The 55735-nt window shown below is 61.1% G+C and carries 54 protein-coding genes and 3 tRNA genes (1 of these 57 running past the window's edge); 27 read left to right on the top strand and 30 right to left on the bottom strand.

What is annotated here, in order from left to right:
* From KIT08_03300 to KIT08_03285, 4 genes are all read left to right on the top strand, one after another.
* Positions 1–642, top strand: the 3' portion of a protein-coding gene (locus tag KIT08_03300) for a tetratricopeptide repeat protein (GenBank protein UYN90271.1). Its footprint begins 690 nt before the window's first position; 642 of the gene's 1332 nt are visible here — the last part of the coding sequence; the start codon falls outside the window, past its left edge; it ends in the stop codon at positions 640–642.
* A 370-nt stretch (positions 643–1012) separates the two neighbouring features.
* On the top strand, positions 1013–1306 hold the full coding sequence (gene groES, locus KIT08_03295; protein ID UYN90270.1) for a co-chaperone GroES: 294 nt from the start codon (positions 1013–1015) through the stop codon (positions 1304–1306).
* Between the two features lie 49 nt (positions 1307–1355).
* A complete protein-coding gene (groL, locus tag KIT08_03290; GenBank protein ID UYN90269.1) occupies positions 1356–2993 on the top strand; it encodes a chaperonin GroEL in 1638 nt (545 codons plus the stop codon).
* A 329-nt stretch (positions 2994–3322) separates the two neighbouring features.
* Positions 3323–4969 (top strand): ribonuclease J, encoded by a 1647-nt coding sequence (locus KIT08_03285; GenBank protein UYN90268.1) that lies wholly within the window; start codon positions 3323–3325, stop codon positions 4967–4969.
* A 57-nt stretch (positions 4970–5026) separates the two neighbouring features.
* Here KIT08_03285 and KIT08_03280 read toward each other — a convergent pair whose 3' ends face one another.
* From KIT08_03280 to KIT08_03260, 5 genes are all read right to left on the bottom strand, one after another.
* A complete protein-coding gene (locus KIT08_03280) occupies positions 5027–5740 on the bottom strand; it encodes a LysM peptidoglycan-binding domain-containing protein (protein ID UYN90267.1) in 714 nt (237 codons plus the stop codon).
* 132 nt (positions 5741–5872) lie between these two features.
* Positions 5873–6223, bottom strand: a complete 351-nt coding sequence (locus KIT08_03275; GenBank protein UYN90266.1) for a cupredoxin domain-containing protein — start codon at positions 6221–6223, stop codon at positions 5873–5875.
* 4 nt (positions 6224–6227) lie between these two features.
* Positions 6228–7382, bottom strand: coding sequence for a hypothetical protein (locus KIT08_03270; protein UYN90265.1), 1155 nt, complete (start codon positions 7380–7382; stop codon positions 6228–6230).
* Positions 7382–9964: an FtsX-like permease family protein gene (locus KIT08_03265; protein UYN90264.1), complete on the bottom strand. Its 2583-nt coding sequence runs from the start codon at positions 9962–9964 to the stop codon at positions 7382–7384. The genes KIT08_03270 and KIT08_03265 overlap by 1 nt, the downstream gene beginning before the upstream one ends.
* Entirely contained in the window at positions 9961–10659 is a 699-nt protein-coding gene (locus KIT08_03260) for an ABC transporter ATP-binding protein (GenBank protein UYN90263.1), read from the bottom strand. The genes KIT08_03265 and KIT08_03260 overlap by 4 nt, the downstream gene beginning before the upstream one ends.
* A 136-nt stretch (positions 10660–10795) precedes the next feature.
* Here KIT08_03260 and KIT08_03255 point away from each other — a divergent pair, with 136 nt between their 5' ends.
* Entirely contained in the window at positions 10796–11449 is a 654-nt protein-coding gene (locus KIT08_03255; GenBank protein ID UYN90262.1) for an exopolysaccharide biosynthesis protein, read from the top strand.
* 73 nt (positions 11450–11522) lie between these two features.
* On the opposite strand, the gene gap is transcribed toward KIT08_03255, so the two are convergent.
* Positions 11523–12530, bottom strand: a complete 1008-nt coding sequence (gene gap / locus KIT08_03250) for a type I glyceraldehyde-3-phosphate dehydrogenase (protein ID UYN90261.1) — start codon at positions 12528–12530, stop codon at positions 11523–11525.
* A gap of 165 nt (positions 12531–12695) precedes the next feature.
* Here gap and KIT08_03245 point away from each other — a divergent pair, with 165 nt between their 5' ends.
* Entirely contained in the window at positions 12696–13229 is a 534-nt protein-coding gene (locus tag KIT08_03245; protein UYN90260.1) for a PadR family transcriptional regulator, read from the top strand.
* A 134-nt stretch (positions 13230–13363) separates the two neighbouring features.
* Positions 13364–14047 carry a molybdate ABC transporter substrate-binding protein gene (modA, locus tag KIT08_03240; GenBank protein UYN90259.1) on the top strand — a complete coding sequence of 228 codons (684 nt, stop codon included), beginning with the start codon at positions 13364–13366 and terminating at the stop codon, positions 14045–14047.
* 353 nt (positions 14048–14400) lie between these two features.
* On the opposite strand, the gene KIT08_03235 is transcribed toward modA, so the two are convergent.
* Positions 14401–14472, bottom strand: a tRNA-Arg gene (locus KIT08_03235).
* 324 nt (positions 14473–14796) lie between these two features.
* On the opposite strand from KIT08_03235, the gene KIT08_03230 reads away from it, so the two are divergent.
* Positions 14797–15501, top strand: a complete 705-nt coding sequence (locus KIT08_03230; GenBank protein UYN90258.1) for a response regulator transcription factor — start codon at positions 14797–14799, stop codon at positions 15499–15501.
* Here the strand turns inward: KIT08_03230 and KIT08_03225 are convergent.
* Positions 15470–16423 carry a polyprenyl synthetase family protein gene (locus KIT08_03225; GenBank protein ID UYN90257.1) on the bottom strand — a complete coding sequence of 318 codons (954 nt, stop codon included), beginning with the start codon at positions 16421–16423 and terminating at the stop codon, positions 15470–15472. The genes KIT08_03230 and KIT08_03225 overlap by 32 nt on opposite strands.
* 60 nt (positions 16424–16483) lie before the next feature.
* Positions 16484–16627 (bottom strand): hypothetical protein, encoded by a 144-nt coding sequence (locus tag KIT08_03220; protein UYN90256.1) that lies wholly within the window; start codon positions 16625–16627, stop codon positions 16484–16486.
* A 104-nt stretch (positions 16628–16731) separates the two neighbouring features.
* On the opposite strand from KIT08_03220, the gene KIT08_03215 reads away from it, so the two are divergent.
* Entirely contained in the window at positions 16732–18966 is a 2235-nt protein-coding gene (locus KIT08_03215) for a hypothetical protein (protein UYN90255.1), read from the top strand.
* A gap of 174 nt (positions 18967–19140) precedes the next feature.
* On the opposite strand, the gene KIT08_03210 is transcribed toward KIT08_03215, so the two are convergent.
* From KIT08_03210 to rpmH, 6 genes are read right to left on the bottom strand one after another with little or no spacing between them, the layout of a single operon-like run.
* Entirely contained in the window at positions 19141–19875 is a 735-nt protein-coding gene (locus tag KIT08_03210) for a Jag N-terminal domain-containing protein (GenBank protein UYN90254.1), read from the bottom strand.
* Between the two features lie 24 nt (positions 19876–19899).
* Entirely contained in the window at positions 19900–20655 is a 756-nt protein-coding gene (locus KIT08_03205) for a YidC/Oxa1 family membrane protein insertase (GenBank protein ID UYN90253.1), read from the bottom strand.
* A 13-nt stretch (positions 20656–20668) separates the two neighbouring features.
* Entirely contained in the window at positions 20669–21724 is a 1056-nt protein-coding gene (locus tag KIT08_03200) for a PQQ-binding-like beta-propeller repeat protein (protein UYN90252.1), read from the bottom strand.
* Between the two features lie 13 nt (positions 21725–21737).
* Complete coding sequence (yidD, locus tag KIT08_03195; protein ID UYN90251.1) at positions 21738–22043, bottom strand: membrane protein insertion efficiency factor YidD; 306 nt, start codon at positions 22041–22043, stop codon at positions 21738–21740.
* Positions 22040–22390: a ribonuclease P protein component gene (gene rnpA, locus KIT08_03190; protein UYN90250.1), complete on the bottom strand. Its 351-nt coding sequence runs from the start codon at positions 22388–22390 to the stop codon at positions 22040–22042. Before rnpA ends, yidD begins: the two co-directional genes overlap by 4 nt.
* A 55-nt stretch (positions 22391–22445) precedes the next feature.
* Positions 22446–22622 (bottom strand): 50S ribosomal protein L34, encoded by a 177-nt coding sequence (gene rpmH / locus KIT08_03185; protein UYN90249.1) that lies wholly within the window; start codon positions 22620–22622, stop codon positions 22446–22448.
* Positions 22623–22746: 124 nt separating this feature from the next.
* Here rpmH and KIT08_03180 point away from each other — a divergent pair, with 124 nt between their 5' ends.
* The gene (locus tag KIT08_03180) at positions 22747–23016 is read left to right on the top strand and encodes a hypothetical protein (GenBank protein UYN90248.1); all 270 of its coding nucleotides are present in this window, start codon (positions 22747–22749) and stop codon (positions 23014–23016) included.
* Positions 23017–23071: 55 nt separating this feature from the next.
* On the opposite strand, the gene KIT08_03175 is transcribed toward KIT08_03180, so the two are convergent.
* Genes KIT08_03175 through KIT08_03165 form a run of 3 tightly spaced genes read right to left on the bottom strand, consistent with a single transcriptional unit; the run spans position 23072 to position 25396 of the window.
* Entirely contained in the window at positions 23072–23500 is a 429-nt protein-coding gene (locus tag KIT08_03175; protein ID UYN90247.1) for a hypothetical protein, read from the bottom strand.
* A 56-nt stretch (positions 23501–23556) separates the two neighbouring features.
* Complete coding sequence (locus KIT08_03170) at positions 23557–24570, bottom strand: L,D-transpeptidase (GenBank protein ID UYN90246.1); 1014 nt, start codon at positions 24568–24570, stop codon at positions 23557–23559.
* A 1-nt stretch (position 24571) separates the two neighbouring features.
* On the bottom strand, positions 24572–25396 hold the full coding sequence (locus KIT08_03165) for an N-acetylmuramoyl-L-alanine amidase (GenBank protein ID UYN90245.1): 825 nt from the start codon (positions 25394–25396) through the stop codon (positions 24572–24574).
* Between the two features lie 10 nt (positions 25397–25406).
* Here KIT08_03165 and KIT08_03160 point away from each other — a divergent pair, with 10 nt between their 5' ends.
* Entirely contained in the window at positions 25407–26027 is a 621-nt protein-coding gene (locus KIT08_03160) for a flavin reductase (GenBank protein UYN90244.1), read from the top strand.
* Between the two features lie 35 nt (positions 26028–26062).
* On the opposite strand, the gene KIT08_03155 is transcribed toward KIT08_03160, so the two are convergent.
* Positions 26063–27190: a hypothetical protein gene (locus tag KIT08_03155; GenBank protein UYN90243.1), complete on the bottom strand. Its 1128-nt coding sequence runs from the start codon at positions 27188–27190 to the stop codon at positions 26063–26065.
* Between the two features lie 134 nt (positions 27191–27324).
* On the opposite strand from KIT08_03155, the gene KIT08_03150 reads away from it, so the two are divergent.
* The 4 genes from KIT08_03150 to KIT08_03135 all read left to right on the top strand — a co-directional run bounded on the left by KIT08_03150 (position 27325) and on the right by KIT08_03135 (position 34563).
* Positions 27325–27792 (top strand): hypothetical protein, encoded by a 468-nt coding sequence (locus KIT08_03150; GenBank protein ID UYN90242.1) that lies wholly within the window; start codon positions 27325–27327, stop codon positions 27790–27792.
* Positions 27793–27797: 5 nt separating this feature from the next.
* Positions 27798–31034 carry a transglycosylase domain-containing protein gene (locus tag KIT08_03145; protein UYN90241.1) on the top strand — a complete coding sequence of 1079 codons (3237 nt, stop codon included), beginning with the start codon at positions 27798–27800 and terminating at the stop codon, positions 31032–31034.
* A gap of 270 nt (positions 31035–31304) precedes the next feature.
* Complete coding sequence (locus KIT08_03140; GenBank protein UYN90240.1) at positions 31305–32228, top strand: hypothetical protein; 924 nt, start codon at positions 31305–31307, stop codon at positions 32226–32228.
* Between the two features lie 109 nt (positions 32229–32337).
* Complete coding sequence (locus KIT08_03135; protein UYN90239.1) at positions 32338–34563, top strand: hypothetical protein; 2226 nt, start codon at positions 32338–32340, stop codon at positions 34561–34563.
* A gap of 59 nt (positions 34564–34622) precedes the next feature.
* On the opposite strand, the gene KIT08_03130 is transcribed toward KIT08_03135, so the two are convergent.
* Complete coding sequence (locus tag KIT08_03130) at positions 34623–35753, bottom strand: aminopeptidase P family protein (GenBank protein ID UYN90238.1); 1131 nt, start codon at positions 35751–35753, stop codon at positions 34623–34625.
* Positions 35754–35831: 78 nt separating this feature from the next.
* On the opposite strand from KIT08_03130, the gene KIT08_03125 reads away from it, so the two are divergent.
* From KIT08_03125 to KIT08_03115, 3 genes are all read left to right on the top strand, one after another.
* Positions 35832–36452 (top strand): DUF1684 domain-containing protein, encoded by a 621-nt coding sequence (locus tag KIT08_03125; GenBank protein UYN90237.1) that lies wholly within the window; start codon positions 35832–35834, stop codon positions 36450–36452.
* 53 nt (positions 36453–36505) lie between these two features.
* Positions 36506–37006 carry a hypothetical protein gene (locus tag KIT08_03120; protein UYN90236.1) on the top strand — a complete coding sequence of 167 codons (501 nt, stop codon included), beginning with the start codon at positions 36506–36508 and terminating at the stop codon, positions 37004–37006.
* Between the two features lie 82 nt (positions 37007–37088).
* Positions 37089–37598, top strand: a complete 510-nt coding sequence (locus KIT08_03115; protein UYN90235.1) for a hypothetical protein — start codon at positions 37089–37091, stop codon at positions 37596–37598.
* A 39-nt stretch (positions 37599–37637) separates the two neighbouring features.
* Here the strand turns inward: KIT08_03115 and KIT08_03110 are convergent, their stop codons facing one another.
* Positions 37638–39017 carry an MFS transporter gene (locus KIT08_03110; protein ID UYN90234.1) on the bottom strand — a complete coding sequence of 460 codons (1380 nt, stop codon included), beginning with the start codon at positions 39015–39017 and terminating at the stop codon, positions 37638–37640.
* A gap of 114 nt (positions 39018–39131) precedes the next feature.
* Between KIT08_03110 and KIT08_03105 the strand changes: the two genes are divergently transcribed.
* From KIT08_03105 to leuS, 3 genes are all read left to right on the top strand, one after another.
* Positions 39132–39204: transfer RNA gene (locus tag KIT08_03105), tRNA-Ala, on the top strand.
* A 101-nt stretch (positions 39205–39305) separates the two neighbouring features.
* Positions 39306–39378 (top strand) — tRNA-Ala (locus KIT08_03100).
* Positions 39379–39681: 303 nt separating this feature from the next.
* Entirely contained in the window at positions 39682–42138 is a 2457-nt protein-coding gene (leuS, locus tag KIT08_03095; GenBank protein ID UYN90233.1) for a leucine--tRNA ligase, read from the top strand.
* 64 nt (positions 42139–42202) lie between these two features.
* Here leuS and KIT08_03090 read toward each other — a convergent pair whose 3' ends face one another.
* The 6 genes from KIT08_03090 to KIT08_03065 all read right to left on the bottom strand — a co-directional run bounded on the left by KIT08_03090 (position 42203) and on the right by KIT08_03065 (position 48766).
* Positions 42203–42382: a hypothetical protein gene (locus KIT08_03090; GenBank protein ID UYN90232.1), complete on the bottom strand. Its 180-nt coding sequence runs from the start codon at positions 42380–42382 to the stop codon at positions 42203–42205.
* 147 nt (positions 42383–42529) lie between these two features.
* The gene (locus KIT08_03085; protein UYN90231.1) at positions 42530–43783 is read right to left on the bottom strand and encodes a DUF2029 domain-containing protein; all 1254 of its coding nucleotides are present in this window, start codon (positions 43781–43783) and stop codon (positions 42530–42532) included.
* Between the two features lie 128 nt (positions 43784–43911).
* Positions 43912–45705, bottom strand: coding sequence for a methionine--tRNA ligase (gene metG, locus KIT08_03080; GenBank protein UYN90230.1), 1794 nt, complete (start codon positions 45703–45705; stop codon positions 43912–43914).
* 86 nt (positions 45706–45791) lie between these two features.
* The gene (locus tag KIT08_03075) at positions 45792–46607 is read right to left on the bottom strand and encodes a phosphatase PAP2 family protein (protein UYN90229.1); all 816 of its coding nucleotides are present in this window, start codon (positions 46605–46607) and stop codon (positions 45792–45794) included.
* 8 nt (positions 46608–46615) lie between these two features.
* Positions 46616–47533 carry a hypothetical protein gene (locus tag KIT08_03070; GenBank protein ID UYN90228.1) on the bottom strand — a complete coding sequence of 306 codons (918 nt, stop codon included), beginning with the start codon at positions 47531–47533 and terminating at the stop codon, positions 46616–46618.
* Between the two features lie 30 nt (positions 47534–47563).
* Positions 47564–48766 (bottom strand): hypothetical protein, encoded by a 1203-nt coding sequence (locus KIT08_03065; protein UYN90227.1) that lies wholly within the window; start codon positions 48764–48766, stop codon positions 47564–47566.
* Positions 48767–48859: 93 nt separating this feature from the next.
* Here KIT08_03065 and KIT08_03060 point away from each other — a divergent pair, with 93 nt between their 5' ends.
* Complete coding sequence (locus tag KIT08_03060; protein UYN90226.1) at positions 48860–49420, top strand: metalloregulator ArsR/SmtB family transcription factor; 561 nt, start codon at positions 48860–48862, stop codon at positions 49418–49420.
* 84 nt (positions 49421–49504) lie between these two features.
* Here KIT08_03060 and KIT08_03055 read toward each other — a convergent pair whose 3' ends face one another.
* The 3 genes from KIT08_03055 to KIT08_03045 all read right to left on the bottom strand — a co-directional run bounded on the left by KIT08_03055 (position 49505) and on the right by KIT08_03045 (position 52066).
* Positions 49505–50164 (bottom strand): NifU family protein, encoded by a 660-nt coding sequence (locus KIT08_03055; protein UYN90225.1) that lies wholly within the window; start codon positions 50162–50164, stop codon positions 49505–49507.
* Positions 50165–50323: 159 nt separating this feature from the next.
* On the bottom strand, positions 50324–51481 hold the full coding sequence (locus KIT08_03050) for a sigma-70 family RNA polymerase sigma factor (GenBank protein UYN90224.1): 1158 nt from the start codon (positions 51479–51481) through the stop codon (positions 50324–50326).
* 36 nt (positions 51482–51517) lie between these two features.
* Positions 51518–52066: a DUF177 domain-containing protein gene (locus KIT08_03045; GenBank protein ID UYN90223.1), complete on the bottom strand. Its 549-nt coding sequence runs from the start codon at positions 52064–52066 to the stop codon at positions 51518–51520.
* A gap of 234 nt (positions 52067–52300) precedes the next feature.
* Here KIT08_03045 and rdgB point away from each other — a divergent pair, with 234 nt between their 5' ends.
* The 5 genes from rdgB (at position 52301) to KIT08_03020 (ending at position 55637) form a co-directional block, all read left to right on the top strand.
* Positions 52301–52915, top strand: a complete 615-nt coding sequence (rdgB, locus tag KIT08_03040; GenBank protein ID UYN90222.1) for an RdgB/HAM1 family non-canonical purine NTP pyrophosphatase — start codon at positions 52301–52303, stop codon at positions 52913–52915.
* Positions 52916–53102: 187 nt separating this feature from the next.
* Positions 53103–53591 carry a hypothetical protein gene (locus tag KIT08_03035; GenBank protein UYN90221.1) on the top strand — a complete coding sequence of 163 codons (489 nt, stop codon included), beginning with the start codon at positions 53103–53105 and terminating at the stop codon, positions 53589–53591.
* A gap of 2 nt (positions 53592–53593) precedes the next feature.
* Positions 53594–53773: a hypothetical protein gene (locus KIT08_03030; protein UYN90220.1), complete on the top strand. Its 180-nt coding sequence runs from the start codon at positions 53594–53596 to the stop codon at positions 53771–53773.
* 160 nt (positions 53774–53933) lie between these two features.
* The gene (locus KIT08_03025) at positions 53934–54758 is read left to right on the top strand and encodes a hypothetical protein (GenBank protein UYN90219.1); all 825 of its coding nucleotides are present in this window, start codon (positions 53934–53936) and stop codon (positions 54756–54758) included.
* A 33-nt stretch (positions 54759–54791) separates the two neighbouring features.
* A complete protein-coding gene (locus KIT08_03020; GenBank protein ID UYN90218.1) occupies positions 54792–55637 on the top strand; it encodes a hypothetical protein in 846 nt (281 codons plus the stop codon).
* The last annotated feature ends 98 nt before the right edge of the window (positions 55638–55735 follow it).

Genomic DNA, 55735 nt, shown 5'->3' with positions numbered 1-55735 from the left:
TACTCTGCCGCCATCGAGCAATACCAGTTGGCCGCCGAGCTGGCCCCCAACCTCACCTTCCTCTACATCTCGATCGGCCAGAACTACCGCCAACTTGGCCTGCACGACCAGGCGCTGGAGTATTTCGACCGCGCCGCCACGATCAACAATGTGCTCGGCATCAGCGATCCGCTGCCCTATATCGCTATCGCCCGCACGTATTCGCGTGATGGTGAGTTCTACGCCGCAGCGCTCAACGCAGAGCGCGCCATTGAGATCGACCCCACCAACCCGGATTGGTACGGCCAACTGGGCATCGTGCGTTTCCGCTCACGCAATTACGAAGGCTCCATTCCGGTTCTTATCTGTGCCGTGCAAGGCTGCTCGGCCGAGGAGAACACCGAAGAGGATGTAGCCGTCATCGGCATGACCCTCAACGATACAACTTTGCCGTATTACTACACCCTCGGCTCGGTGCTGTCGGCTCTCGACCAGTGCCCACAGGCTTTCCCGGTGCTCGAGGCGCTGCGCGCCTCGTACCCTACCGATCCGGTGGTAATGGGTATTGTGGATGAGAGCTTCCAGGTGTGCGCCAATCTCGCAGCCCGCGCGGGTCAGTCCAGCCCCACACCGGCTGCACCCATCGCCACGCCAGACCCATAGTAGGTGCACCGCGGTGCGCCCTCTCAAATCACCATACCAATGCCTTGACATCCCGAAAGTATTAACCAAATCGTCGGAAAATTAAAAGTGCAAACTTTACGGGCAAAACAATTAACCTGGGTTAAAACTTTGTTGCTTCGCCGGGCAAAGCCTCCCCTCGTTTCCCAACCTCAAATGTCAGAAATGTCTCAGAAACTCGTCCAGGCCCTTGATATCTCTTGACTTGCCTCCCCAAACTGGTTATTATCTGGCCGCTTTAGCACTCAATCTGTTAGAGTGCTAAGGGTGGGCAGATATCTTTTGGGCTACAGCCCATACCCCCACCCGCAAAACGAACAACATCTTTCAATTTGTTTTAGGAGGCATTTGTATGGCTCAGAATCTCAAACCGCTCGCTGACCGCGTCTTGGTGGAGCCCATTGAGGACGAGGAGATCACTCCAGGCGGCATTGTGCTGCCCGAAACCGCCAAAGAAAAGCCCCAGCGTGGCAAGATCCTTGCTGCTGGCCCGGGCGGGCGTGATGATGATGGCAAGGTCATCGCCATGGAAGTAGCTGTTGGCGACATCGTGCTGTTTGCTAAATATGCTGGCACGGAGATCAAGGTGGAAGGCAAGAAGCTCATGATCTTGCGCCAGTCTGACCTGCTGGCCATCGTTGGCTAACAGCATCAACAGCCTCATTACTACGAATTAATCAGGAGAAATCAGATTTATGGCAAAGCAACTCGTCTTTTCTGAAGAAGCACGCCGCCACTTGCTGCGCGGTGTGGACGCGGTCGCCGAAGCTGTGGTGACCACGCTCGGCCCCAAGGGCCGCAACGTGGCCTTGGACCGCAAGTTCGGCGCCCCAACCATCACCCATGACGGTGTCACCGTCGCCAAAGAGATCGAGCTGGAAAACCCGTTCGAGAACATGGGCGCCCAGCTGCTCAAGGAAGCCGCTTCCAAGACCAATGACATCGCCGGTGACGGCACCACCACCAGCACCCTGCTGGCTCACGCCATCGTCACCGATGGCATGAAGAACCTGGCCGCCGGCGCCAATCCGATGCTGCTCAAGCGCGGCATCGAGGCCGCCACCAAGGCCGTCTCCGATGAGATCAAGAAACAGGCCATCGAGCTCAAGACCAAGGATGACATTGCCAACGTGGCTTCTGTCTCCGCCCAGGATCGTGAGATTGGTACCCTGATCTCTGACGTGTTCGACAAGGTCGGCAACGACGGCGTCATCACCGTTGAAGACTCTCAGGGTCTGCAGTTCGAGACCGAGTACGTGGAAGGTATGCAGTTCGACCGCGGTTACCTCTCGGCTTACTTCGTCACCAATCCGGAGAACATGGAAGCCGTGATCGAGGACGCTCAGCTGCTGATCTACGACAAGAAGATCAGCGCCGCCCAGGACATGGTTCCCCTGCTGGAGAAGCTCGTCCAGACCGGCAAGCGCAACCTGGTCATCATCGCCGAAGACATTGACGGCGAAGCTCTGGCCACCTTGGTGCTCAACAAACTGCGCGGCATGCTCAACGTGCTGGCCGTCAAAGCCCCCGGCTTTGGCGACCGCCGCAAGGCCATGCTGCAGGACATCGCCGTCCTGACCGGCGCCAGCGTCATCTCTGAGGAGATCGGCCGCAAGCTGGAATCCGCCACCCTCGAAGATCTGGGTCAGGCTGAGAAGGTCGTTTCTGACAAGGACAACACCACCGTCATTGGCGGCAAGGGTGACGAGAAGGCCATCAAGGGCCGCATCGAAGAGATCCGCGTCGAGAAGGAAAACAGCACCAGCGACTACGACAAAGAGAAGCTGGACGAGCGTCTGGCCAAGCTCTCCGGCGGTGTAGCCATCATCCGTGTTGGCGCCGCCACCGAGACTGAGCTGAAGGAAAAGAAGCACCGCGTCGAAGACGCCGTCTCCGCCACCCGCGCCGCCATTGAAGAAGGCATCGTGCCTGGCGGCGGCGTGGCTCTGCTCAACGCCCGCTCCGTGCTCGACAAGCTGAAGGTTGCCGGCGAGGACGAGAAGGTCGGCGTCGCCATCGTGCGCCGCGCCCTCGAGCAGCCCATGCGCCGCATCGCCCAGAACGCCGGCCAGGATGGCTCGGTGATCGTGGATGGCGTGCTGCGCAAGCACACCGAGTTGAAGAAGAACACCATCGGTTACGACGTGCTGGCTGAAGACTTTGTGGACATGGTAGAGAAGGGTTGGATCGACCCCGCCAAGGTGACCCGCGGCGCGCTCGAGAATGCCGCTTCGATCGCTGCCATGATCCTCACCACTGAGGCCCTCATCACCGACAAGCCTGAAGAGCATCCGGCCCCCGCCCCTGGCGGCGGCCACATGCCCGAATACTAAATCGGCACAAAGAGACGCCCCGCACATGCGGGGCGTCTTTTTTTATAAGCATTGCCATCTTCTGCTCATCTGCGCCTCATCCTGCCGCTTGTGTGGCTAAGGTGGCGCATGCTATAATTGCAGTGTTATTTGACATACGGCCTCGCATTTGGCCTTTTCTGGATTTGCTAACTACAACTAGCAGTACCTGATGAGATCATTACCCCGGCCGTGGCACACGTGTCGGGGTTTTTGTTGCAGTAAGTAGTTCAAGTAGCACCAATAAAAGAATGAGAAAGGGCAGGGTGACTACGCGCGTGCGTAGGCCCTGCAAGGTGTATTTAAAAGTTATGAGTAAGAAAGCACAAAAATTGCGCATCCTCCCGCTGGGGGGCTTGGGAGAGATCGGCAAAAACATGACCGTCTTCGAATACGGAGATGAAATTTTGGTCGTGGATACCGGCATCATGTTCCCGGAAAGCGACATGCTGGGGATCGATTACATCATCCCTGATTTCAAGTACCTGCTGGACAAGCGGGACAAGGTCAAGGGCATCGTCATCACCCACGGCCATGAAGACCATACCGGCGCCATCCACCATGTGGTTGAGCAGATCAACGCGCCCATCTACGCCACCCCGCTCACCAAAGGCCTGCTTGAGGTCAAGCTGGCCCGTGGCGGGCAGTCTGGCAAAGCCAAGGTGACCGAGATCAAAGCCGGCGATACGGTGCAGATCGGCGTGTTCAAGGTGGAGTTCTGCCATGTGTGCCACTCCATCCCTGATTGTGTCGCCCTCGGCATCACCACGCCAGCCGGCCTGGTTGTGCATACCGGCGACTACAAGCTAGACCACACCCCGGTGGATAACTGGCCGACCGACTATGCCAAGCTGGCCGAATTTGCCGGTCGCGGCGTGCTGGCCATGCTGGGCGACTCCACCAACGCAGACCGCGCCGGCTGGACGCCGTCCGAGCGCGTCATCGAGCCCGCTTTTGATAAAGTGTTCCGTGCCGCCCAGGGTCGTATCCTGGTGGCCACGTTCGCTTCGTTGATCTCGCGCATTCAGCTGGTCGGCGAGGCCGCCTTGCGCCACGGGCGCAAGATGGCCTTCGTAGGTACCAGCATGCGTGAGAACGCCAAGATGGCCAAGCAACTCGGCTACTTGAACCTGCCGGATGAGCTGCTTGTGTCCATTGACGAGGCCCTGCGCCTGCCCCCACACGAGGTGGTGCTGATGTGCACCGGCTCGCAGGGTGAGCCCTCGAGTATTGTGGGCCGTCTGGCCTCTGGCACCAACCGCCAGTTCGACCTGCTGCCCACCGATACGGTGGTGCTGTCCTCGCACCCCATCCCGGGCAACGAGGAAAGCGTCTCGCGCACGATCAACAAGCTGTTCCAGCGCGGTGCACACGTAGTCTATGACCCTGTGGAGGCCGTGCACGTCTCCGGCCACGCCAGCCAGGAGGAGATGAAGTTCATGTTGAACCTCATCAAGCCCAAGTACTTGATCCCCGTGCACGGCGAGCTGCGCCACCTGCATCAACACGCCGCCATCGCCCAGAGCTTGGGCTATGCCAAGGACAACGTGGCCATTGTTGAGAACGGCCAGGTCATCGAGTTCAGCGCCGGCCGCATGTTCATGGGCGAGCGCATCCCCGGCGGGCACGTTTTCGTGGATGGCTCGAGTGTGGGCGACATTGGCCCGGCGGTCATGCGTGAGCGTGACGCCCTGGCCCGCGAAGGCTTTGTGCTGGTCAACCTGAGCATCAACCCGCAGACGCGCAAGCTGCTGCGCGAGCCGGAGATTATCACGCGTGGTTTTGTGTACCAGCGCGAGTCGGACGATCTGCTGGCGGGGACCCGCCGCCAGATCGAGAAGACCCTGACCGAGGCCAACGGTGACCTGCAGCGCCAGCTGGAGGTCAAGCTGCGCGATCACTTCTTTGATGTGACCAAGCGCAAGCCCATGATCTTCGTACTGATCAATTCCCGCTAATAAAAAAACCCGCTGCGAAAGCAGCGGGTTTTTTATTGTGTGAGTTAGTCGCTTCGCCTACGGCGTAGCCGAAGGCGAGGGGGTTACAGTGGGGATGGGGCCGCTGGTGCCCACGGGTGTGGGCGAGGGGCCGGGCGTGGCCGTGATAAGACGCACGCGCACGGTGAGCAACTGGCCGACAAAGATATTGTTGGGATTGTCCAGCCCGTTCTCACGCATAATGTCATCCACCGTGCTGAGGAAGCGCTCGGCGATGGCGGCCAGGGAATCGCCAGGCAGCACGAGATACTGGATCTCGTCGCCAAAACGCAGGTTCTCTGGCAGGGGCGTCGGCTCGGGGAAGGGCATATCCGGATTGGGAATGACGAGCTCCTGCCCAACCAGCAACACGCTGCTGTTGTTCAGCCCGTTCAGGATCATGATGATGATGTACTCAACGCCAAACTGATCGGCGATGCTGGAAATGGTGTCGCCTGAAGCTACTGTGTAGAGGAAGGGCGCCGAAGCCGTGGGGGTGTTCGCAATCGGCGTTTCGGAGGGGATCTCGGTAACGGTAGGGGTCAGGCTGGGGGTCGGCGTGATGGTGGGGGTGGGCGTGTCGCTGGGGAAGATGCCGCCAATGCCGCCGCCCGAGTACCAGCTGTAGGTGGTATAGCAACCGCTGGCCAGCAGCAATAAAGCCAATAGACCTAAGCCATAGGCAAAGATGTTGCTGCGCCCGCCGCGCCCCCTTCCACGAGTGAGTAGCCTGTAAGGTCCTTTAGTGGTCATACATCTCCCGTATGCAAATACCTGCTAGACGCGCCAGGCGTCAATGATGGCAAGCTTGATTGTCTGGCGGCCTTGGGTCTTATAGATTCTACCCGATGGGTTAAGAATAGAATGAGCAGTTCGGTGCTCCGGTCACTCATTGACGAAGATATAGCCCACCATGCCGGCTTCGTCGTGGCCCGGGATGCTGCAAATGAATTCAATGACGCCCGGCAGTTTGATTGTAAACGTGATGATCTCCACATCACCCGGGGAAAGCAATACATCGATCCCCAGATCGCGGATCTGCAGGGCATGGTCGAGCGCGCCGTGATTTTGCAGGGTCAGCTCGATGGGCTGGCCAGCCCGCACATGGATCTCCTCAACATCCCACATAATGTCATGAGCGGTCATGGTGACGCGCAGCGGCTCTGGCATGCAGGCCGCCAGGGCTGCGGCGAGCAGCGCCAAAAGCGCGAAGCGGGCAGTGAGCTTAATGGGCATGGGGCTAAAAGTCACCGTTGAAGGGTTCGGCATAGCCGGTCAACTCCACATAGCCGGAGCCACTGACGGCCTGACCATTTTGGCGGCCGGTTAAGCGTACCGCGCCTTCCCAGTAGGTGAAGGTGTGGTTGAGTTCTTGGTCGCTGATGTAGGGGGTAACCTCAAGCTCTAGGTCGTGGCCAGGCAGAGTGATGCGCCAACTGCCCGGGTACTCGGCGCCCGAGTGCGGGCTGCGCCACTGGCTGAGCGGGGTGAGCACAAAATCACCAGCGAAGAGCTGAGTGGTGCTGCCATCCGGCGCCACCAGCGTGCCGCTGGAGCGCGGCGCAATGCTGCCGTCAGCACGGCGCAGCTGGTAGAGCATGAGCTCGTAGCCGCTGTCCAGTTGAAGCGAGAACCAATCCCAGCCAATAATGTCGCTGGTCAGCACAGAGGTGCTGAACTCGTGGTCCTTCCAACTGAGACCGCTGACCTGGAAGGTCTCATCGCCGATCCTCAGGCTGCCTTCGCTCAGCAGGCGGGTTTGGCTATAGTAGTAGGAGGCATTGCCGGGCTCGTCGCCCTTGCGGCTGTAGCCGCGCTCACCCTGCAGGATCGGGCCTTTGGCGTCTTGCAGGATCAGCTCCAGGCGCAGCCCATCGTTGGCGGCAAACAGGGCGAAGGTGTCGGGGCCGGTGGCTTCCACGCGCCAATCCTCCAGCCAGACCGCGTAGGGTTCGCCTTGCGCGCCGGCCAGGCCAGCCGCCCCGCGCGAGAAGCGTTCCTGGGCGTAGAAAGCGCCGGTCTCCACATCTGTGATGGTGAAGTGTGCCATGTAGACCTGGCCGGTGGCCCATTGGCTGCTGCGTGGCGGCAGCTGGGCCGGCGGCAGCAGGCCGCGGCGAAAGAAGGTGAGCTGGTAGCCGAAGTGGCGGCCGTCTGCCGTCTCCAGGTTGCCGGTGTAGTACCACCACTCGGTCTGGAAGTCAGGGTGTGGCCCAAAATCCTGCGGGAAGCTGAAGTCACGCACGCCTTCGGCGCGGGCAAAGCCTTCGATCACCTGCGGCGTGCTTTGCACGGAGGCGTTGAGATTGGTGGGTTTGGCGGGCGGACGGAATGCGAAGTAGGCCGCCGCAGCCAGGCCCACTAACAATACAAGAAACGGTGCAAAGCGGCGCATCAGTCGAACCTCATGGCGTCGGCGGCGCTGCGGCGGCTGGCGCGCCAGGCGGGGTATAGCCCGGCCAACAGGGCGGCGGCAATCGCCACCAGCAGGGCTTCAATGAATGGCGCGCTTTCAAAGTGCAGTTGCAGCGTCCAGCCAAAGGAGCGGCGATTGATTAGCGTAAGCAGCACCTGAGCGATGACCAGGCCCATGGGCAGCGCCAACAACCCCGCCAGCGCGCCGATGAGGCTGGTTTCCAGCAGGGTCAGTGACCAGATCTGGCGGATTGTGAGCCCAATGGCTTTGAGTATGCCCATCTGGCGCTGCTTTTCAAGCTGGAGCGACAGCATGGCGGAGAGCACGCCTACGAAGGCCACGTTCGTAGTGATGAGGTGCAGAGCGCTGCTGATGAGGAAGGTGCGGTCGAACACGCTAAGACTTTCGGCGCGCAGCGTGCTGTTGGAGCGGATGTGCAGTAGCTGTTGCTGGCTAAGCTGGTTCTGCAACTCGGCCACCATCGAGTCTGCGTCCGTGCCAGGCGTTACAACCGCGGAGAACGCTGTCACGCTCTCGTCGCCCCAAATCTGTCGATAGTTTTCCAGCCACATGGTGATGTTGCCGCGGCTGGAGGTGTAGTCGCTAAAGATGGCGGATATATGGAAATCGCGCTGGCCTTCAGGCGTATACAACGTAATGCTGTCACCCACGCCCAGCTCCAGGCGGTTGGCCAGCGGCTCTGAGATCATGACTGCGCCATTTTTTACGGCCTGCCAGACTTGTTGCCCGCTGCCCTCAGCGGCGAAGTAGACCTGCTCATCGCCATCGTTTGGATTGTTATTGGCGGCGATCATCAGCGGGCCATAGGGCGAATCCACCATGACGTTGCGTAGGTAATACGTCGCCTCGATGCCAGGCCAGCTCTCCAGGCGGCGCAGCACCTCAGGGTCAATCGCCTCCTGCGGCTCGGAGAGGTTGGCGCCGGCCACCGAGCCGTAGACATCGTTGCGCAGGATGACTTCCATCCAATCCACCACACTGGCGCGGAAGCTGCTCACCATCAGGCTGCCGCCGATGGTGACGGCCACCGCCACCATCAACGCAGCCATGGCTGGCGAAGTACGGCTGGCCGAGGCCGAGACCTCACGCGGGGCCAGGCGCCCCAACGGGCCAATGAGCGGAGCCAGCACACGCGCCAGCAGCGGCATGCTGACCTGCATGATGAACGGGGCCACCAGCGCTGCGCCGATGACCACGCCGAACATGGCTCCAAAGCTGGGAATGAGCTGTAGATCCAGCCGAGCCAGCGCCAGCGCCGAGGCGGTTGCCAGCAGCGCTCCGGCGATGGCGGCCTGGGCCAGCATGCGGCGTGAAACGCTCTCGAGTTGTGAGCGAGACAGGGTGCGACGTGGCGGCGACTTGGCCGCCTCCCAGGCGGGCACGATAGCGGCCACAAGGGTGGCTAGCAGGCCCAACAGTGCGCCTTTGAGCAGGCTCTGGGCGGGCAGACTGACCTCGCGCACGGTCATGGTGTAGAAAACATCATTGATGGTTTGCGAAACCAGGGCCACCGAGCCGTGGCCTAGCAGGATGCCGAGCGCCAGACCGAGCAGCGAGCCGATGACGCCCACCAGCAGCGCTTCGCCCAGTACCAGCACAAAGATCTCGCGGCTGCTGACGCCCAGGGCGCGCAGTGTGCCGAAGGATTGACGGCGCTGCACGACCGAGAATGTGACCGTGTTGTAAATCAGGAATACGCCCACCACCAAACCCAGCAGACTGAGAGCGGTGATATTGGTGCGGAAGGCGGCCGTCATCTGCTCGACGGATTGGTTGCGGCTGTCTGATTGCAGCACGACCGCGCCTTGTGGCAAACGCGCCTCCAGGTCGGCAATGATGGCGTCGCGGTTCTCGCTGGGGATGATGAGGTCGATGCGCTCAAGGCTGCCCAGGCGGCCGCTGAACTCTTGCACAGTGGCAAGGTCGGCCAGCAGCAAGCCTTGCAAGGCCTGGGCGCTCAGGTTGTCGCGCGGCTGCAGCAGCCCCGCCACAACTGCGGGCAACGCCATGCCGTTGATGTTGAGCTCAAGCGGGTCACCTTCGCTGAGGCCGTACTGCTCTGCCATTGGCGTGGGGAGCAGCACCGCGCCGGGGATGGCGTAGAAGGCGCCCATGGCGGCGCTGGGGCTGTCCTCGCCATCTTCGCCGGCGATGTAGCTGCGGAAGGGTTGCTCGGCGAAAGGGTCAATGCCCATGAGTTGCAACGGGGTATTGCCAAGCTGAGGAGAGGTAACCAGCTGGCTGAGCACCGGAGCCATGGGAATCCCCAGTCCGGCGGTGCGCAAGTCTACATAGACCTGCTCATCCAGGCCCAGCGGCCCGGCGGAGATGTAATGGGTGGCTTTGCCAGCCACAGCTTCAGTACTCAGCTCGAAGGCTTGCGCCGCGCTGGCGTTGGCAATATCCACGCTGACGGCGACGCCCACGCCCATGGCGATGCCAATGAGCATGAGCAGGCTTTGCAGCGGGTGGGTGAGCAGGTAGCGCCAGGCGACATTGAGCAGGCTGGGCGCAAGCAGCCTGCGGCTGCGGGTGCTCATGGGCGGGCCGGCTCGCTGACCAGCTTGCCGTCGTGCATGCGCAGGATGCGGTCGGCCAGGCGGGCATTGTCAAGATTGTGCGTGGCCATGATCAGATTCTTGCCGGCCTGGCGGGTGAGCTTCTCCAGCAGGGTCATGATCTGCGCACCGGTGTCCTCGTCCAGATTGCCGGTGGGCTCGTCGGCCAGCACGAGCAGCGGGTCGTGCGAGAGGGCGCGAGCGATGGCGACGCGCTGCTGCTCCCCGCCGGAGAGCCGGTCAGGGAAGGCGCCCTCGCGCCCCGCCAAGCCGACCTGGGTCAGCAGTTCGCCGGCACGCTGCTGGGCTTGTTTGAGAGGGGTACCGCGCAGTTCGGCGGGCAGGGTCACGTTCTCGAGCACGGTCAGAGTGGGTAACAGGTTGAAGAACTGGAACACGAAGCCAATGTGGTTGCGGCGGAACAGCGTACGTTCGCCCTCGTTCATGGCGACCAGGTTCTGGCCCTGCAGCCAGATCTCGCCCTCGTCTGCCAGGTCGATTCCGCTGATGAGGTTGAGAAAAGTACTCTTGCCGCTGCCCGAAGAGCCGAGCAGCGCTACGAACTCTCCAGGCTGAATTTGGAGATCAACCTGACGCAGGATTGAGCGGCGCTGGCCGGCTTCCTGATAACTTTTGGAAAGGCCTTTGATCTGGAGTAGGGCGGTTGGGTCGCTCATTCGTTTGTTAACAATATCACAAATGAACCGCGAGCGGCAAGTAGTAGGATTCCATAGGTACAATCAGGTGTTGTAACCTGGTCAATCCCCCTCGATACAGCACCACGCACAGCAAGTCAGAAAGGTATACGCGCGCATGACAACCGAAGCTGCTCCGATCAAAGAACCTGTCACCAACGAATCCCTTGTGGAGAAGCTGGAAGGCATCATCAAGACCATTCCCCCTGGCCATGTAACCTTGGCCAAGATCATGGACATTATTGGCAACGATAGTTTGATGCTTATCACAATCTTTTTATCATTGGTATTCCTTATTCCCGTATCCATCCCCGGGGTCAGCACGATCTTTGGCAGCGCCATCATGCTGATCGGCGTCTCGTTGCTGTTCAGCAACACCGTGTATCTGCCCAAGCGCATCAAGGAGCGTCCCATCGCCAGCGAGAAACTGGTCAAGGGCATGAATGGCGCGCTGACCTGGCTGCGCCGCCTGGAGAAGGTCAGCAAGCCCGGCCGCATTCCCTGGCTCGCCACCCGCGCTGGTTTGCTAAATAAGCTGGCCTACATTCTGGCGGCCGGCCTGCTGATGCTGCCGTTCGGCTTTGTGCCCTTCAGCAATACCCTGCCTGCGATCGCGTTGATCTTCTTCGCCATTGGCGCAATTCAGAAAGATGGGCTGAGTATTTTGTTTGGCCACCTGATGAATGTTGCCACCATCATTTATTTCGGCATCCTAGTGGCAGGCGGTGGTTGGACGATCGTTGAGCTGTTGCGCCTGATGCAGGGCGGGTAGGCTCCGCTGCTCCAGAGAGAAAAAAAGCGCCGCAGCTGCGGCGCTTTTTTTTGTTTGCATACGTTCGGCAGGCTTACTTCAGCGTGCCAGCGATCTCGCGGGCTTTGCGGATCATCTGATTCGTGTAGCCCCACTCGTTGTCGTACCAGGCGAAGATCTTCACCAGGTTGCCGTCGACCACTTTGGTCATTTCCATGTCAATGATGCAGGCGTGCGGGTCGCCAACGATGTCAGAAGACACGATCTCGTCGTTGGTCACGCGGATGATGCCCTTGTAGCGGCCCTCGGATTCTTCGGTGAGGATCTGGTTGATCTCCTCAGCGCTGGTGTTCTTCTCGGTCAGCATCACGATGTCGGAAACGGAGCCGACTGGCACCGGCACGCGCAGCGCCACGCCGTCAAACTTGCCCTTGTACTGGGGCAGAGCCAGCGTGGTGGCCTTGGCCGCGCCGGTGGTGGCGGGCACGATGTTGGCGGCGGCGGCCCGGCCGCGGCGGAAATCGCCGCCTTTGCCGCCGGGGCCGTCCACCAGGCCCTGGCCGGCGGTATAGCCGTGCACCGTGGTCATGATCGCTTTCTGGATGCCCAGGCGGCGGCCGATGACTTCAACCACCGGGGTCAGCGAGTTGGTGGTGCAGCTTGCGCAGGAGATGATGTTGGCGTCCTCGTCAGAGGTGTTGACGCCAAACACCACCGTGGGCACATCGGCGCTCTTCGTGGGGGCGGAGATGATGACGTACTTGGCGCCGGCCTCAATGTGCTTGGCGGCGTCGGCCTTCTCAGTGAAACGGCCGGTGCTCTCGATCACAATGTCCACGCCCAGATCCTTCCAGGGCAGGGCGGCCGGGTCTTTCTCGCTGAGGAATTGGAAGCTGTGCTTGTCTACGTGCAGGGTTGTGCCCTCGGCGCGCACATCTTCGCCAAAGCGGCCATACACCGTGTCGTACTTGATCAGGTAAGCAATGTTCTCAGGCGAGGCAATATCGTTGACCGCCACCACTTCCAGATTGTCATCCTCCAGGGCCAGGCGCAACGCCGCGCGCCCAATACGCCCCAGACCATTAATAGCTACACGTGCCATGCTGTTCCTCCAAGTGAATGCAAATTATGGCTAGTTTCGTCACCTATTATAGTGCGCAATGGAACTAGCGCTCAGTGAGCAGTGACTGGTGAAGAGCATGTCGTTTGTACTGTTCTTTTGCTCTTGCTATTCCATGATGGAATAGAGTTGTGCTATACTGCGCGTATGGCCATTCCCGTTCCGGACGAAACGATCCTGGGCATTCTGGCGGCTGAGCCGCAGCACGGCTATCAACTGCTGGCTCTGTTCCAGTCCAAGGCTGACCTGGGGCGGGTGTGGACCCTGAGCACCAGCCAACTCTACGCCGTGCTCAAGCGCCTCGAGGGCGGAGGCCTGATCCGCGGCAAGACCCTGCAAAGCGGCGATGCCCCGCCGCGCCGTCATTACAGCATCACCGCCTCCGGCCGCCGCCGGCTGGAAGGCTGGCTGCAGGCGTCCGAGCTCTCCGCCAGTGTGCGCCAGGTGCGCGTGCAGTTCATGAGCCGCCTGTATGTGGCGCGCCGCCTGGGTTGGCCAACTCAGCCTCTGATCGATGCACAGCGTGCAGTGTGTGAAAGGCAGCGCAGCCAGCTGCTGGCTGCTAGCACCAGTTCAGACGGTATGGAGGATCTGGTGCTGGATTTTGTGCTCGGTCAGTTGGGTGCTGTGCTGGCCTGGTTGGATCGCTGCGAAGAACGCGTGGCTGAAGTACGCACCTAAATCGCCAAGGAGTCCCGTTGAAGAGGCCGGCACTTTCCATATTGGTATTTTTCGCAATACTTCTGGCCGCCTGCGGCGCCCCCGCGCCGGCAGCCACGCAAACACAAACTAGCGTTAGCACTGAGTTGGTGGTGATGGCGGCTTCCTCATTGACAGATGCGTTCAAAGAGATCGCCGAAGCCTTTGAAGCGGCCAACCCTGGCGTGGATGTGCTGCTCAACTACGCCAGCTCGTCCTCGCTGGCTATGCAATTGATTGAAGGCGCCCCGGCGGATGTGTTCGCCGCGGCCAACTTCACGCAGATGACCGTGGCTTCGGACGCTGGCCGCATTGAGGGCGATCCGATCGCCTTTCTCTCCAATCGCCTGACCATCATCGTGCCGGCGGATAACCCGGCTGGTCTTGAGACCTACACCGACCTTGCCAACCCTGGCATTGCGCTGGTGCTGGCTGCACCGGACGTGCCCGTGCGTGAATACAGCGACCAGAGCATCGCATTAATGGGTGATGCGGCCTTTGGCGCGGCCATCTACGCCAACCTGGTGTCTGAGGAGCCGAATGTGCGCCAGGTGGCTACCAAGGTTTCGCTGGGGGAGGCGGATGCGGGCATCGTGTACACCTCTGATGTTACGCCGGATATTGCCGGGAGCGTGCTGCAGATCCCCATTCCGGATGAGCTCAACGTGGTCGCCAGCTATCCAATCGCCGTCGTGGAGAGAGCGCCGGCGGGCAGCGTGGCGCAAGATTTTGTGGACTTTGTGTTGGGTGCCGAAGGCCAGGCGATTCTGGCGAAGTGGGGCTTTGGGCCAAAGCCGTAACCTCGCCTAAAAAAGAGCCGGCATATGCCGGCTCTTTTTTATTGTCTGAATTTCTCCAACGTATACTCAGCTGCTCGCGCTGCCCGAACATCTCCACATGCCGGTTCAGCGAGCGCTTGATAACGTACATGCCCAGCCAGTTAGGGGCAATGATGCGCAAGCGCAAATGCTTGCCCTTTTACATCGGCCTCCAGCCGCCCGCGCTTGAACTGTACCCAGCCATGCTGGGTGTCATAGTCCGCAGGAACCTTCATCTTGTAAGTGATGACACAGACGCTTAAGGAAACCTGACGTTCCGTTACTCGGCGAAGCCGAGTGGGAACTGCTGTAAGCCCGCCCGCCAGGCGGGCGTATGCCCCTACTGCGATTCGAACGCAGGCCCCTGCCTCCGGAGGGCAGTGCTCTATCCACTGAGCTATAGGGGCGCACCTAGGTGCACGCAGTAGCGTGCGCAGGTACAAGCAGAGCGCATTTTATCATGCGCACTTTTAGGCTATTGCTCGCCAGCCATGCTGGGTCTTATAATGTTTTTTAGTGGATACTTGCTAAGTAGAGGGTGGCGTGTTTGGGATGGGGTTTAAAAAGAACATTGCCATCAGCCGTACCCCTCTGGCTGATGGCAAGATAATAGCGAAATGCAACGTAGAACTGGCTCTGGTTATACGACTTATTGTCGTAGTTTGCGATAGACACATGTTTGAGCGGCATAGGCATTTGTACTGATAGGTATCTGTGGAGGAGGGCACAGAATGAACACTCACTTGAACTCAGAAAAGAAGATTCGTGTTGCTGTTTTGGAAGACCACCCAGTGGTGGTGGACGGTTACACCTATCGCTTGTCGGCTTACCCCAACATTGAGTTGGTCGCCTCTGCACGTAATGGTGAGGAATTGGATCAGCTGCTGGCAAAGCACGAGGTGGATGTGCTGATATTGGACGTGGTGGCGCCAGCCAGTCAAGGCACGCTTGCACCTTACCCTCTGTTCAGTGTGATCCCTCGCTTGCGTAGGGATCACACTGCCATGGCTATTCTGGTGATCTCCGGGCACAAGCTGCCCACGTTGATCCGCTCCATCATGGAAGCTGGCGCCAGTGGATATATCATCAAGTCCGATGTGGCCGCTTCTGAGCGGCTGGGTGAGATCGTCCTGTCCGTGGCAGCCGGCGGCACCTATTTGTCCAAACAATCCGTGGCGGCTTTGGCTCAAACAGATAGCAGAGCGGATATAGAGATGCTCACGGATCGCCAGCGCGAAGTGCTATCGCTGTGCGCGGCCAACCCGGATATGTCCACCGACCAGCTCGCAACCCAACTCAAGATCCGCTCATCCACGGTGCGCAACCTGCTCTCGAACTCCTACAAGCGCTTGCGCGTCAACAACATGACCGCAGCAGTGCTGAAAGCGCGCGAGCTTGGGCTCATCACGCCGATGGACGATCTGTACCCGGGTTGAAGCTTGTCCCCACTGAGGCAAACAAGTGCTCTACCGGCGCAATGGCATGGTCCAGGATTTGCTGAAGCAGTCGCGGCTCAACCAGCGGCATCTTGTCCAGCATCGCTTGCAAGCGTTGGTGGCGGGTCACAAGCTCATTCACGCAATAGCTGATCGCGCCGCTGCTCACCAGAATGCTTTGCGCCTCGCGCAAAGCATCTGGCTGGGCCACCTGGCCGCGCAGTTCCACAAAGCGCTTGCGAGCAGGGTGGGGAACCAGCTCAGCGAACAGTAGCGGCAACGGGGCGCGGCCCTGCAGCCAGTCCACATTGGCCGGCTCTGCCAGACAGTCATTCAGATCATCGTGAATTTGCATCACCTCGCCGAACAGGGCGCCGAACTGGCGTAGCTGCTCGGCCAATCCAGGGTCCGCGCCGCCGTACAATCCGCCCAGGGTTAGCGCTGCAGCAAAATAGGGTGAGCTCTTGGCGCGTGCTACGGCCCAGTAACCCTCTTCGCTGTGGTTGTTCTGCACATCCAGGTCTTGCCCATAAGCGGTGTTGCCCATCATCTGGTTGAGGGACGCTGTGGCCAGGTGCGGGTGCTGGCACGGGTACGTTTCCAGCATGTACTGACCCAGGCTGCCCAGGCCGGCTGCCAGGTTGGCGGCGCGGCCAGCGCCGAGTTGGTTGTGCTCGCCGCGCGGATCCTCGTCCAGAATGTCGTCGATCAGGATGATGGCAATGTGGACGCAGGTGATGGCGGCCACGGCAGGTATCGCTTGCTGCTCGGCGGCCCCCGACGCCACGCAGCCGGCGATCGGGAAGTCCCAGGCCACCGGCGGCTTGCCGGTGGCCTGGCGCACCACGCGCTGCAGCAGCGGCCATTCCGCTACCTGAGGTTGTTCGAGAAGCAATTCAATAGCAGAATGATAGATACTCATCGTCTTTCCTCCTGATAGTGTCAGGGGCCGGCCACTTATGTGGCCGGCCCCTGGTCCTACTTACTTGGCTTCGCCCCAGGTGTCCCAGGCGAGCTCGCTACGCACGGCCTGCACTTGCTCCAGGCTGGCCTTGGTGATGCGCAGCAGGCCTTGCAGCTGCTCAGCCACCGTATTGGCGGCAATGTTTGTGTAAAATGCTTGCATAGACATCGTAGTTTTCCTTTCAAAGTGAACAAAATGGGGTTTTGCTACTGGCGTTCATTGCTGGTTTTCGATGGGCATCACCTCCTGCGTCATTGACTGAAGCTATGCGTAATCAATTGGCTCACCCCCTGAAGCAATTCATCTTGCCGGCCCTGGTGCTGTTTATCTTGCTGCTCTACACCTATGCGCGCTTCTTTGCTATCCCGTATTTGGGGTTCCAATATTCCACCAGCGGCGAGATCAGCGATCTCTTTACCGCTGAGGTTTCAAGCGCTTTGACGGTGGGCGATATGGTTCAGGAGGTCAATGGAGTCACCTACGCTGAGTATCGAGACAGTATTCACAAGCCATGGTTTATTGATGTGCACCCTGGCGATGTGGTGGAGATGCATGTCAGTACAGCCGGCACAGAACGAGAAGTGCAGATCGTAGTACCAGGGTTCAACCTGCCAGAGTTTTGGGGCAGGCTTATCAACACCTGGTGGCTAAGTTATATTTTTTGGGTTGCCGGCACTATCATCTACTTCCATGTACGCCCGCAGGATGTACGCTGGCGGCTGCTGGTGCTTTTTTCTTATGTGACCGCGGTATGGCTGATAGCAGGTTCGATCTCGCGCACTGCTGTGTTCTACAGCCCACAAGTCTTCCGCATGGGTATCTGGCTCAGCTTGCCGGTGTATCTGCATCTGCACTGGAACTTTCCAAGGCCATTCCCGCGCCTGCCCAGAGCGGTATGGGGCGTCTTGTATGCCATTGGCATGGGTTTCGCGGCATTGCAAGCCTTCAACCGTGTAGACCCGAATGCCTTTGCCTACGCGCTGTTCGTCGCGGTAGTGGGCAGCTTCCTGATGCTTCTGGTGCGCTTCTTCGCCAGCCGGGGCGAGCGCCGCGAGGTCGGTTTGCTGTTAGGCTCCTTCGCATTGGCGCTGCTGCCCACGCTCATTCTTGGACTAGCCACAGCCCAGGTGCCCCTGCCGCTGCTAAGCGCGGGTGGCGTGTTCTCGCTGGCGGCCTGTCCAGGCGGCTACTTGTATGTGGTTTATCGCCGCCAGCTGGGCGGCATGGAGCTGCGAGCCAATCGTCTCATCTCGGTCTATCTATTCCTGTTGCTCTTGTTCATAGGTACTCTCATCCTGGTGTCGTCGTTTGCCCCGCGGCTTGAGAATCCACAAGAGATCGCCCTGGCCATTCTGGTTACCGGTTTGCTGGTCACCCTGTTCAACATCTTTGCCTTTGAGCGTTTTCAGCGCTTTGTCGAGCGCCGCTTTCTCAACATCCCCATGCCGCCCGAGGGTTTGCAGCAGCGTTTTGCCAATCTGATCTCTACCAGTTTCACCCGCCAGCATCTTGGCCAAACGTTGCAGAAGCAAGTATTGCCTACGCTGCTGATCCGTCAATCAGCCCTGCTGCAATTTGATGCTCGAACACCTGGGCGCCAACTGATCTATGCACAGGGCGTCACGGCCCAGCAAGTGCCTGGGGAAGAAACTCAGCAAAAACTGATGGCCATCGGCCCACATACCGCGGATGCATTGGAACACCGTTCTGACTGGGTGCAACTGGCCATTCCCGTTAGGGCTGGCGCCGACACGGTTGGCTTGTGGCTATTGGGCCGCAAGGATCCGGATGACTACTATTCGTATTCCGAAACCAATTTGCTCCATTCTTTGGCTGACCAGATGGCGATCGCCTTGGTCAACATCCACCAGGCCGACATGCTGCGTGCGCTCTACCAACGTGACATTGACCAGCAAGAGGAGAGCCGCGCCTACTTGGCGCGTGAGCTGCATGATGACGTGCTAACCGGCATTGACCGCATGGCCCTGCTCGCTGGCCAGGGAGATCGCGAGGCTTTGCACCAACAGCACCAGGCTGTCAGCGATGGCGTTAGGCGGCTCATTTATCGCTTACGCCCAGGGATGCTCGATTTTGGCTTGTATCGCGCATTGGTTGAGCTTACGGATGAGCTGACCAGCCGGCTGAACGGACAGGTGCAGGTCTCGCTGATGCTGCCCGAAAGCCAGGTCATGTTCGATGGTCATGTGGCTGAACATGCGTACCGCATCGTGCAACAGGCGATTGACAACGCCATAGAGCACGGCAAGCCGGAGACGATCAACATCAGCGGCCAATTGAGCGCCAACGCGATCGACTTGCTGATCGAAGACGACGGATCAGGCTTTGACATACACGGCACAAGCCTGACAGAGTTGCTGGCGGCCCGGCACTATGGCCTGGCCGGCATGAATGAACGCGCCGCCGTGATTGGCGCCTATCTTTACATTGACTCAAAGCTCGGTGAAGGAACCCAGATACGTTTGTTGTGGCCGAGTCAGTAGATCTATTCAGTTGTTAAAGTAGGACAAGCATTTGTACTGCATGGAGTTGCTTCAACAGTAGGTCAGTTTTTGACCAATGGTTCTGTCATAGGTATTCGAATCTGTGTCAGCGATTCTGGAAACAAAAAAGCGCATGCGTATGCATGCGCTTTTTTTGTTGAGTAAAAGAAGGGGCTACTTCGGAATGATGACGACTTTGCGGCGCGGCTCTTCGCCCGTGCTCTCTGTGGTCACCTCGGCGCTGTCGCGCAGCTCCAGGTGAATGATGCGCCGCTCGGAGGGCGACATCGGCTCCAGCGTCTGACGGCGCCCGGTTGAGACGGCCTGCTTGGCCATCTTGTTGGCCAGTTTGCGCAGATTCTCGTCGCGGCGTTGGCGGTAGCCGGCCACATCAATGATGATGTGGGCTGCCCGGCCAACTTCTTTGCCGACAATCAGGCGCGTGATCAGTTGCAGTGCGCTCAGGGTTTCAGCATGGCGGCCGATCAGAAAGCTAAGGTCGCCACCCTCTACATCCACCAGCACCGGCGGGGCCATATCCGGCTCGTCTGGTTCGCCCAGGCTCGTGCTGACCTCGGCGCGCACACTCATGTGCTCCAGCAGGGTCAGCACTGTGGCCCGGGTAATTGCCAGCAAGTTCTCGGTTTCCGCTTCGGTCAGCGGAGCGCTGGGTTCGGCGGCAGGGCGGCTGCGTTTCGGAGTGGCTGCAGCGGCGGGCTTTGCCAGCCCTTCTTTGACGATCAGGCGCACACGGGCTTGGCGGCCGCCCAGGCCCAAAAAGCCTGTGCCGCCTTCGTCCAAAACCTCAACGTCTACCTGTGTGTCCTCAAGCCCCAGTTCCACCAAACCTTTTTCAATGGCTTCGTGCACGGTGGGGGCAATGACTTCCAGACTTGTGCGATGTTCCATGCGATACCTTGCCGGAATTCTAACTTACTTGCTGGCCGGCGCAGCCGCGCTGGCTGGCTGGCGGCGCATCAGCCAGGCCTGAGCAATGCCAAACAGGTTGCTGATCACATAGTAGATGGAGAGACCGGAAGGGAACACCATCGAGATGTAACCCATCATCAATGGCATGGTCAGGCTCATGGAACGAGCCATCTGCGCGCTCTGGTCGTTGGGGTTGGTGGAGGCAGGGGTCATCATCTTGCTTTGCAGCCAGGTGGTGACCACCACGACGATGGTCAGGACCGGGATGGCGAACGGCAGAAAAGCCAGGTGCAAGCGCTCCGGCTGCGACAGGTCCATCCACAGGAAGCTGCTGTTCAGCGGCAGCAATTCAGCCGCATTGGGCAGGGCGATGCCGCGTGCAAAGTCCAGCAGGGCCAGCGGCGTGGCCGCCAGCGAGCGCTGGATGGACCAGTACATGGCGATCAGCAGGGGGAACTGGATCAGCATCGGCAGGCAGGAGCTGAATGGGCTGATGCCCTTCTCCTGGTAGAACTTCATCTGTTCCTGGGCCAGCTTCTCGCGGTTGTCCTTGTACTTGGTCTGGATCTGCTTCCAGCGCGGGTCATTCTGCAGTTCCTGCGTCATGCGGGCGCTCTTGAGCTGCGATACCGACAGAGGGTAGGTGAGCAGCTTGATCAGCAGGGTGAAGACAATGATCGCCAGGCCAAAGTTCTGGCCCAGAATGTCATACAGAAACACAAGAACATTGGTAAACGGGACAATGATGATGTCTAACATGGCTGTCCTTTAATTACTGTTGCGGAAAGGTCCATACGCGGGAGCCGCTCTCGTTCACGGCCACCACGGTGGTGGTGTTGTTGTGCTGGCCCACCAGGATCAGGTCACCAGCTGCCACGGCGGAGCCGTACAGCTCGGTGCCAAAGTCCTGATTCCAGACAATGCTGCCGTCAAGATCAACCGAAATCACACTCCCGGCCTCGTTGATGACGTAGATATGCTCGTTCAAGCCCAGTGGAGTGCCCGTGATGGAGCTGCCGGTTTCCAGCGTCCAGTTTTGGCTGCCGCTGGCCGGATCCAGCGAATACAGGAAGCCATTCAGGTCACCCACCAGCAGCTGGCCTTCGTACAGGGCGGGGGTGCCCCAAACCCAGCCATCCGTTGGCACGCGCCATAGCACTTCGCCGCCGGCCGCGTCCACCGCCAGCACTTCACTGTTGAAGCTGCCGATGTACAGCACGCCCTCGTGCAGCAGCGGGCCGGCGGCCAGCGTGCCGCCGGTGTCCAGCGTCCACAACACCTGGCCGCTTTCAGCATCCAGCGCATAGAGGAAATGGTTGAGCGAGCTGATATACACTACGCCGTCGCCCAGAGCGGGCTTGCCCCATTGCGGATGGCTTGTCGTAAAGGTCCACAGCAGCGCGCCGGCATGGTCGAAGGTGTACAGCGTGTGGTCGGCGTTGGGTGCATAGATGCGCTCGCCATCCACCAGCGGGCTGGCGATGAACTGGCCTGCGGGGCCTTCGTAGCTCCACTCCAGCGCCCCGTTGCCAGGGGTCACCGCGTAGAAGTTGTGGTTGTAGCTGCCAAAGAATAATTGGCCGTCGCCCAGAGCAGGTTCGGCAAAGGCCGTGAAGCCATTGTCGCGATCGGCGGGGTACTGCCAAACCGAAGCGCCAGTCTGGCTGTTCAAGGCGGTGACTTGGTTCTGATAAGCCACGTATGCGCGGCCGCTGGCCTCATCTACATGGATGCCAGGCCAGGACAGCGGTGGCACAGTGCCACAGGCGCTCAAGGCGAGGCTCAGCAGGCCCAACAGGGCAAGTTTAAGCAGAGTGTTTTTCTTCATTCCTCTTCCCAATTTATGGCACCGGGTCATAGCCGGCAGATTTATTGAAAGGGTTACAGCGCAGCAGGCGGTAGAAGCCCATGCCGCCGCCCTTGAGCGCGCCATATTTATAGATGGCCTGGTAGGTGTAATGAGAGCAGGTGGGATAGAAGCGGCAGGTATCCGGCGGCAGGGTGCGTGACCAGGTGAGCTGGTAGATGCGGATGGGGATCAGCAGCAGAAAGCGCGGCAGGTTGGTCAATGTGCGCGGCAGATCGCGCAGCCGCGGGTCTGGCTGCTCATGGATCTCGGCGTGGTCGTGCGTGAGGTGTGCGTTCATAGTAGTTTGGCTCGTTGCAGCAGCCGCTCCAGCACCCCCTGTGCCTGCTGGCTGCTGCTGGCAAGAATTGCTTCCCGGGCGATCAGCACAAGGTCGTGCCCGGGCTTGATGCGTTGCAGCAGCGGCTGCATGGCTGCCCGCAGCACGCGCTTGGCGCGGTTGCGCTGCACGGCGCCGCCTACACTGCGGCCGGCAGCCACGCCCACCCGTAGGCTGCTGCCAACTGGTGGGTCGGTTGCATCATTTGTTAACACTACAAGCACAACAAACGGGTGCGTGTAAGACTTTCCCAGTCGCCGCACCCGTTTGAAATCGGCTGGTCTGCTGAGGCGGAATCCTCGCTTCACCGATAGTCAAAAGCCTGCTCGCCTCGTAGGCGGTGGAAGCTAAACGCAAGCGCGCTTAGGCGTTCCAGTCCACCTTCTTGACGTGGTTATTGGCTTTCACCGTGAGTTTCTTGCGTCCCTTGAGGCGGCGGCGCTTCAGCACATCCTGGCCCGAGGAGCTGGACATGCGTTTGCGGAAGCCATGCACACGCACGCGGCGGCGCTTCTTGGGCTGATAAGTTCTTTTGGGCATCTTCTTTCCTTGCTTTTACTAAGTCTAAAGTAACGAGGCAGGATTATACCCGTACTTTGGGCAAAAGTTGCAAATTGCACAATTTGAACTATAATGCCCGTTAGTCACTTTTTCGGAGGAATGCATGTCTGCTGAACACACATCTGAGCACGGTAGCGGCCTCTCGGCCACAGATATTTTTGTGGGCTTGCTGGGCGCGGGCACCATCGCCGGCGTAGTGTGGTCTGTGGTCTTTGGCCTGTTCGCTGGTGCGGCCTTCGGCCTGGAGTACTTCCAGGTGCAGCTGCCTCAGATAGCGGCGGATGGCCTGCATATTGCCTCCCAGGTGCTGCCGTGGCTGGCTGCCATCCCGGCTGCCTGGTTCGGTTACCAGTTCATCATCCGCCTGCCGTAGGCATAACTGCTATATAAATCAAAGCTCGGGCAAAAATGCCCGAGCTTTTTGTTACTTATTCCTCGCCATCTTCGGGGGCAATCTGACCGGGTTGGATCACTTCCAGCACCTCGCCATGCAGGTTAATGCGCACTTTGAAGCCGCTCATACCCAGGTAGGCGCGGCTGGCTTCGGGCAGGCCCTGGGCCAGCACCTGGTCAAACTGCTCGTCTACGTTCTTGAGCTGGTTAAAAATGGCGGCCTGGGTAAAGATATCGTCCTGGCCCATCATCTGGGCGGCTTGCTTGCTCAGCTCTTCTTCGTGGCCGGAGAGCATCTCGCCCATTTGGCGCAGCACCTGGCGGTCTACATCTTCTGAGGGGACATGGCGCATGAAGCCCTGGTCGTTGACCACATAGAAGGCTTCCTGCCCAACATGGGTGGAATTGACCGGCTGGTCAAATTCGTCAATCACCAGGCCGCTGAAAAGTGCATGTTTTGCCATGCCTTATCTTACTCAAGCTGGTGGCAGCCTGCGTTAGCGATATATAAAAAATAAAACTAATAGTGCACTTGCACAGTGGTGCCCACACTGGCCCAGCTGTACATCCACTGAGAGTCTTCCACCGTCATGTTCACGCAGCCAGCGCTCATGGGCGTGCCGAAGTTGTTGTGCCACCAGGTGCCGTGGATGCCGTAGTCTCCGTAGAAATACATGACCCAGGGGACATCCCGAATGTAGTAGCCGGGGCCTGACATATCCTGAATGCGCACCTTGATCCAGATCTTGAAGGTGCCCGTAACGGTGGGCGAACCCGAGCGGCCGCTGGAGATCACAAAGCTGCGCACCAGCGTGCTGCCCTCATAGGCTTCTAGAGTTTGATTGCTCAGGTTGACATTGATCCAGCGCTCGTTGGGGCCAACGCCGCGCGGCAGCTCGACGAAGTGCTTCTCCAGCTCGCTCACATCCGCTCCGATGGTGGCTGTAGGGGTTGGGCTAGGGGTCAGCGTGGGCGTGGGGGAAGGCGTGGCGCTCGGAGTAGCCGTGTGGGTTGGCGTATGGGTGGCCGTGGGTGTATTGCTGGCTGTGGGCGTGGCGGTTTCGGTGGGCGTGCTGGTGGCCAGCAGGCCGTCAATGCTTTGCGCCGCGGCCGCACTGACGAAACGCAAGCCGTCATCCAGCCCGGGAGGGCGCAGCCAGGCAAACAATGCGAACGCCACCGTGCCGGCCGCCAGCGCCATCAGCACCAGGCCGCTGAGGCGCGGCATGGCCAAAGTTGTCTTGCCGCCGGTAGCCACCTGCGCCCGCGCCTGTTTCTTACTCTCTGTGCGCTCCTGCGCCCATTGCATGGCTTTGCGCGCCCGCGTAGAGCGCGGGTTGATGCGCAGCGCTTCTTTTAAATAGGCCATGCTTGCGGCAGGAGCGGCCATGGCGGCCAGCAGCAGCCAAGGCTCCTCCTGCTGCGGCGCCAGCTTCGCCGCCTGGCGCGCCAGGCGACGCGCCTCAGGCTTGTGTCCGGCGGCCAGCGCGGCGCGGGCTTCGACACACAGCGTGTGCCAGGCGGCCGCCGCCATGCTAGTTACCCTCCGGCGAGGTGGCGCTTTCGTTGTAGATGTAGCACAGCATGCCGCGCGCAATCCCATCCGCCACACTGTCTGAGTTCTGGGTCAGCATCTGCCGGTCCAGGTTCATAAAGCCGGTTTCGATGATGGCGGCTGTCGTGTCGTGATGGATCTCGTTGAAGGTGTGATAGTTGCTCATGTGGGCCGTGATGCTGGCCGGGTGATAACGCAAGCCAGTGGCGCTCTGGTAACGATTGCTGAGGCAGGCTACCAGGCGCTGTGCTTTTTCAGGCGCACTGCTGGCCAGGGATGAAGCCACCTTGAAGCCGGTGGCATTATCGTCAATGTATTCGCAGGTGTCAGCGTGGATCGATACCAGCGCCAGCGCGTTATACCCCTGCAGACGATCGTCGTACTCTTGCAGCAAGTCCACATCAAATCCGGCGTCGGTCAGCTTCTGCTGCACGCGCGTGGCAATATCTAGGTTTACTTCCACTTCCGTCAGGCCGTCGCTGCACACTGCGCCCGAGTCGTTGCCCCAATGGCCGGCCACGATGCCTATCAACGGGCGGGGGCGCGGAGTGGGCGTGGGGAAGTTGCTGCCCACGCTGCTGCCACCGCCGCTCAACTGCTCGGCCACCCATTCGGTCAACCCCGCCGGCAGCAAGCCCAGCGGTGTGAACGCTGTGAACAGCGTGGCCAGCACCGCGCTGACCGCCAGAATGCTTGTGAGCTGGGCGAACACGTTCATGCTGGCGCGGCGCGGCCGTTGGCGTCGCCCTGCAGGCTCGCTGAAGCCAGGCTCGTTGATCTCAGACGGAAGGTCATCTTGCAGCATAAGGAAAACCATGCTACCCCGAATCGGGCGGCGTTCCAATAGCTTTTTGGCGCTGGCACGTGATTTGCACCTGCAGCCCGCCAATCCAGAGGGTTACAATGATTTCATGCAGCAGCAAGCCCAACCTGGCGCCATTTTGCGCCCCAACCCCGATCAACTCAAAGATGTTCTGCGCTTCTGGACTACTGGTGTGACCGTGGTCACTACCAGCCACCAAGGCAGCCAGCACGGAATGACGGTCAACTCGTTCACGTCGCTCTCGCTGGAGCCGCCGCTGGTCTCCATCTCTCTGGAGAAGGCCACCCGCACGCACCAGCTGGTGATGCAGGCTGGCCGCTTTGGCGTCAGCATCCTGGCCGCCGGCCAGCAAGAGCTATCCAACCGTTTTGCCGGGCGTGAGAGCGAGCAGAGCAATCGTTTTGAGGGCGTAGATATCTTTACGCTGGAGACGGGTAGCCCACTATTGCGCCAGGCGATCGCCTATTTCGACTGCCGTGTTTCGGTGACGCATGACGCCGGCACGCATACCATCTTCATCAGCGAGGTGCTCGCCGCCGGAACCCCGCTCGATGAGCAGGATGAGCAGCCATTGGTCTATTTCAACCGCGCTTATCGCAAACTCGATCCGTAGCTGTAGTGGCACCTATCGCTAGTTTTAACTAACCTTTACTCTCCCCACTTCAGTTCATACCCAAAATCCACCAGCACCAGCAGCGGGCGGCCATCCGCATAGGCCAGCACGATCGGCCCCGCACCGCTGGCGGCGCTCTGCGCTACCAGCGCCAGGCTGCCGTCGGGCGCCCATAGCGCCTCGCGCAGGCTGAAGGCGTCGTCGCGCATTTGGCTGCGCCCGCCGGCGCCGTCTGCCGCCGAGCGCACCATGTACAGCGGCAGGTCCGCATCGTGGATCTCGGCTGCGCTGGCGTAGAAGTACTGCAGGTCGCCATTGGGCAGCTGCAGCGGCCAGCCCACAAAATGGTAAGCGTCCTCGGCTTGCGTTTCGATAAGCGTCGTAGCCTCGCCCGTGCTGGCGTCGAAGCGCCACAAGCCTGGCTCCACCAGGCCCAGCGCCGCACTGGCCAGCAGCACGCTTTGGCTGTCTGCCGTCCAGCTTGCCTGGCAGCACAGGACGGCTTCGCCCTGCAGGCGCGTAAAGCTTTCCGTGCGCACATCCCAAACGCCCAGCCCGCTGCCATCCGGCCCAGCCACCGAGATCAGCAATTGCAAGCCTGAGGGCGACCAGGCCACCGGCGCGTACAGTTCCAGCGGAGTGATGCTGCCATCTTCAATTTCAATGATGTTTTCGAGAATTTGCAGCGAATTTCCGCTGGCCAGATCGAACAGCCACACGCCGCCCTGCGCATACGCCAGCGTGGCGCCGTTGGGCGTCAGGCGCGGGGCACGCACCGCATCCGTGTAGGCGAAGCTGGCCTCGCCGGCATCCGCACTGGCATTGTCCACCAGGGTTTGTGGGCCGGTCGCATTGTAGCGATAGATGCGGTTCTGGATGCGGTACACCAGCGTGCCGTCGCCGGCCACCTCGTACTCATCCACCGGCTCGCTCTCGCTGGTTAGTTGCTGCAAACTCACGCCGTCGGCATCCAGCCGCCAGATGGCGGCGCTGCCTTCGCGCTCGCTCAGAAAGTACAGCGCATGCGGTAGCACCCGCGGCGCCTCAGTGGGCGGCGGGGTGGCGCTGGGCTGCGCCGTGGCTGGCGTCAGCACAGCCGGGCTGGTGGGGTAGTTGCATCCCACCAGGGCTAGCGCTAAAAGTAGAATGACAGGTACGCGCATGAGGGGAACAAGCCTGGGTCGAGTTTCGTTCAAAATAGCATGCCTAGTTTAACAAAAGCATGCCGCACATGCTGCCAAGCGCCATATGCTAGAATCGCTCCAGAGCTTACATCACAGCCAGCCGGAGGACTCCCATGAGCGCAGAACCAGCCGTACGCGGTATGTACTTTGAAGATTTTGAGGTGGGCCAGAAGCTGGCTACCGCCGGCCGCACCGTCACCGAAACCGATATCGTCATGTTCGCTGGTCTCACGGGCGACTTTAACCAAATTCACGTAGACGCCGAGTACAGCAAGACCACGCCCTTCGGCGCCCGCGTGGGCCATGGCCTGCTGGGTCTTTCCTACGCCTCCGGCCTCATCGTTCAAACCGGCATCATGTCGGGCACCATCATGGCCTTCCGCGAGATCACTGAGTGGAAGTTCATCAAGCCCATCTTCATTGGCGATACTGTACATGTTGAGACCGAAGTATTGGTCACCAAGGCGCTGCCGCGCATCGGCGGCGGTTCCATCAACCTGCAGGTCGAGCTCAAGAACCAGACTGGCGAAACCCTGATGAAAGGCGTGTGGACGGCGCTGTTCCTCAGCCGCCCTAAATAGCCCTCATGACTGGCAGCCTGCCCGAAGATACCGGCCAGCCCCCAGAGAAACAGCACCCCGGCGAGGGCGCTACCGATCGTTTCCGCCGCCTCTCGGCTTCGGGCGCCCATTCCGTAAACTCCTCGCAGGACAACTCTCCACAGGGCAACTCTCCGCAGGAGAGTACTACTCCTGACTTGAGCGACACCCAGCCCAGCCGCCCGGTGCCGGTGACCCCTGCTGGCAGTACTATCGCGCCGGACGAGGCCCCCACCATCTTTGAACCCGTGGGCGATTCCACGCCCGCCCCGCCGCCTCTGGGCCACACGCCCTCGGGGCCGCGCCCGGCCATGGACGAGTTCGGCATGCCCCTGCCGCGCCGCGTCGCCGAAGTGGACCCCGAAGCTACCCGCGTCAGCCGCGCCGCTTACAGCACTACCGGGCGCACAGCCGCCAGTGCCACCGGCAACGGCGGCGGCTCGCGCTTCAAGCAATGGTGGGGCCGGGTCAGCCGCATGGGCTGCCTGCCGCGCGTGCTGGTGTATGGCGGCATCGCCGCCATCCTGCTGGCGATGGCCAGCCTGGCCTTCGCCTTCTACGAATACTACGTCATCGCCTCCAGCCTGCCCTCGGTGGCTGATCTGCACGAGCGCACCTCGCAGTTCGAGACCACCCGCATTCTGGATGCGAACGGCAACCTGCTCTACGAGATCCTTGACCCCAATGCTGGCCGCCGCAGCTATGTGCCGCTGGCCGAAATCTCGCCGTACATGGTCGCTTCCACCATCGCCGCTGAGGACAAGGAGTTTTACAACCATCCCGGCTTCAATGTGATGTCCATTGCGCGCGCCTATTTCCAGAACCGTGCCGATGGCGAGATCGTCTCCGGCGCGTCCACCATTACGCAGCAGTTGGCACGCATGCTGCTATTCTCGCCCGAGGAAGCCTCGCAGCGCACTTATATTCGCAAAGTGCGCGAAGCGATCCTGGCGGCCGAGATCACCCGCCGCTACTCCAAGGAGGAGATCCTGGAGCTGTACCTCAACGAGATCTACTTCGGCAACATGGCCTACGGTGTGGAAGCTGCCGCCGAGACCTACTTCGGCACTTCAGCCAGCGAGCTCACCCTGGCCCAGGCCTCCTTCCTGGCCGGCTTGCCGCAATCGCCATCCGTATACGATGTCTATACCAATCGTGAGGCTGCGCTGGGCCGCCAGCAATATGTGCTGCGACTCATCTATAGCCTCAGCGCTGAAGCTGGCTGCATCTACGTCAGCAACAGCTCGGAGCGCGTATGCGTCTCGTTGGATCAAGCCGCTACGGCCGGCCTGGAAATGCTTGACTATCGCTTCAACCAACCCGGGGTAGAGATCCGCTACCCGCACTGGGTGCACTACATCCGCTCGTTGCTGGAAGCCCAGTACGACCCGCAGACCATCTATCGCTCCGGTTTCACCGTGCACACCACGCTTGATCCGGAGTTGCAAGACATGGCGCAGGATACATTGAGCGAGCACATCGCCGGTTTGCAAGACCGCAATGTGGGCAGCGGCGCACTGGTGGCCATGCGCCCCAGCGATGGGCACATCCTTGCCATGGTCGGCTCGGCCGATTTTTACAACGAGGAGATCGACGGCCAAATCAACATGGCTGTCTCCCCGCGCCAGCCGGGTTCCTCCATCAAGCCGCTCACCTATGTGGCCGCCTTCGAGAAGGGCTGGACTGCATCCACGCTTATCTGGGACGTGGAGTCGGAGTTCCCCCCCTCGGGCCTGGCCACCGATACGCGCCCGCCGTACATCCCGCAGAACTATGACGAGCGCTTCCACGGCCCGGTCACCGTGCGCTCGGCGCTGGCCAATTCTTACAATGTGCCCGCGGTCAAGGCGCTCGATTTCGTCGGCATCTACGACAATCCTGACACGCCGGAGGAAGAGGGCCTGGTGGCCTTCGCCCACCGCCTGGGCATCACTGATCTGCACAGCGACCAGTACGGCCTGGCGCTCACTCTGGGTGGCGGCGAGGTCAAGCTGCTGGATCTGACCAATGCCTACGCCATCTTTGCCAACCAGGGCCGCGCTCTCACTCCGGTGGCCATCACGCGCATTACGGATTTCCAGGGCAACGTGATCTTTGAAGCCCCGCAGCCCAGTGGCGAGCAAGTTATCCGTGAGGAGCATGCTTTCCTCATCAGCTCCATCATGTCGGACAATCAGGCCCGCACGCCGATGTTCGGCAGCAACTCGCTTCTCAACCTGCCGTTCCCCGTAGCGGCCAAGACCGGCACCACCACTGACTTCCGCGACAACTGGACCATGGGCTACACCCCCGATGTGGCCGTGGGCGTGTGGGTGGGTAACCCCGACAATACCGAGATGCAGGGCACCAGCGGCCTCAGCGGCGCGGCGCCGATCTGGGCCGAGTTCATGCAGGAAGCCGTGAACTACCTCACGGGCGGTAACCCCAGCAGCTTTGTGCGCCCGGCAGGCATTGAGGAAAAGATCATTTGCACGATCTCCGGTGCCGAGCCCTCCCAATACTGCGATGATCAGCGCCGCGAATACTTCGTCGTAGGCCAGCCGCCAGCCGACGCCGACAATGACCTGTGGCAGGACGTGCTGGCCGATACGTGGACCGGGCTCGAGTCCTCGGCTGCTTGCGGCAACCGCTTCACCGAGGAGCGCTTTGGCCTCAATGTGGAAGATCCCTGGGCCATCAAGTGGATCACGCAGACCAGCCAGGGCCGCAACTGGGCTGAGGCGAATGGTTTCGATGACCCGATCTACTTCTCCCCGCTGCGCGAGTGCCGCGATACCGACCCACGCCCGCTGCTTGACATCATTCTGCCCAACAACGGCGAGCACTTCAACCAGCACGAGGTGCAGGTGGTAGTGCGGGCGGATGCTACGCAGAACTTCCAGCGCTATGTGCTGGAATGGGCGCGCGGCACCAACCCGGATGACCACGATTGGGAGGAGCTCGCTGCCAGCAACACGCCCATTCCGCAGCAGGAGCGGGTGTACACCCTGCGCATGAATGAGATCACGCGTGGGGCGCTCTCGCTGCGCCTCACCATCTACAGCACGCAGAACACGTATGCTGAATATGAAATTGTGATCTACAACGATATGCCAGAGCCAACCGCCATCCCCTCGGCAACGCCGACCATCACACCCCTGCCTTCGGCTACGCCCACGGTTACTAACACCCCGTTGCCGACGGAAACGCCCACCAACACGCCTGAGCCGACGGCCACGCCGTAAGCTACCAACTAGTGGCCGCTTCGTCCCTTTTGTCATTCCGAGGCCAAACCCAGGCCAGGGACTCTTTCAATAACCGCTGAAGATGTTGTTCGTTTTGGGCATGGGGGTGGGGGGTGCAACTTAAAAGATATCTGGAGCACGGGAGAGGGATTGTTCATCTTGAGGTAAGGAATACCACGTGCGGGGCGCTAAGCAAGGAACTTGGCGACCCCGTCAAGGCGCTGGTTCTACGCAAACTCCGAGGCTTCGCAAAGCGGCTACAATCCTCCAATGCATTTTCTCTTCCTCTTCATGGATGGCATCGGCTTTGGGGACAATAACCCCGAAACCAACCCCTTCGTCGCCGCCAAAACTCCTAATATAGACGCCCTGCTGGGCGGCGCCCGTCTGGTGGCGGGCAGCGCCCCGCTCCAGACTGCCCGCGCCAGCCTGCTGGCGCTCGACCCCAATCTGGGCATGCCCGGCCTGCCGCAATCCGCCACCGGGCAGGCCACCCTGGTCACCGGTAAGAACGTGCCCCAACTGGTCGGTGAGCACTACGGCCCCAAGCCCAACAAACCGGTGGCCGCCGTGGTGAAAGAAGACAACCTGTTCATGCAGCTGGCTCAGCGTGGCTACCGCAGCACCCTGCTCAACGCCTACCCGCCGCCCTACTTCCAGGGCATCGAGAGCGGCAAACGCCTGCTCTCCGCCATCCCCCTGGCAGTCACCAGCGCCGGCATCGCTCTCAAGACCCATGAGGACATGCTGCATGGCGATGGCTTCTCGGCCGATTTCACCGGCGAGGGCTGGCGCACGCACCTCGGCTTCACCGACTCGCCGCTGCACACTCCCCACGAGGCTGGCCGCCGCCTGGCCGAGGTAACCCGCACCTACGATCTGGCCTTCTTTGAATTCTGGCCCAGCGACTACGCCGGCCACCATCAGGACCACGAGGGCGCGGTCAAACTGCTGGAGCATTTTGACGGCGTGATGGGCGGCCTTCTCGACGCCTGGGTTGACGACGAGGGGTTGACCCTGATCACCTCAGACCACGGCAACATGGAAGACCTGAGCCGCCGCACCCATACCGACAATCCGGTGCCGGCATTGGTCATCGGCGCGCCGGAGCTGCGCCAGCAGTTCTGCGCCGGGCTGCAAGACCTCAGCCACGTCACCCCCGCCATCCTGCAGTTCTATCCCCACCGGGAGTGATGCGAGAATAACGCCATGAGACCGCACGGAGCGATCAGAGGGGAAAGCTTGGTGTATTCATCTGTGTTTGTCTGCCTGTATCCTCTGTGTTCATCTGTGGATCGCTTTCATGGCTGAGCCCAATACATTCCTTATTGGCACATCACACCCGCCCAGCCCGCTGGAGCGCTACCTGCCGCCCGTGCCGCGCGGTGTGGCCGCCCAGTGGCTGGCGCAGCATGCGGCCCCCGGCGGCTGGGTGCTGGAGCCCTTCGGCGCATCGCCCCATTGGGCGGCCGAAGGGGCCCGCGCGGGTTACCGCGTGCTAGTAGCCGCCAACAATCCCGTGGCGCGTTTCCTGATCGAAATGCACGCTCAGCCGCCCAGCGTCGAGGCGCTAACCGCCGCCCTGGCTGCACTGGGCGCCGCCCGCCGGGGTGACGAGCGTCTGGAGCCAGCCATCCTCGAGATGTACCTGACCGAGTGTCCCAACTGTTCGGCGCAAATACCGGCCGAGGCTTTCATCTGGGAACGCGAGGCAGCCGCGCCGCACGCCAAGTTGCTCAACTGCAAACAGTGCGGGCAGCACGGTGAATACCCTTGCGACGCGCAGGACGCGGCTCGCGCCAATGCCTACCCGTTGAGCGGGCCAACTCTCGCGCGCGCCTTGGAGCGCATCGCCGCCAAGGACGACCCTGACCGCCAGCACGCCGAAGAGGCGTTGCAGGCCTATCTCCCGCGCGCCGCCTACGCGCTCATCACCATCATCAATCGCCTGGACAGTTTGGATAGCGATGCAGACGAGCGCCGCCTGCTCTCGGCCCTGCTGTTGAGCGCATGCGATCGCGCCACCAAGCTGTGGGCGCACCCCAGCGGGCGCATGCGACCGCGCCAACTGAGCGCGCCGCCGCAGTTCCGCGAATACAACATCTGGTTCGAAATGGAGCGTTCGATCGCCCTATGGGCGCAGGCCAGCGAAGCGCTGCCGGTGACCGAATGGCCCGAGGCGCCGCCGGAAAGCGGCGGCATCTGCATCTACGAAGGCCGCATGCGTGACCTGGCGGCCGAGATGCAAGACCTGTCGCTAGCGGCGGTGACCGCCGCGGTGCCGCGCCCCGCGCCAGCGTTCTGGACGTTGTGCGCTCTGTGGGCCGGCTGGCTGTGGGGGCGCGAGGCCATCGGCCCGTTCGTGCTGGTGTTACGTCGTCGCCGTTACGACTGGGCCTGGCACACTGAGGCGTTGCATGCCGCCCTGGCCGCGGTGGCCGAGCACATGACCGACAAGATGCCGCTGTTTATGATGCTGGCCGAGGGCGAAAGCGGCCTGCAGGCCGCCGCGGCGGTGGCCGCCAACCTGGCCAGCCTGCGCATCCATGCCATGGCCTACCGCCACGCTGACAGCGAGATGCAGCTGACCCTGCGCAAAAGCGCGGCGCAAACCGCCAGCGAAGCGCAAGATGAGGCCATTCGCGGCGCGGCCCATTTTGTGCTCAGCGGGCGCGGCCAGCCCAGTGCATACGATTATTTGCAGGCTACCGCGCTGAGCGTGCTCAACAAGCAAGCCGCCATGGGCAGCGGACAAAGCGACCCTTCCGAGCTATATACCCACACCCGCAAGCAAATTGCCGCCGCGCTGACCATGCACGGCGATTTTGTGCAGTATGGCGGCAACCCCGAAACACCGGAGACCGGCCTATGGTGGCCGGCCAACCCGCAAACGCCGCGCGCCCCACTGGCCGACCGGGTCGAGATCGCCGTGGTGCGCAGCCTGCTGCGCAGCCAGCCGCAAAGCACGCGGGCGCACGACCAGGCGCTGTGCGCCATCTTCCCCGGCCTGCTCACGCCGCACCCGGCTTTGTTGCAGGCGGTGCTGAGCTCGTACGCACAACAGGCCGATGGGCTGTGGCAGCTGGCTGCCGAGGACCAGCCGCGCCAACGCCGCGCCGACCTGGCCGAGATGAACGCCGCCCTGGTGATATTGGGCCAGCAGCTGGGCTACGAAGTGCAGGAGCAGGGCGAGGCGCAGGGCGAACCGCTGCGATGGCTGCAAAGCGGCCAAGCAGTGCTCAACTTTTACGTGATCGCTTCAGCCTTGTTGGGCGAAGTACTGTTGAACGCCAAAACCCCGGCGCACAACAGCCTGGTGGTGCTGCCCGGCCGCCGCGCCCCGTTGGCGCTCTTCAAGCTGGAGCGTGACCCACGTTTGGCGCAAGCAGTAGAAGACGGTTGGCGCTTCCTCAAGTACCGCGCCGTGCGCCGCCTGCTGGCGGCCCGGGCGCTGACGCCAGACAGCATCGCCGATGCAGCTCGCCTGGATCCGCTCACCTCAGAGGCCTTGCAGGCGCCGTTGTTATAGGGCGTAGCTTCGGATGAAGCTAGTTCGTAGAGGCGCAGCCTGCTACGCCCGGGAATTGACTAGTGGCCCACCACGCGCAGCTCGCGCGGGAAGGTACTGAGGGTCAGTGGACCGTCGGCGGTCATCACGACGTTGTCTTCGATGCGCACGCCGCCGCGGCCGTCAAGGTAGATGCCCGGCTCAACGGTGAAGCTCATGCCTTCGGCCAGCGGCAGCATGTTGTCGCCGCGCATGTAGGGCTCTTCGTGGCCTTCCATGCCCAGGCCGTGGCCGGTGCGGTGGGTGAAGTACTGGCCGTAGCCATTGTCGTCAATGGCGTCACGGGCGGCCTGGTCCACCGCGGCGCAGGGGGCGCCGATGGCGGCCGCCTCGCGGCCGGCCTGGTTGGCAAGTTTCACAATCTCGTAGATGCGCTTGAGCTCCTCGCTGATCTCGCCCACGGCAAACGTGCGGGTCAGGTCAGAAAGGTAACCATTGTAGGAGGCTCCCCAGTCGATCAGTAGCAGGTCGCCCTTTTGGATGCGATAGTCGCTGACGGTGGAGTGCGGGTTGGCGCTGTTTGCCGCGGCGGCCACGATGGGGGCGAAGGGCAGTTCCGGGTCGGAGCCGAGCGCATATAGCTGCTGCACCAGGATGCCGGCGATCTCCTTCTCGCTCATGCCGATCTTGATCTTCTTCAGCGTGGCTTCCAGGCCGCCCTCCGCGATCTCGACTGCTTTCTTCATCGCAGCGATCTCGCCGGCGTCCTTGTGCTTGCGCATGTCGGCGATCAACTCTTCGGCTATGGGGAACTCGGCGCCGGGGAAGGCGGCCTGCAGGTATCGCAGCTCCATCACGCGCATGCGCAAACCTTCCACGCCTATGCGCTTGGCCGGGCCGATGAGCGCCGCGGCCTGGTTGAAGGCGGCCTGCCATTCGGCAGGGTTCTCGCTGTAGGTCACGGCGCGCAGTTCAAAGCCGAGGTTGGCCAGCTTGCCCTTCTCGAAGTCCGGCAGCACGATCACCGGGCTTTTGCCCGGCGCCAGCAGTAGCACGGTGGGGCGCTCCATCAGGTGGAAGTGCAGGCCGCTGATATAGACCTGGCTGGGGCCGGCGTTCAGCGCCAAGGCGTCAAAGCCGCCGGCTTCCATAGCATCGCTGAGTTGGGCCTGGCGGCGGACGAGATTTTCGGTGGAGAAGGGATTGGTCATGGCGGCTCTCTGAGTAGTGGAAAGAAGTTGATTATACGCCTGTGCACTCTTCGCGGAATTTGGTGTTAGGCTAGCGACATGTTTCGATTGGAAGAACTGGACCAACTGGATTATTACCGCAAGATGCACGCCATCTATGCCAGCGTGCGTGATCGCCGCATCCCGGTCGAGCAGCGCTGGCAGTATTGGGTGGCGGCCCGCAATGAGTTGCTGGGCGGACACCCGCATTCGCCGGTGCCGGCCGCCCAGCGGGCGCACTTCATGAACCTGGCCTATTACCCCTATGACCCGGCGCTGCGTTTTGTTGTGGATGTGGATATTGATGTGCAGCCTGAGCGTTTTGAACTGGCGGGCGCAGACGTGCAGCGCGTGGGCCGCGTGCACTTCGCCATTGCTGGCAGCACACTGAGCCTCTCGCTGTTCAGCGTGCTGGGCTACGGCGGCGGCTTGCTGCTGCCGTTCGCGGATGCCAGCGCCCGCAGCGGCAAGATCTACGCCGGGGCGCGCTGGCTGCTGGATACGCCGCACGGCGCCGATCTGGGCGAAGAGCACGGCAAGCTGGTGCTGGATTTCAACTTTGCCTATAACCCCGCCAGCGCCTACGACCCGGCTGCGCCGCGGCAGGGTGCCCCGGCGGAGAACCAGCTGGCGCTGGCGGTGCCTGCCGGCGAGCAGGCTTATCCGCTGCCTGCCGCTTGACACAACTGAATATCAACCCTATAATTTAGGCATACCTAAATTATCGAGGACTTATGTTGGACCTGAAACTACTGCTAATTCATAGCCTTGTGGGCATTGTTGCCATCAGCGGCATCATCCTGACTGTAGGGGTCAAGCGGCCACGCTGGTTCCTTGTGAAGAAGAACGTGCCGCCGGATATTCTGGCTGCGGTGCCGCCGCGCACGGAAGCAGAGCGACGCCAGTCGCTCTGGGCCGGCATCCCGCTGGCGTTGGGCTTGCTGAGTCTCGTGCTTTACTCAACCTTTGTCTTTGGCCGGGAGAGTGGGGCCGGCTTCGGACTGCTGTTCCTGCACGCGCTTATCCTGATCCTGGCAGTAAGCACCTTTGACCTGGTGGTGATTGACTGGCTGCTGCTCAACACCATCACTCCCAAGCAGTTTGTATACCCAGGCACGGAAGGCTTTGCCGGCTACAAGGCTTACGGCTTCCATGGCCGGGCGCACCTGCGGGCGTTGCCTGGGCAGGCTGTCTTCGCCGCTATGGCAGCCGGCATCGTGATGCTGCTAACATGACAAAAAGCCCCGCACTTTGCGGGGCTTTTGTTTACCCAAGGGCCGCGCCCGTTTAGAATGTGGCCACGAGGAGATCATTCAAATGCTTGACTGGACCAAACTGATCATGGATGGCGGCATTTTCACCGCCGTATTTACCGGGCTGGTGTTGTACACCGCCATGAACAAGCCGCGCACCTTCCTGACCCCCGACGAAGTGCCGCCGGATATTCTGGCCAAGGCCAAGCCCTTGAGCAAGAAGGAGAAGGAAGAGGCCAAGAAAGCCATCTTTCCGCTGATGGCGATCCTGGTGGGCGGTACGCTGTACTCCACCTACACGTTTGCGCAGCAAAGCGGCGCCGGTTTCGGCACATTGTTTTTCCACGCGCTGCTGATCCAGCTCATTATCACCACGTTTGACCTGATCTTCATTGACTGGTTCATTCTCAATACGCTTACGCCGAAGTGGGCGGTGTTCCCTGGTACTGAGGGGTTGGCGGGCTATAAAGATTATGGCTTCCACGCCCAGGTTCACCTCAAATTGCTGCCGCGCCAAATCCTTGGCGCGATGGTCATCGCCGGCATTGCCATGCTGCTGGCAAACTACCTGTAGCAATAAAAAGCCCCGCACATGCGGGGCTTTTTTTTAAAACTAGCTCGTTCCTAGCGCTTCTTTTAGCGTTTCTTCTTCGCTCTGGCTCTTGATGATCACATCAGGGATCTCGTCTTGCACGTTGCGCAGGCGCGGGCTGCTCAGGGCGAGGATGGAGATTGCCAGCACCAGCAGGCCGATGACGGCAAAGAACAGGGCCATGCCGCGACCGGGGCCAACGCCGACCAGTTCACCGATGAGCGTATCGGCCAGCGCGCCGCCGGGCAGCAGGGCCGGGCCGAACACGCGGTCCACCAACGGGCCGGAGAGCAGGATGGCGATGGGCGCGGTGAACTGGGCCAGCATGCGCCGCACAGAGAACACGCGGCCCTGCAGATCAGGCTCGGTTTTGCTTTGCCACAGCGCCTGGCTGCTGCCGTTCATGATAGGCAGCACCAGCATGGAGAGAAAGCCTGCCACTGCGATCAGGGTCACGCTGGCTTGTAGCAACAGCAGCAGCAGCATAGCGCCCATCCAGATGCCCGAACCAATGACGCCATACACGCGGCGTTTGGGGCCGCCCCATGCGCTCATCACAAAAGTGCCCACCAGCATGCCGCCGCCCACAATCGAGCCGACGATGCCAGCCTGGGCCGGTGTACCCAGATCAAGCAGTAGCGGTGTCCATAAGGGCTGGAGCATGGAGAAGAAGAGATTGATCCCGGCAAAGTACATCAGCAGACGGAACAGGCCGGGCCGGTTGCGAATATAGGTGAAGCCGGCGCGGATGCTGGCCATGATGGATGGCTTGTTGGCCGATTCTTCAGCGGTGCGTACAGGCTCAGGGATGCGGACGTAGAGCAGGGTGCCAACCGCGAACAGGAAGGTGATGATATCGATCATGATGATGTTGGGCATGCCCCAGGTGACGAACAGGGCGCCGGCGATGGCGGGTGCGGCCAGTTGGGCAATGGCATCCGCCATTTGCACCATGCCGCTGGCGCGGCCCAGCTGGGCCTGCGGCACCAGCATGGTGGTGGCGGCGGAGTAGGCCGGCCACTGGAAGGTGTTGAACAGCGAGGCTACAAAATTGGCGGCATAAATGTGCCAGATCTGCAGGTTGTCGGTCAGGATGAGGGTTAGGATGGCCAGGGTGGTCAGCCCGGCGCCGGTATCGCTGAGAATCATCATCCAGCGGCGCGGGAAGCGGTCCACCAAGGCGCCGGCCACCGGCGAGAACAGCACGCCGGGCAGGGTGAAGGCCAGGATGCTCATGGCGAAGGCGGTGATGGAGGTGGTCTCCTGGTAGACATATACGCCCAAGGCGAAGCCGGTGAGGCCGGAGCCGAGCAGCGAGACCAGTTGGCCAAGCCAGATGGTGTAGAAGGTGCGCATGCTTTGCGGTTGCCCAGGAGCCGGGGCGGATGCAGTTGCGGTCATAGGTTTTGGTCTTTCGGGAGGATTGGGGATGAGTAAAATCCAATTATAACCCTTTGGCTGCAATCAATTCTTGACAGCGCCCCTGCGGCAAAGTACAATCCTGCCTCTGTACTAGGGCCTGTAGCGCAGTTGGGAGCGCGCATCAATCGCACTGATGAGGTCGAGGGTTCGAATCCCTCCAGGTCCACTGTGCGATCGTTAGGCACGGCACATTTACACAGACGTGGCGTTCCGTTACTCGGCGAAGCCGAGTAGGGCACGCCGAAAGCACGACGCAGTCGTGCGTACGGGCCCATGGCGCAGCTGGGAGCGCGCCTCAATGGCATTGAGGAGGTCGAGGGTTCGAATCCCTCTGGGTCCACTAGTAAGTCAAGTGAAGAGTGGCCGGTGAAACCGGTCACGCCGAGCAGGAGTAGTAGGTTGGCTTTACGCTCACAGAGAGCCGGGTGCAGTGGTGCAAGCCCGGCATGCGCAAAAGCAACTGAACTCGCCTGTAAGCCAGACGGCACGGCAGCGGGTGCGCCCAATACAGCGTGATGAGCGGTCTGCACCCATTGTGTGCGGGCAATGCGGGTGGTACCGTGGGAGTTACTCTCACCCCGTGACCTGAAGGTCACATGGGTGAGAGTTTTTTGTTTAAGCACTGCGCGAACGAGGAGATCGAATGGCAGAGAAGTACAACCCGGCCGAGATCGAGGCCAAGTGGCAGCAAAAATGGGAGGCAGACGGCATCTACCATGCCGACATTGACCCTAAGCGCCCCAAGCACTACGCGCTCACCATGCTGCCGTACCCATCGGGTAATTTGCACATCGGCCACTGGTATGCCATGACCCCTTCGGACGCGCGGGCGCGCTTCATGCGCATGCGCGGCTACAACGTCATGTTCCCCATGGGCTTCGACGCCTTCGGCCTGCCGGCCGAGAACGCCGCCATCCAGCGCAATATCCATCCCAAGAAATGGACTTACGCCAACATCGAGAATATGCGCAAGCAACTGCGCAGCATGGGCGCCATGTTCGATTGGCGGCGTGAAGCCGTTTCCTCTGACCCGGAATATTACAAATGGACGCAGTGGTTCTTCCTGCAGCTGTATAAGAACGGCCTGGCCTACCGCAAGATGGCCGCGGTGGACTGGTGCCCCAAGGACAACACGACCCTGGCGCGCGAGCAGGTGGTGGGCGAGAAGCGCGTATGTGAGCGCTGCGGAACGCCGGTAATCAAAAAGAACTTGGAGCAGTGGTTCTTCCGCATCACCAACTATGCAGATGAGCTGCTGAACTTTGTCGGCATTGACTGGCCGGGGCAGATCCAGACCCTGCAAACCAACTGGATCGGTCGTTCCGAGGGCGCTAACGTGGTCTTCAAGACCGAGACGGGCGATGAGTTCTCCATCTTCACCACCCGGCCGGATACGCTGTGGGGCGCAACGTTTATGGTGCTGGCCCCCGAACACCCGCTGGTGGCTAAGGTGACCACGCCGGACAAGAAGGCCGAGGTGGAAGCCTATGTGGCCGAAGCCACGCGCCAGACCGACATTGAACGTGAATCGACCGAGAAAGAAAAGACCGGCGTGTTCACCGGTGGTTACGCCATCAACCCGGTCAGCGGGGAGCGCGTGCCGATCTGGACTGCTGACTATGTGTTGATGACCTATGGCACCGGCGCCATCATGGCCGTGCCGGCTCACGATGAGCGCGACTTCACCTTTGCGCGCAAGTATGGCCTGGAGATACGTCCGGTTATTCAACCGTCGGTCATCCAACCCGAAGGCGAAGCGCTAGACGGCGCAACAATGACCGAAGCCGCCACTGGCGAAGGCATGATGGTCAACAGCGGCCCGCTGACCGGCACGCGGGCGGACCAAGCCATTGCCGACACCATCGCTTTCCTGCAACAGAAGCAAGTGGGCACGGCCACGGTGGGCTACCGCATCCGTGATTGGTTGATCTCGCGCCAGCGCTACTGGGGCGCGCCGATCCCAATCGTGTATTGCAAAGATTGCGGCGCTCAGCCCGTGCCGGATGACCAGCTGCCCGTGCTGCTGCCCGATGATGTGGAGTGGACGCCCACCGGCGAAAGCCCGCTGAAACTGCACCCCACCTGGAAGTACACCACCTGCCCGCACTGCGGCAAACCCGCCGAACGCGACACCGACACGATGGACACCTTCATGTGCTCGTCGTGGTATTTCCTGCGCTACCTGAGCCCGCACTACGACAAGGCGCCTTTTGACCCGGCCGAGTACGACTACTGGATGCCGGTAGATACCTACACCGGCGGCGCTGAGCATGCCGTGATGCACTTGCTGTATGTGCGCTTCTTTCATAAGGCGCTGCGTGACATCGGGATCACTGAAGGCCATGAGCCCATGCAGCAGCTGCGCAACCAGGGCCAGATCCTGGGGCCGGACGGCCAGCGCATGAGCAAATCGCGCGGCAATGTCATCGACCCGGATGAGCAGGTGCGCCTGTACGGAGCGGACACCGTTCGCGCCTATTTGATGTTCGGCTATCGCTGGAACGAAGGCGGTGCGTGGAGCGATGAGAACATCCAGGGCGTGGTGCGCTGGATGCACAAGGTATGGACCCTGTATACGGCCAAGGATGAGGGCGGAGGCAAACCGGACGCGGCGGCCGCTAAGTCCCTGCGCCGGAAGGTGCACCAGACCATCCAAAAAGTGGCCCGTGACCTGGAGACCTTTGAGTTCAACACCATCATCTCGGCCTACATGGAGCTGGCCAACACGATGACTGAGCTGCGCGCCAAGACAGAGGGCAGCCCGGAATGGGCCGAGGCCAAGGACGTTTACCTGCGCCTGATGGCGCCGGTCACGCCCCATGTGGCCGAGGAGCTGTGGGTGCACGAGGGCAAGCCGTACTCGGTGCACCAGCAGCCCTGGCCGGTAGCCGACGAAGCCGCCGCCCGCGAGGACGAGATCACCCTGGTGGTGCAGGTCAATGGCAAGCTGCGTGACCGCATCACCGTGCCGGCTGGCATCAGCGAGGACCACGCCAAGGCCCGCGCCCTGGCCAGCGAAGCCGTGGCCAAGGCGCTGGGCGGCAAGACGCCGCGCCAAGTGATCGTGGTCAAGGGCAAGCTGGTGAATATTGTGATGTAAGCAGCGCTGCGCTGTTCGACGCGAAGCAAAGACAGCAAAGGGCGGGTCTCAAACCCGCCCTTTTTTAGTCCTTGCCCTCTTCGACTGGCTGGTAGACCAGCTCCTCAGTAAACCCGAACTCCTTCCCGCAGTCTTCACAGGTCATCATCAGGGCGGAGTCGCGGGCAGCCGGGTCGGCCGGCAGGGTTGCATGCGTTGTGGCATTGCAAAACGGACACTTGATCTCGAACATTTGAGTTTCCATGGCTTCCTCCTGCATCTTAAGCTTACGGAATGCCAAGACGGTTCATAGGGTCATTTGCCACTAATTCAGCCCTGCAGCAATCCAATAGGGTAGGCGGGCACTTACAAAGCAGTTAAGCCCCGCCAATCAACAGGGTTTGCGCTCTTTTTAGCGTGAAGCTTTTGCTCTGGCACTGGTTTTGCGTGCAGGCCGGGCCTTGCCCCGCCGCCTCCGCTCCACGCCGCCGGGCGGCAGTGTACCGCGCGGGTCACGCGCGTACGGCGTGCTCACTACCCACAGCCCCAGTGCCCAAACGGCCAGCGGCAGCAGCGCGCTCAGTGTATCGCGCCCGCGTAGGAGGGCGATCATGCGCAGTGCATAGGGCAGGGCCAGCATGAGCGCAAGCAGCCAGGGCCACAGGCGCCGGCGCAGCTCGGGCGCCGAATGCTCGGCGTGGCGAATGGCCAGTAGCAGCGGGATCAGCAGCAGAACAAAGTCATAGTTCCAGGCATAGGGGGACAGGAAAAGCGAGAGCGGTACGAACAGCAGCATCACTGAGGTCAGATTGGTGTGCTTGTAGCGGCGCATCCACCACACCGAGAAGATGGACAGCCCAACGGCCAGCACGCCGCCGAATAGCGACCAGGCCGGCGCGCCAAATTCGGCCACCAAGCCCCACAGCGTGGGTACGTAGGCCTGGAAGGCCGGCAGCTTGCCGCTGGCGCCCACCGTGTGCTCCAGCCAGACCTGAAGCCAGCCGGGCCGCACCAGTTCGCTGATGAAGTACAGAGCCACCGCGCTGGCGGCGGTGCTGATCCACACCCGCCAGCGGCGGTGGGCCAGCGCCCAGCCCATGATGGCCCAGGCCAGGAACAGCACCGGGCTCGGGCGCAGGGCGGCCAACGCCAGGAAGGCGCCTGCCGCCCAGTCCTTGCGGCGCATCAGCAGCATGTACGCAGTCGCGAGAAAGAGCAACAGCAGGAAAGAGGGCTGGCGCGACCACCAGGCGTTGATCGTAGGCAGGAACAGCACGATGCACGCTACCACCAGGGCAAAGCGCCGCGGTTCTTTAAACTGCACTCCGCGCAACAACCAGTAGCTCGAGACAGCCAGCAGCAACTGCCCGAAGAACAGCCAGGCAATCTCGCCCGCCTTTACCGGCAGGAACGAGAACGGCGCGTAGATGAGCGCCATGGGCGGCGGGTAGATGAATACAGCGTTATCGGTGTAGCCATTGCCGAATAGGCGATGAGCCGCATCCCACTGAGCCGGGTCGTACAGGTCCAGCCCGTGTTGCAGCGCTTTGCCGGCCATGTGCACCAGCATGTAGTCATTGAACTCGGGCTGGCCTTTGCCAAAACCCACATACGCATTGAGATAGAAGAGCAGCGCCAACAGCACAATGCCCAACACAACCAGCACAGGTGTGATGCGAGTCTTTGACGCAGTGGTTGGTGGTTGCGGAGTGGTGGGAGCTATGCGCCGGGCGGCGCGTTTAACGGTGGAGCATTTGGAGGCTGCAGTCTTGCGAGCCCCCTGTTTTCGTGTAGCTATGTGGCGCCTCCGCCCAAGCGGGCACGTTCCTGATCGGCGATCTCGGGTTCAAGCTTCTTGTACAGTGGGCCGGGCTGGCGCAGTTGGCGGCCGCCCTCCAGCCTGCTGGGGCGCCAGTGGCCGGGGATAGCCGCGGCGCGGTAGCGCAGCGCCTGGTGCTCGCCCAGGTTGTCGGCAATGCTTTCGGTGTACTGCTCGCCGAACAGCGGGGCGTGATAGCCCAGCATGCTGTGCAGCGCTTCGCAACTGTGCGGGAGGAAAGGCGCCAGCAGCAGCTTGAGATTATCAATGGCGCGCAGGGCAGTGTAGATGGTGATCGCCGCGGCGTCCTTATCGGTCTTGACCTGCGCCCAGGGCGCCTGCTCATCCAGATAGCGGTTGACTTCGGCGGCCAGGCGCATGGCTTCGGCCAGGGCGCCGCGCAGCTTTACGCTCTCGATGAGCTCACCGACGCTGTCAAAGCCGTCCTCGACGATCGCCAGCAGCGCTTCGTCAGCCGGGCGCAGTGCGCCGGGCTGGGGCACTTTGCCGTCCCAGTGTTTGGCGGCGAAGGAGAGCACGCGGTTGGCCAGATTGCCCCAGGTAGCGACAAGCTCGTTATTGTTGCGGCGCACAAAATCATCCCAGTCCCAGTTTGAGTCGCTGGTCTCAGGCATGTTGACGGTCAGGTAATAGCGCAGCGGGTCCGCGTCGTAACGGCTGAGAAAATCCAACCCCCACACGCCCCAGTTGCGGCTGCCGGAGATCTTGCGGTTCTCCATGTTCATGAATTCGTTGGCCGGCACATCATAGGGCAGGGTGAGCGATTTGCCTTCCGTGCCTTCGAAGATGCGTGCAAATTCGTCAGCCACGCCGATCAGCTCCGCCGGCCACATGATGGCGTGGAAATCAATGTTGTCCTTGCCCAGAAAGTAGTAGGCGCGCGCTTCGGGATCGGTCCACCAGCGGTGCCAGGCTTCGGGCTGGCCGCTAAGGGTGGCCCATTCGATGGCGGCGGAGAGGTAGCCGATGACCGCCTCGAACCAGACGTAGAGGCGTTTGGTCTCCCAGCCTTCCTCAGGCACGGGGATACCCCAGTCGAGGTCACGCGTGATGGGGCGGCCGTGCAGGCGCTCTTTGCGGATCCAACCCAGCGAGCGGTTGACCACATTGGGGCGCCAGTAGCCCTGGCGCTCTTCAAGGAAGCGCACTACCGGCGCCTCCAGCTGCCCCAGGTCAAGGAAGTAGTGGGTCGTGGTGCGCAGCTCCGGGCTGGAGCCATCTTCTTTGGCGCGTGGGTTGATCAGTTGGGTCGAGTCGAGCACGTTGCCGCAGTTGTCGCACTGGTCACCGCGGGCGCCTTCGAAGCCGCAGATGTAGCACGTGCCTTCCACATAGCGGTCAGGCAGGAACTTGCGCAGGCTGGACGAATACCACTGCTGCTGCTCCTCGGTGTATAGGTAGCCGCGCGCTTTCAGGGCGGTGAACATGGCCTGCGAGACCTTGAAATGGTTCTGGGTATGCGTGCTGGTGAACAGGTCGTATTGCAGGCCCAGCTTCTGGAACAGGTCAATGAAGCCGGCGTGGTAACGGTGGTAGACCACCTCGGGGCTTACGCCCTCGGCGTCTGATTTGACGGTGATGGGCGTACCGTGCGCATCCGAGCCGGAGACCATGAGCACCTGGTTGCCCTTCAGGCGGTGGTAGCGTGCGAAGATGTCGGCAGGCAGGTACGAGCCGGTGAGGTTGCCGACGTGGATATCAGCATTGGCATATGGCCAGGCAACGGCCACGAGAATGTGTTTGCTCATGTGATGTGAGTATACAACGCCTCAGATATAGATATGCGTGGCTTCACCTCGTGGGCGCATGATTACTTGTGTTGAGTACCTAACGCTTATCCGAATACCAGAAAGAACGGCACCCAATAGGGATCGATCAGATTGGCCAGCGTACCCCACATCAGGCCCAGCAGCGCGCCACCCACCACATCGCGCGGGTAATGGGCGCCAACGTACATACGCGTGAAGCCGACTCCGGCCGCAATCGCATACATAAGCCCGCCCAACACCAGGCCAGGCTCCATCTGGTGGTTGAGCAGCGCGGCCAGAAAGAATATCTGCGAGGTATGCCCACTGGGGAACGAGCGCCCGGGTTCGCGCCAGCCTACGACGCGGGCATTGGGATTGGCGAGGAAGGGACGGGCGCGGTCTGTCAGCGCCTTGATCACTTCGACCATCAGGGAGAGGGTCAGGGTGCCCAGCACCAGTTGCAGCGAAAGATCGCGGTTGCTGCGCAGGAAATACACGGCCAGGCCGATGGCCAATATGCCGCTGCCCAGCTGGCTGAAGGTGCCCAGGGCAATATCCAGCCAGCGCGGGCGGCGGCCGCGCAGGTTGAAGAATAGGAAAGCGCGGTTATCAATCTCCTGGCCGCGGGCCCACAGCAGCGAGAGCGCCAGCAACCCCAGCGTCAACATGGGGACGATGAGGTTGCGCTGGAGGGTCATGGCGCGCCACAGGACTTCACGTTGCTCAGGCGGTGCATAGCTGAGCAGGAACAGCAAGCCGGCCAGGCAGGCCACAAAGATGCCGATGCGGTAGGGCAGCGGCCGCTTGTGAGCCCGCGGATCGGGCTTGACCTGCTCTTGCAGGCCTTCGACTTGGTCTTGCAGATTTTCAACGATGGGGGGATTGGAGGCTTTTTTGGGCATACAGTGAACTACTTTTTCTTCTTTTTATGCGGGCGGCGACCGGCCATTACGGTGAGCGCCTTGGGCAGCACTTCGATCTTGACCGGGCCACTGCCCAGTTCCAGACCATCGGTCATGATGTTCATGGCGGGCTTAGAGTCTAGCTTAAGTTGTTTTACCTGGAAGTGCTTGATCGATTCTTTCTCCACCGTGCCGGCCAGAGAGCGCAAAGCGAACGAAATGAAGTGGAACTTGCTCATATCAGAGAACACGAACACATCCAGCTTGCCGTCACGGTACGACACCTTTGGGTCGATCTGGATGTTAGGCCCGATGTAGGGCATGTTGGCCACCAACACCATGTGGCCGCTGGCGCCAACCTTACGGGCCCGGTCGAGTATGAGTTGGGCCTGGCTGGGTTCGGCGGCCATGAAGGTGCTCAGCCATTCGCCCACGCGGGTGATATCACCGTGCTGCAGCTCGTCGGTGATCTCGTACAGATCAGACAGCAAGCCAATGGTGGCCAGCTCGAGGAAGTGGCGCACCACGCCGCCGCTGCGCGCCCGGCCCACGTCAATGCGCAGAGCGTGGCCGCGGCGCAACAGCTTGACGGCTGAGAGGATGTCGGACGGGATGTTGAGATTGAGGGCCAGGTTGTTGCGCGTACCGACCGGGATGATGCCCAGGCGCAGGGGTGAATTGACCATGTTGTGGGCCACGCTATCCACCGTGCCGTCGCCGCCCGCCACCACCACCAGGCGGGTGCCGTCAGCCTGGGCTCGACGCACCACGTTGGCTACATCCATGTTGGGGTCGATCACAAATACTTCAGGGTGGATGTCGTTGGCTTGCATTGCCAGCAGGATATCCACCAGCTGCTGCGGCGACTCGCTCTGGTTGCCGGCGGTGTGGTTGTAGATCAGTTTGACGTGAAGAGCTTTAGCCATAGTGGAGTGAACGGCGCGGGCGGCGACGCGTTACAGCAGATGCCACCACAGCACTCCGTAAAGGTTAACCGCAACACCGGCAAGGATGAGCAGGCGGGCCAGGCGGAGTAATGGCGAGGACAGGGCGTTCGCCAGCAGCACCATCACAGGGAGCATAAAGTCAAGGCTGAAGCGATAGCCAAACTGCCACCAGCCGGTGTTGTAGTACAGCAGTAGCGGGATGACCAGCAAGCCGAGGGCAGTCCAGGCTCCGAGCGTAAGCGGGTTGCGTTTGCGCGCCCACACGAGATAGACCAGGGCTGGCGTGGTGATCAGCAGGCTCAGGCCATCGCCGTCTGCGGTGGGGCGGCGGGCTTCGGCGTCCCACACCGGCAGGGCAAACAGCATGGCGCGCAGGTTGCGCGGGATGTAGTGCGGGCTGAACTGGCCGTACTCGGCCAGGTCGGCCGCTAGGCGTGGGTTGACCTCGGCGTTGGCGTAACCAAAATCGAGAGGGTTGTGGAAGCGGGCCTGGTTGTAAGCCAGCAGGGCGGCGGCCACCAGCAGGATGGGCACCGCGGCCTGGGCGCCCCAGCGTAGAATGCGTCGCCAGTCAATGGATGACGTGCCATCCATGGCTACGATGCCGAGCAGGAGCGGAAAGCTGAGGGCGACGTTGGGGCGGGCGGCGACGGCCAGACCCAGCGCCAGGCCGGCCATCCAGGCCGGCCCGCGCTGCAAAGTGATGAGCACAGCCAGCGCCACGAAGGTGACGGTGCATATCTGGGCGATGAACCACACGCTGCCTTGGGTTGCCATGTACCAATGCACGCTTCCCAAACCGAAGAGCAGCGTGAGCCACAGATTGTCGGCTGTGTTGAGAGCGGTGAACTTGTGCTGGCTGAGCGCGCTGAGGATGAGGAATATCAGCGCCACATTGGCGGCGGCGAAGGCGGCGTTGAACACCACCGTGTTCACCGCGTCCACGCCGGCGGCTGCCACCCAGGGCAGCATGAGCAACGCGGGCAGGGGCGGGAAGGGTACATACCAGCGGCCGTTGAAGAAGGCGAGATCGATCGTAGTCGGCGGGTTGACGAGATGGAGCCGCCCGTGCAAGAACGCATCGGCCAGCAGGTTGAAGTAGGCTGCGTCACTTGTGTGGGCTTTGCCCAGTGCCTGGGCAAAGCCCCAATAGGCCAGGAAAGCGATGCCAAAACATAGCACCGCCAAGGCGCTTTTGTTGCGGATAGGCATGCGCTCAAGCCTATCATGGGCTGCCGCGCAACTTGACTTGCTAGCGCCAACGAATTATAATTAGATAAGTATCTAATTATTTAGACGGCGAATATGAGCGCTGAAACCGAACTGATCGAGTTTTTTAAAGCCTTGGCCGAGCCCAAACGGCTCAAGATCGCCGGCATCCTGGCCCAGGCACCGCATGCGGTGGAGGAGCTGGCCAGCCTGTTGCAGCTTTCAGAGGCGACCGTCTCGCATCACCTCAGCATCCTTGGCCGCGCCAATCTTGTGCGCGCCCGCGCGGACGGGCATTACAGCATCTACGAGTTGAACACGGACCGTCTGGAGAGCATGGCCGAGCGTCTGCTGGCCAAAGACACCTTGCCCGCCATGGCGGCCGATGTGGACATGCAAGCCTATGACCGTGCCGTGCTACGCAACTTCCGCGGGGCGGATGGCCGGTTGGCTACACTGCCTGCCCAACGCAGGAAACTAGAAGTCGTGCTGCGCCATGCGGCCAGCTTGTTCAAACCAGGCAAGCGCTATCCTGAAAACGAGGTCAACAAAATTCTGAGCCGCCTACACGCGGATACGGCCAGCCTGCGTCGTGGCCTCATCGAGTTCAAGCTGATGCAGCGCGCCAATGGAGAATACTGGCTAGTGTTTAGGTAGCCGTCGCCAACATCTAGTCCTGTCCGGTTAAACAAAAAGAGCACAAAGTACCTTTGTGCTCTTTATTTGTTTAGCCTTTTTTAGCTAGGCTAATGGGGATGCACCCATGCCTTGGGCGGCCTCTTGCGAGTAATACGGGTTCTCGCCCTCACCGTGTTCGGTGATGTCGATGACTTCTTTCACTTCAGGCACCGCATCCATAATGGCGCGCTCGATGCCCTGGCGTAGGGTTACGGCTGAGAGGCCGCAGCCCTGGCAGCCGCCGCCCATCTCTACATAGACCGATGTGTTCTTCACATCGGTCAATAACACCCAGCCACCGTGCCCGGCCACGCCGGGGTTGATGAAATCGTTGATGACTTGCTGCACTTGAATCGCCAGCGGCTCAGTCCAATCGGTACGCACGCGCTCGGCCGGGGGACCGAACGGGGTGGGCGGGTACTCGATGTTGAAACCCGCCGCATAGCGCTGATCGTCGTAGTCGACACGGCATCCCTTGACCTTATCGGCCACATCGGGCGCGAATAGAAAATCAAACTCGCCGGCGGGTTGAATGATGTCTTCAGGGGTGGCGTTGGTACGTTCCTGGAACTTGAACTCAGTCTGATAGCCGCCGCCAGGCAGCGTGCCACGGATGCCTACGCGCACCGCCAGCCCCTCTTTGCCGCGGGTGCGAATCAGCTCAGCGATCTTCTCGCTGGCTGCGGGAGTTATGTCCAATACTTGGGTGCTTGCCTCAGTCATTTGTTACCTTTCGCACTAGTATACCTTGCCTACTTTGTACTTAGTCGGTCTGCCGTGCTGCATTCTTACCATCTATCCCAGTGAGCCTAGATAGTGCGAGCTAGATGTAAAAAAAAGCCGCTCGTGCGAGCGGCTTTTTTGTTTTGCGCAGTTGCGGGGCTAGGTGCCCTGAATGTAATCGCGTAGTTGGCGGGCGCGTAGCGGGTGGCGCAGGCGGCGCAAGGCTTTGCCCTCGATCTGGCGGATGCGCTCACGGGTGAGGCCAAACTTCTCGCCGACTTCTTCGAGGGTGTAGTAGCGCCCGTTCTCGAGGCCGAAGCGCAGGCGCAGGATGCGGGCTTCACGCGGGCTGAGCGTACCGAGCACTTCGTGCACCTTCTGCTCCATCATGTTCTTGTAGGCGGTCTGGCTGGGGCTGGGGCTGTTCTCGTCTTCGACGAACATGCCCAGCTCGGAGTCTTCCTCGTCGCCGACCGGGCTCTCGAGCGAGAGCGGCAGCCAGCTGACGCGCAGCATCCAATCGATCTTGCCCACGTCCTCTTTCATCTCTTTGGCCAGTTCATCCAATGAGGGCGGCTGGCCGTTCTTCTGCTCCAGCGTGTGGGCGGTCTTGTACAGCAGGCGAATGCGATCGATCATGTGCACCGGCACACGGATGGTGCGCCCCTGATCGGCAATGGCGCGGGTAATGGTCTGGCGGATCCACCAGGTGGCATAGGTGGAGAAGCGGAAGCCGCGGCGGTGATCAAACTTGCTGACCGCTTTCATCAGGCCCAGGTTGCCCTCCTGAATCAGGTCGAGGAAGGGTACGCCGCGGCTCATGTACTTCTTGGCGATGCTGACCACCAGGCGCGTATTGGCGCGGATGAGATGGTCGCGCGCCTGGCGGCCATCTTCCACGATGGCTTCAAGCTGAGCGCGTTTCGAATCCTTGCCTTGCAGCTTCTTGAGTTGGGCCAGCGCTTTCTTGGCGGCCTCGATGCGCTTGGCCAGGCTGACCTCCTGCTCCATGTTGAGCAGGGGCACGGCCGACATTTCCTTCAGGTATAGGCCTACGGTGTCAATGACCTCGTCGGGCGGCAGTTCGTACGCTTCGGCGGCGTCCGCATCCGGCTCCGTGGTGCCGAGGGTGGCCAGGCTGTCGTCATCGGCGTCTTCATCGTTGGCGTAGTGCCAGCGCAGACGCTCAAAATCCTGCATCTCATCCGGCATGAAGCCGCCGGGGCTGGTGTTATTGGCCAGCTCCTCGAGCGGGTTGTCCTCGAACATCACCGGCTGCTCCGGTGCGTCGTCATCAGGATGGGACTGAAAAGACATAACTCCTCCTTGCGGTGGCTCAAGTACGCTACCGAGCTACTCTTTCGGGTCCAGCAGGTCTTTGAGGGCGGCGAAGCGCGGGTCGGCGGCCTCGTCGTCCGGGGTGGGTGGAGCATCGGCGGTGGCCTGGGTGTGGCCGCAATCGGTGTGGTTCAGGTTGGCACCGCACTCGCTGCACAGGCCCTTGCAGTCTGGCCGGCACAGCGGGGTGATGGGCATATCCAGTAGCAGGTACTCGCGGGCCAGCGGGGCCAGGTCAATTTGGTGGCTGGGTGGCACGAGCAGATGGGATTCGGTCACCGAGCGCTCGTCGAAGGCGTACAGCTCGGTGAAATCGGTGGCGATGGCCAGCTCAAAGGGGTCGAGGCAGCGGGCACAGTCGGCGGCGGTGCGGCCGCTGAGGTTGACCTGGGCGACGAGGCCCTGGGGGGTGCGGCCAAAGGTCACCGCACCCTTGAGGTCGGTCACGGTGAAATCATCGGAGAGCACCATTTCGCCCACGTCGAACTCGATGGTGCGGCTGTAACCGGCATCGGCTTTGACCAGGAAGCCTACATTTATGCGTAGAGGGTTGCTTTTAGCCATAGTTAGGGAAAAGTGGAGGGCCGGTTTGTGCGAAATTTAGCGTCCTGATTCAAAAAGAATCCTTTGCGACCTTGATTGCAAAGGATTCTGAATAAGTTTCGTGGATTATAACAAAAATTGCAGAATCGGTCAATCATCAACCGAAAATACGGGCAAATTGGCAGACTCAGCCCTGTTAGTACGGGTTTTGACAGAATGCTAGAGTCTTTGTTCTGAATCTTCTAGAATGGGATTATGCCCAAATTGCTGATCGCCACCAACAACCCCGGCAAGGTGGAGGAATTCCAGGCTTTGCTGGCCACCCAGCGCCTGCCGCTCCAGCTGTGCACCCCGGCCGAGCTGGGCCTGGCGCTCGACCCGCCCGAGACGGGCAGCACCTATATGGAGAATGCGGCCATCAAGGCCCTGGCCTTTGCCCAGGCCAGTGGGCTGCCGGCCCTGGCGGACGACAGCGGGCTGGAGGTGGCGGCCCTGGCGGGCGCGCCGGGGCTGCACTCGGCGCGCTATTCACCCAAGCCGGGCGCTACGGACGCCGACCGGCGGGCCTACCTGCTGGAGCAGCTGGCGGCGCAGGGCACGCCGCCGCCGTGGCCGGCCCGCTTTTATGCCGCGTTGTGCCTGGCGTTGCCGGATGGCCAGACCTTTTTTGCGGAAGGCGAGTGCGTGGGCGAGATCACCCTGGCCGAGCGCGGCAGCGGCGGTTTTGGCTACGATGCGTTGTTCGTGGTAGCCGGGACGGGGCTGACGATGGCGGAGCTGAGCTTTGAGCACAAGAACCAGCTGAGCCACCGGGCGCGGGCAGTGCAGGCGATGCGCGCGCAGCTTTCAGCGATTGATGGTCAGGCGTAAAGCCCATTTCATAAAAAGAAAATCAAGAGAGTCAAATCAAACCATCAAAGACAATCAGAGGCAAACCATCTGATTTCCTTTGATGGTTTCCGATTGGTCTTTTGGTGTTCGTTGACAACTGAACGCTTATAGCTAAGTCCGGCTATAATCAGATGAATCGATCAATCACGACCAAGGAACTCACTGAATGACCTACGAAGAAGTGCTGGAAAAAGCAGTAGCCGAAGGCGCCATCCGTGCCTATCGCTTGAGTGACAACACGGCCTATGCCTACCGCCTCAAGGACGGCAAGTATCAGGCGCGCAGCCTGGTAGGCCGCGACGGTAACTGGACGCTAGGCCCGGTGCTGGTGAGCGGCAAAGCCGTGGGCCGCACGGCCGACGGCTGGTACAACATTGTGGGCCTGCCGCACCGCGCCCAACCCATCGGCGGCGATGCCGCCGAGCACAACGCCGGCTACACCAACCTGAGCCTGCAACAGTGCTACAGCTGCAAGCAGTTCAAGCCGGTGGCCGAATTTGCCCGCGAGGGCGGCGACGCCCATCGTAGCTGGGAGTGCAACGAGTGCTATGAGCGCCGCAAGCGCGAGCTGGCCATGCTGGCCCCCGCCCGCCGTGGCGATTATCTGGACAAGGACACCCTGGTTTCCCCGCCACCCCAACAAGGAAAGATCTAAGCATGTCACTCCTAAAACTGTTCGCCATTGGTCTGGGGCTGATGGGCTTCATCTTCCTGCTGCAGGGGTTGGGGCTGACCGCCAGCCTGTGGCCCAGCTTTATGGACAACGATCTGCGCTGGTCGCTGGTGGGCATCGTTTCCATGGTGGCGGCCCTGCTGCTGTGGCAGCGCAAAGTCTAGCCAGCCTGCATATATACATGCCAAAATGCGCCGAGTACTCGGCGCATTTGCTTTAGGAAGGCACTCTAAAAGTACCATTGGGTGCATATGTTTTTGCGTGTTTAATCGTTGTAACCACTGGCTGTTTTTACGACTAGGCAGTCTTCCGGAGGAAAGAAAGATGCGTTCACATAAACTGTTATTGACCACATTCCTTGCGTTGGCAATGCTGTTGTCCGCCTGCGGCGGCATTAGCACTGAAGATGCGATCGCCACTGGCATTGCCCAGACCCAGCAGATCAGCCAGCTGGAAACGGCCGCGGCCGGCGGCAGCGCCAGCGCCACGCCGGCTGCGCAGCAGACGGCCGAGCCTACGGCCACCGAGGCCGGCGAGCCGACCTCGGCGATCGCCCTGGTGTCGGTGACCACCGACACCAATTGCCGCTCCGGCCCCAGCCAGCACTATCGCCTGGTGACCACCATTGCGGTGGGTCAGCAGGTGGAGGTGCTCAAGACCTTTGCCGGCTCGGACTATGTAGTGGTGAAGAACCCCAACAGCAGCGGCGACTGCTGGCTGTGGTTGCGCTACGCCAACACCAGCGATTTCAGCGCCTACAACCTGCCCACCGCCACCCAGCCGCCCACGCCCACACCCACCATCACGCCTTCGCCCACGCCGTCCTTTGACTGGTCGGGCAACTGGACCATCCGCGTGTTCCATGGCGGTGTGGAGCGCACCGGTGCGATGAGCTGCTCGGTGACCGGCATGAACCTGACCTGCAGCGCGGTGACCAACCCAGGTGCCTTCGCCTATTCCTTCACCGGCACGATCACCAACGGCCACCAGGATGCCAGCGGCACCTTTGGCGGCACGGGCAGCGGCAACTGGCAGGCCCACATCACTGCACCGGGCTCGGCCCAGTTCATTGGCAACCTGGATATGGGTAGTTGGGAGTTCTGCGGCACGCGTTCCGGGGGCTTCCCCAACCCATGCAAGTGGCCTTAGAATGGTGAACTCTTTCAATAGTAAGGAGTCACGATGACTATTCGTAAAGTCACACTCGTAGTCCTGGTTGGCCTGTCATTGCTGTTGGCTGCCTGCGGCGGCCTCAGCACCGAAGATGCGATCGCCACCGGCATCGCCCAGACCATGCAGATCAGCCAGTTGGAGACGGCCGCCGCCGGCAACAACGGCGGTGGCGGTGCGGCTACCAGCGCGCCGGATGCTGCCACGGCAACCGACGGCAGCACTGAGCCAACCAGCACACTGGTGCCGACCTTGGGCACCGCGTTCGTCTCGGTGACGCAGGATACCAACTGCCGCTCAGGCCCCAGCGTGGCCTACCGGCTGATCACGACGATCACGGCCGGGCAGCAGGTGGAGGTGCTCAAGACCTTCCCCAGCTCGGAGTATGTGGTGGTGAAGAACCCCAACAACTCAGGGGACTGTTGGCTGTGGCTGCGCTATGCCACCGCCACGGACTTCACGGCTTACGACCTGCCGGCGGCGACTCAGCCGCCGACCCCCACGGCAACCTTGACGCCTACGGCGACGCCTACGCCACTGCCTAGCTTTGGCGGCAGTTGGACAAGCAAGACTCATCTGGGCGCTACGGTCTACACTGATAGCATCAACTTTTCGATCTCGGGTAATAACATCAGTGGAACGACCAGCTGGGCCGGGTTTACATACACCTTTACGGGCACGCTCTCTGGTGGAGGCCAGCAGGCCAGCGGCAGCTGGACTAGCACGGTACCCAGCAGCGGCAGTTGGAGCGCCTTCCTGCTGAACAACAACCAGTTCAACGGCAATATTGGCGGTGGCTGGTCGTTCTGCGGCTGGCGCGGCGGGGCGGGTGAGCCCGGCACGTGCCTGGCGCCGTAAGTTAGCCCTTTTATGTTTCCTGCAGGTGGCGCAGCAATTGCTGCGCCACCTGTTTTTAATCTTGCGGGCAGCGAAACCGCCGCCCACAAGGTAAGATA

This window comes from Anaerolineales bacterium, from assembly GCA_025808555.1.
In the GTDB taxonomy this organism is placed as follows: Bacteria; Chloroflexota; Anaerolineae; order Anaerolineales; family UBA11579; genus JAMCZK01.
The sequence above is the reverse complement of the archived record's forward strand: the minus strand, read 5'-3'. Positions and strand labels throughout refer to the sequence as shown.

What these genes read in the sequence shown, in the direction of transcription:
- KIT08_03270 (UYN90265.1), bottom strand. Translation starts at nt 7,382, where the DNA reads ATGCGCCGCTTTGCACCGTTTCTTGTATTGTTAGTGGGCCTGGCTGCG.
- modA (UYN90259.1), top strand. Translation starts at nt 13,364, where the DNA reads ATGGCGGCTTCCTCATTGACAGATGCGTTCAAAGAGATCGCCGAAGCC.
- KIT08_03155 (UYN90243.1), bottom strand. Translation starts at nt 27,190, where the DNA reads ATGCGCGTACCTGTCATTCTACTTTTAGCGCTAGCCCTGGTGGGATGC.
- KIT08_03110 (UYN90234.1), bottom strand. Translation starts at nt 39,017, where the DNA reads ATGACCGCAACTGCATCCGCCCCGGCTCCTGGGCAACCGCAAAGCATG.
- KIT08_03060 (UYN90226.1), top strand. Translation starts at nt 48,860, where the DNA reads ATGAGCGCTGAAACCGAACTGATCGAGTTTTTTAAAGCCTTGGCCGAG.
- yidD (UYN90251.1), bottom strand. Translation starts at nt 22,043, where the DNA reads ATGAACGCACACCTCACGCACGACCACGCCGAGATCCATGAGCAGCCA.
- KIT08_03075 (UYN90229.1), bottom strand. Translation starts at nt 46,607, where the DNA reads ATGCCCAAAAAAGCCTCCAATCCCCCCATCGTTGAAAATCTGCAAGAC.
- KIT08_03020 (UYN90218.1), top strand. Translation starts at nt 54,792, where the DNA reads ATGACTATTCGTAAAGTCACACTCGTAGTCCTGGTTGGCCTGTCATTG.
- KIT08_03055 (UYN90225.1), bottom strand. Translation starts at nt 50,164, where the DNA reads ATGACTGAGGCAAGCACCCAAGTATTGGACATAACTCCCGCAGCCAGC.
- KIT08_03090 (UYN90232.1), bottom strand. Translation starts at nt 42,382, where the DNA reads ATGGAAACTCAAATGTTCGAGATCAAGTGTCCGTTTTGCAATGCCACA.
- KIT08_03025 (UYN90219.1), top strand. Translation starts at nt 53,934, where the DNA reads ATGCGTTCACATAAACTGTTATTGACCACATTCCTTGCGTTGGCAATG.
- KIT08_03205 (UYN90253.1), bottom strand. Translation starts at nt 20,655, where the DNA reads ATGTTAGACATCATCATTGTCCCGTTTACCAATGTTCTTGTGTTTCTG.
- KIT08_03260 (UYN90263.1), bottom strand. Translation starts at nt 10,659, where the DNA reads ATGAGCGACCCAACCGCCCTACTCCAGATCAAAGGCCTTTCCAAAAGT.
- KIT08_03230 (UYN90258.1), top strand. Translation starts at nt 14,797, where the DNA reads ATGAACACTCACTTGAACTCAGAAAAGAAGATTCGTGTTGCTGTTTTG.
- KIT08_03150 (UYN90242.1), top strand. Translation starts at nt 27,325, where the DNA reads ATGAGCGCAGAACCAGCCGTACGCGGTATGTACTTTGAAGATTTTGAG.
- KIT08_03180 (UYN90248.1), top strand. Translation starts at nt 22,747, where the DNA reads ATGTCTGCTGAACACACATCTGAGCACGGTAGCGGCCTCTCGGCCACA.
- KIT08_03045 (UYN90223.1), bottom strand. Translation starts at nt 52,066, where the DNA reads ATGGCTAAAAGCAACCCTCTACGCATAAATGTAGGCTTCCTGGTCAAA.
- rpmH (UYN90249.1), bottom strand. Translation starts at nt 22,622, where the DNA reads ATGCCCAAAAGAACTTATCAGCCCAAGAAGCGCCGCCGCGTGCGTGTG.
- KIT08_03160 (UYN90244.1), top strand. Translation starts at nt 25,407, where the DNA reads ATGCTACCCCGAATCGGGCGGCGTTCCAATAGCTTTTTGGCGCTGGCA.
- KIT08_03215 (UYN90255.1), top strand. Translation starts at nt 16,732, where the DNA reads ATGCGTAATCAATTGGCTCACCCCCTGAAGCAATTCATCTTGCCGGCC.
- KIT08_03285 (UYN90268.1), top strand. Translation starts at nt 3,323, where the DNA reads ATGAGTAAGAAAGCACAAAAATTGCGCATCCTCCCGCTGGGGGGCTTG.
- rdgB (UYN90222.1), top strand. Translation starts at nt 52,301, where the DNA reads ATGCCCAAATTGCTGATCGCCACCAACAACCCCGGCAAGGTGGAGGAA.
- KIT08_03140 (UYN90240.1), top strand. Translation starts at nt 31,305, where the DNA reads ATGCATTTTCTCTTCCTCTTCATGGATGGCATCGGCTTTGGGGACAAT.
- KIT08_03165 (UYN90245.1), bottom strand. Translation starts at nt 25,396, where the DNA reads ATGCTGCAAGATGACCTTCCGTCTGAGATCAACGAGCCTGGCTTCAGC.
- KIT08_03220 (UYN90256.1), bottom strand. Translation starts at nt 16,627, where the DNA reads ATGCAAGCATTTTACACAAACATTGCCGCCAATACGGTGGCTGAGCAG.
- metG (UYN90230.1), bottom strand. Translation starts at nt 45,705, where the DNA reads ATGAGCAAACACATTCTCGTGGCCGTTGCCTGGCCATATGCCAATGCT.
- KIT08_03145 (UYN90241.1), top strand. Translation starts at nt 27,798, where the DNA reads ATGACTGGCAGCCTGCCCGAAGATACCGGCCAGCCCCCAGAGAAACAG.
- KIT08_03065 (UYN90227.1), bottom strand. Translation starts at nt 48,766, where the DNA reads ATGCCTATCCGCAACAAAAGCGCCTTGGCGGTGCTATGTTTTGGCATC.
- KIT08_03030 (UYN90220.1), top strand. Translation starts at nt 53,594, where the DNA reads ATGTCACTCCTAAAACTGTTCGCCATTGGTCTGGGGCTGATGGGCTTC.
- KIT08_03280 (UYN90267.1), bottom strand. Translation starts at nt 5,740, where the DNA reads ATGACCACTAAAGGACCTTACAGGCTACTCACTCGTGGAAGGGGGCGC.
- leuS (UYN90233.1), top strand. Translation starts at nt 39,682, where the DNA reads ATGGCAGAGAAGTACAACCCGGCCGAGATCGAGGCCAAGTGGCAGCAA.
- groES (UYN90270.1), top strand. Translation starts at nt 1,013, where the DNA reads ATGGCTCAGAATCTCAAACCGCTCGCTGACCGCGTCTTGGTGGAGCCC.
- KIT08_03130 (UYN90238.1), bottom strand. Translation starts at nt 35,753, where the DNA reads ATGACCAATCCCTTCTCCACCGAAAATCTCGTCCGCCGCCAGGCCCAA.
- KIT08_03120 (UYN90236.1), top strand. Translation starts at nt 36,506, where the DNA reads ATGTTGGACCTGAAACTACTGCTAATTCATAGCCTTGTGGGCATTGTT.
- KIT08_03275 (UYN90266.1), bottom strand. Translation starts at nt 6,223, where the DNA reads ATGCCCATTAAGCTCACTGCCCGCTTCGCGCTTTTGGCGCTGCTCGCC.
- KIT08_03050 (UYN90224.1), bottom strand. Translation starts at nt 51,481, where the DNA reads ATGTCTTTTCAGTCCCATCCTGATGACGACGCACCGGAGCAGCCGGTG.
- KIT08_03225 (UYN90257.1), bottom strand. Translation starts at nt 16,423, where the DNA reads ATGAGTATCTATCATTCTGCTATTGAATTGCTTCTCGAACAACCTCAG.
- groL (UYN90269.1), top strand. Translation starts at nt 1,356, where the DNA reads ATGGCAAAGCAACTCGTCTTTTCTGAAGAAGCACGCCGCCACTTGCTG.
- KIT08_03175 (UYN90247.1), bottom strand. Translation starts at nt 23,500, where the DNA reads ATGGCAAAACATGCACTTTTCAGCGGCCTGGTGATTGACGAATTTGAC.
- KIT08_03135 (UYN90239.1), top strand. Translation starts at nt 32,338, where the DNA reads ATGGCTGAGCCCAATACATTCCTTATTGGCACATCACACCCGCCCAGC.
- KIT08_03125 (UYN90237.1), top strand. Translation starts at nt 35,832, where the DNA reads ATGTTTCGATTGGAAGAACTGGACCAACTGGATTATTACCGCAAGATG.
- KIT08_03170 (UYN90246.1), bottom strand. Translation starts at nt 24,570, where the DNA reads ATGGCGGCGGCCGCCTGGCACACGCTGTGTGTCGAAGCCCGCGCCGCG.
- KIT08_03255 (UYN90262.1), top strand. Translation starts at nt 10,796, where the DNA reads ATGACAACCGAAGCTGCTCCGATCAAAGAACCTGTCACCAACGAATCC.
- KIT08_03115 (UYN90235.1), top strand. Translation starts at nt 37,089, where the DNA reads ATGCTTGACTGGACCAAACTGATCATGGATGGCGGCATTTTCACCGCC.
- KIT08_03210 (UYN90254.1), bottom strand. Translation starts at nt 19,875, where the DNA reads ATGGAACATCGCACAAGTCTGGAAGTCATTGCCCCCACCGTGCACGAA.
- KIT08_03245 (UYN90260.1), top strand. Translation starts at nt 12,696, where the DNA reads ATGGCCATTCCCGTTCCGGACGAAACGATCCTGGGCATTCTGGCGGCT.
- gap (UYN90261.1), bottom strand. Translation starts at nt 12,530, where the DNA reads ATGGCACGTGTAGCTATTAATGGTCTGGGGCGTATTGGGCGCGCGGCG.
- KIT08_03035 (UYN90221.1), top strand. Translation starts at nt 53,103, where the DNA reads ATGACCTACGAAGAAGTGCTGGAAAAAGCAGTAGCCGAAGGCGCCATC.
- KIT08_03070 (UYN90228.1), bottom strand. Translation starts at nt 47,533, where the DNA reads ATGGCTAAAGCTCTTCACGTCAAACTGATCTACAACCACACCGCCGGC.
- KIT08_03265 (UYN90264.1), bottom strand. Translation starts at nt 9,964, where the DNA reads ATGAGCACCCGCAGCCGCAGGCTGCTTGCGCCCAGCCTGCTCAATGTC.
- KIT08_03200 (UYN90252.1), bottom strand. Translation starts at nt 21,724, where the DNA reads ATGAAGAAAAACACTCTGCTTAAACTTGCCCTGTTGGGCCTGCTGAGC.